Consider the following 40,744-nt stretch of genomic DNA (forward strand, 5'->3'; position numbering starts at 1 on the left):
ATTCATCCCGATGATTTTGAGGAAATCATGCCGGTGATTTTGGGGAATTGCTATCCGATGCTATTGGGGATTTTACATCCGATGTTGACACCGGCAGCGCGGCGTTACGAGTTGATTTTACGTTGTCCCCACAACTCACATCGATTGGCACATGCCGCTTCTATTCACAACGAGCAGCGTGTGCCTTTCGTTTTGAGCGGCGTTACACTTCTCATTGATTTGGCAGGTTGGCGTTCCCCTTCTCCCGTCATTGTCGGTGAGATTTACGCCGTCATTTTACGTGACTGGCAACAGTATCTACCAGGACAAGAAGGTTATTATCTCTATACATTTTCTTGTCGTTAACATTGTTTTGACCATTCGCATAGAATGCATATCGGGTGCCGTCGGGTGACCATTCTCCAGGAGCATTATAGAAATACCCTTGCGGCATTCCGGTAACTTTCGATTCAACACCCGTTTTCAAGTTGAGAATCCAAAGATCATTTTGTTTGATATAATTGTCCTCCATTTTTCGAAAGAAAACATACGTACCATCTGGTGACACGGCCTCTGGCCATCCTTCAATCAGTAAATCTTTTGTCGCTCCGGTAACCACATTACCAACAATAAGCGAGTGATTTTTCGGGCTGTGGGCCATGACCATTTCATTTGCTGTTCCAACAATGCGAAGTCCACCATATTTTTGAGCATCAAGCAGAATTCTTTCATTGGTTCCATCAGTGTTTACAACATATACGCTGTAATCATCTTTATCTAAAGGGATCAGATTTTTATTCGAAGAATAGGCGATCTGTTTTCCTCCGTTAACGGGGTGAGGATTGTAACCCCATACCAGAAAGAGCTTGTCTTCACCTTTATTGAGATTATCTTGTGCAATTCTCTTCTTTAATGCTTCATAACCTGCGCTATCTAAAAGCGGTCGTGCTCTCGTTCCATCATCTGACACCAACCATAAATTAGAATAGTCTGATACATCCATTACAATTTCTCCGGTTTCTGTGCGCTTAGTTTTTTCCAAGTTTTCTGCAAACGCGTGACCGTTGACAATAACAAATTGCATCTTATCCTGGCCAAGGTTAAGTGCATGTTCCGTAACCGGAACAGCTTTAACCGACATCGATTGGGCATCAAGCGAATACGCTACTTTACTTCCCATCTTAAACTCTCTTCCTTTTGAACCCAGTTGTGTCCGGTATTATGTGTAAAAAGGATCTGAAATAGGAAGAGTCATTTCAATCCTCTTTTTTGGGAATCATGGAGTTTGTCTACAACCATATCCCAAGGAGGAATCGAAATGACTCACTTCCATCTTACCCTTTCCGCAGAAGAATTACACCAGCTGCTTACAACACTGTGCATCGACCAACCCGGGGATGTAAAATAGAGGAGAAATTCACGGAAGGAGCTGACTGAATGTGGGACAAGCGACGTGGAGCGAGGTGGAACTGCCGGAAGGGGCGGAACTGCTGAAAAAGGAATTGTACGACTACAACAGCGAAAAAGGCCAATTTCTGATCGAACTGTTTGAAACGATCGACGGCAAATTTTACGCGATCGGAACCAATAAGAATCCGGACGCGAAGATGATCATCTATGGCAGCAATGTGGTCTACGACAAACGGATGGCGTTGCAAACGGTGATCGAAAAAATTGAACGGGAAGGAGCCTGGTGCTAGTCCCTGCTTGAGTACGTGTGTCGGCGAAATATGGTGTGGCTGCACGGAGAGCTTGGTTGAGGAAGAAGGAGCCGGTTCTCCGACTCCTTTTGCTTATTCATCGATTGTCATCATAATCGTAACGGAACCCGTCACGTTGTGCATCTTCCCGGTTGTCATCCGCCATCGCCGACTGTTCGAGATCCATCCGCGTGATCGGGGTTGCCCGATCGATCGGGCCTTCGACGAAGGCGCGCATCGCCGCCTGGCTCATGCCGATCGTTACATCCTGCGTATCTTCCGCTTTCCGCAACGTTTGTTCCGTAAACTGGGATTCATCCGGCATCGTTCCCACCTCCTGTGCACAATTGAAAAATTCAGCCGCGCTGCGGGTCATCCGGATACCCTTGCGGCTGGCGGCGATCTTTTTCCCGCCGCGCCCTTTCTTCCGCGACTTCGGTCAAGGACGCCGTTTGCCCGGCCGATTCACCCGCCAGATTGGCGCGAATCGCCGTTTTCACCATCGCCGCCTGGATTGCTTCATCCGCCGCATCTTCAACCCGGCTGACAGTCTCCTCGATCAATTCCGGTTGGTTGTCGACCACCCTACTACACCCCTCGCGTTGTTGGATGCATCATGTAAAGTATTCAATTTTCGCTTCCGGAAAATACGTTGCGATCAAGTCCGAAATCGTATCCTTCAAAAGCTGCGCCTGCTCGTCCGGATACACCCATTTCCCGCGCCCGTACTTCCCCCATTTGTATTTGCGCTTCGTTTCGTCCATGTCCAGTTTCGTCTTCGGATACCGCTCGAGAATCACCTTTTTCGCCGTTGCCGTAAACCGGTGCTGGATCAATTCAAATGTCAGGTCTTGCTTTGCCTCGGGCACCAACACGCCAGCCAACCGCTGAAACAGTTCCCGGTACCCTTTCTCCCAGCCCTCATAGATCATGATCGGTGCCACGATAAAGCCGAGGGGATAGCCGGCCCGCGCCACTTTTCCCGCCGCCTCCACCCGTTCGTGAAAATAGGAGGTGCCCGGTTCGAAGTTTTTGATCACGTACTCGGAATTGACCGAAAACCGAAACCGGGTATGCTTGCTGTGCTGCGCATCGAGCAGCGAGTCGACATGCGCATATTTGGTGACGAAGCGCAGCCTTCCCAACTGTTGCCGTCCAAAAAAATTGATCATCTTCTTCAGCGAGCCCGTCAGGTGTTCGACTCCCACCGGGTCGGACGAACATGCCGCCTCAAACGTCGTGATCTGCGGCGCCCGCCGTTCCATATACTTTTCAGCGGTGGCCAAGATTTCATCGATGTTGACGTACACGCGAATATACGGTTTTCGCCCCATCGTGGTCTGAAGGTAGCAATAATGGCAGTGACCCATGCAGCCGGTCGCCGGCGGGAGAGAATAATCGGCCGATGGTTTTGACGTTTCCAGGTCCATCGATTTTTTGATGCCGACCACCAGCGTGTTTTTCGCGTTTCGGTATGCCTGAGCTGGGGTGTCGCCGGGAATCCCGGTCACCCGGTTGTGGGACGGGGTGATTTTGATCGGGATCTCCATGTCCCGAAACTTTCGGTACAGGGTGTCCCCCAATTCATAGTCCAACGCTTTCGGTTCAAAAAATACGAAATCCGGCATGAACGGCTTGGAACGGGGCAAGACCACGGCTTTTCCGCGCACCGGAACAGTCATCTGAATCCCTCCCGCTTCATTTAGTACCAAAATCGCTGAAAAACAAGCGCCACCACAACCCCAAAAACGGCTCCGGCCACCACTTCGGCCGGCTGATGGCCCAGCATTTCTTTCAGGCGTTTATGCCTCCGTGTAAAGTCGAGCCGGGTTTTCCCCTTGTATTCTTCCTCAATATGCTTATCAAACTCGGCTTCCAAACGGTTCAACGCCATCGCTGTCTCCCCCGCATGCCGACGAATCCCCGCCGCGTCATACATCACGATCAACCCCAAAATGGCGGCTATTCCAAATATTGGGGACTCAAATCCATGTGTGATCCCGAGGCTGGCAGCGAGACAGGAGACAGTCGCTGAATGGGAACTCGGCATGCCGCCGGAGGCCAGCAGTTTCCGCCAATCCCAATCCCCCTTCGCGATATAATGGATCGGCACTTTTACAAACTGGGCCAGCACGGTCGCGATCAGCGAAGTTATCAATGAATGATTCAAAAGGATGGTTCGCATGGTCACCCCTCCCGTATGCACACCTAGTATGCGCAAGGAAACTCGGCTAAAAACACCCGCGTCCATGCGGGTAACGCCGAGTTGATCGTCCATGATCAAAAAACCTCTTCGGAAAAATCCGAAGAGGTACGGTACGCGCAATGCCCCACGAAGTGCGCCAGGCTCCGTCGAAAATTCCGACTTCCTCGCAGGGGCAGCGGACAAAGCCTTCTATCAATAGTTCAACAGTGAGGCGAACGTTTTCTCGTCCAATTTTTTGATGACGGCCACCAGCAGTTTCGCCGCATTTTCAAAATCATCCCGGTGCATGATCGACGCATGGCTGTGGATGTACCGGGTCGCGAACCCGATCGACAGCGAGGGGACGCCTTTTCCGTACAAATGCACTTTGCCGGCGTCCGTTCCGCCACCCGGCATCGATTCAAACTGCACCGGAATCCCTTCCTCTTCCGCCGTGTCCAGCACCAGATCCAACAGTTTCTTATGCGGCACCATCGAATAATCGTACAGCACGATCAGCGGACCTTTGCCGCACTTGCTGTTCGGCATCTGATCGTCGGTCATGCCGGGTGTGTCGCCGGCAATTCCCACGTCCAAAGCGAAGAAAATATCCGGTTCGACCACGTGCGGCAAGGTGGTGGCCCCGCGCAGCCCCACTTCCTCCTGGACCGTGGCGCCGCTGAACACGACGTTCGGATGCTGCACATCCTGCAGCTGCTTCAGCACTTCCACCGCCAGCGCGCAGCCCGCCCGGTTGTCGAGCGCCTTACCCATGATGAATTTTTCATTTTTCATCACGGTGAACGGGCAGATCGGGATGATCGGATCACCGGGGCGAACGCCGAACTCTTTCGCCTCGTCCGCACTGGAAGCGCCGATGTCAATGAACATGTCCTTGATCTGCACCACTTTGTTGCGTTCTTCCGGCGCCAACACGTGCGGCGGCTTGGAACCGATGACACCGACGATGTCGCCTTTGCGGGTCTTGACCAACACGCGTTGCGCCAACATCACTTGCGACCACCAACCGCCGAGCGGCTGAAACTTGATATACCCCTTCGACGTGACATGGGTCACCATCAAAGCGATTTCGTCCAGATGGCCCGCCAGCATGATTTTCGGCCCATCGGCAGAGCCGGTCTTCTTCGCGATGATGCTGCCCAGCCGATCGGTCAGGATTTCGTCCGACAACGGCTCCAGATAACGACGCATGATGCCGCGCACTTCCTCCTCCTGGCCAGGTGCGCCCGCCGCTTCCGTCAGTTCTTTGAACATCGTCATCAATTGGTCCACAAGTTTGCCTCCTTTTGCATTGGAATTTTATGTACAAAGCACTTCTTTCATTGTAATCGAAACGAACGGACTTGTGTAGAAACTGGAAGCTACGTTCTAGAATGAGCCAAAAACCGGCTCACCATGTGCAGACAAAAAGAATCCCCTTGGCAGCGGCACTGCAAACCATGCCAAGGGCGAAACCGATCGATTTATTTGCTAGCCACCAGACGATCCGTTTCGGACAGCACAAAGTAATCTGCCGCTCCCGCCTGTCTGTGCGGGGCGTCGTAGTACACGACAACCGTGCTCCGTTCGTTTCCGGTTTGCGTCTGCTGCGGCTCTAGCACCGCCTTGTCCACATCGCAGCGGAGTGTCAGCACAAACGAATTTTTCCGGATCAGATGCGGCGGTACGTCGGCCAGCACTGGCATATTCGCCTGCCGCCAAGCCTCATTCTGCAGAAGCTGATAGGTCTGTTCCACCCTCGCCGGATCGTCCTCGGGACGAATCCAATCCGGCCACTGGCGGGATCGTTCGTGCAGCGCCATGTCCAGCTTCAGCAGTTCGCGAATCACCGGCAGGTGCTTCGAGTTTCTCGTTTGCAGGAAGTCGTAGAGGTGCTGGTAGAGCGCCTTCAGCCGGTGGCCGATTTTGAACAGGCCGTGCGTCTCCCAGTAGTCCGCGAAGTCCTGGAAAAAGTCAAACGGCGTCGCAAATTCCTGCGCGATGATATAGGGCAACGAGACGTCAAATTTGTGGGAGTTGCTGTAGCGCTCCAGGATGTCTTCGACGCCTTTCAGGCGCAGGATATCGTCGTAGGAAAGCACGTTGTTGTACAAAATCTCATATGGCGGCTCATCGTTCCATACATATCCGTGTTCGGCCGCCCTGATTTTCACCCCCACGCCTTTTAACATCTTCAAAAATCCCAGCTGCAGTTCGTCCGGCTGCAGTGCGTACACATCGTTGAACGTTTTGCGGAACGATGCGTAATCTTCTTCCGGCAGCCCGGCGATCAGGTCAAGGTGCTGGTGGATTTTGCCGCCTTGCTTGATCTTGCGAACCGTATTCGCCAGCTTCTCGAAGTTTTGCCTGCGCTGTACGAGCTCGTTCGTCAGGTCGTTGGTCGATTGCACGCCGATCTCAAACTGGAACAGGCCTTTCGGCGCATGCTCATTGAGAAAATCGACTACGTCCGGTTTGAGGATATCGGCCGTAATTTCAAAGTGAAACGTCGTGTCCCGCCGGTTGTCAATCAAAAACTGAAAAATCTCCAGCGCATACCGCTTATGAATGTTGAACGTGCGATCGACAAATTTGATCTGCCGCACCCCGGCATCGATCAGCCGTTTCAGGTCCCGCTTCACCCGCTCGAGGTGAAAATACCGCACGCCGTCTTCGATCGAGGACAGGCAATACTGGCATTTGAACGGGCATCCCCGCGAGCATTCGAAATAGACGATCCGGTTTTCCAATTCTTCCAGCCGGTCCTGATAAGGCGACGGAATCACGTTCAGGTTGGACAGCAGCGGGCGCGGCGGATTTTCCCAAATCATGTCGCCGTCCCGGTAGACCACGCCCGGAATCCCTTCCGCCCCCCGCCCGGCAGCGAGCGCCTGCAGCAGTTCGAGAAACGTCTGTTCTCCTTCGCCAGCGACCACATAATCGATATACGGATGCTGCTCCATGAACAGCCTCGTTTCATAAGAGACTTCCGGACCGCCGAGGATGATTTTCACATCGGGCAGCACTTTTTTCAGCCGTTTGATCACGGCGATCGTTTCGGTGATATTCCAAATGTAACAGGAGAAACCGACTACGTCCGGCTGCCTTTTGTAGATGTCGGCCGCGATTTTCTCCGCCAGGTCGTTGATCGTGTATTCCACCAGCCGAATGCCCGGGAAATGGGGTTCCGCATAACTTCGCAAATATCGGAGCGCCAGCGACGAGTGCACATATTTGGCATTCAGCGTGGTCAACAGGATGTTCATTCCGATCCTCCATCCTACAGATTCTTGTACTCAGTATAGTACACATTTCGCTCGGTTTCACGGGCAGCCGATTCACATTTTCAGGCTGCATTCCCATATTTGTATAAGAGACCACCTGCGAAAGGAGGAAGCTCGTTGGTTACCGTCAAACCGATCGAAATCGACGGACACACCGTGATCGGAGTGCATGTCGAACTGCCGAAAACCAACCTGCTCGCGATCAAAACCGACAAAGGATATATCATGTGCGGAGCGCTGGACATCCAGCTTTTGAACGAAAAATTGGCCGACCGCGGAATCGTCGCTGGCCGCGCAGTAGGCGTCCGCAGCCTGGACGACCTGTTGAATTTTCCGCTCGAATCGGTGACAGCGAAAGCAGAAGAACTGGGGATCGTACCGGGCATGACCGGCCGCGAGGCGCTGCTACGGATGCTCTAAACGAAAAGGCATGCATTCGTTCTGACGAACGTCTGCATGCCCAACCAATCAACGCGACAGTTCCTCCACCCGGATGCCGCGCGTATGTACCGTATGGCTCCACTTTTTGTTGTTCTTGGTGAAGAACGCCACAACGGTGATCGGGAACCAGGTGAACAGGAAAATCGGATACACGATCAGGCCGAGATAAGCGCGCCACTTCGCCCGCTCCAGAATCATGGCGAGCGGCAATTGCGCGTACAGCAGAATGTTGACCACCGTCCAGAATTCGGTGGGGAACAGGATATCCTGGATCGCGGTCACCTGCCACCACCACGGCATCACCAACTGCAAGAGCAATACCATCATCATCAGGAAAATGATTAGAAACCGCATCGGTTGAAACAGATAGAGCGCAGCGTCAAGCATCGCCCAGTTGCGCGTCTTGATGCTCTTGATTAACAACGGCCAGAAGTAGCGGGACGCGCAATCGAAATGCCCCTGCATCCAACGCAGCCGTTGGTTCCATGACGCTTTCAGCGTATTCGGCTTTTCGTCATAGACGATCGCGTCGTGCGCCCAGCGCGGATAAATGCCGCGCTCGATACAACGGGCGGTGAATTCCACGTCTTCGGTCAATGAATGGGCACCCCAGCCCATTTCTTTCAGCAGCGCGGCGTCAATGCAGATGCCCGTGCCGCCCAGGGCGTTGCCAAGACCCAGGTTAAACCGCGGCAATTGCCACATGCGGTTCGTGTAGTAGTAGGAAATCGCATACGAAATGGAAATCCATGAGTCATACGGATTCTTGGTATCCAGATAGCCCTGGATCACCCGGTCGCCGTTCAGCAATTTTTGATTCATGTGAAGCAGGAAGTCTTTCGCCACCAGGTTGTCTGCATCGAACATAACGACCGCGTCGTACTGTTTCTCCTGCTGCCACAGCCGCTCCAGCATCCACTCGATCGCGTAGCCTTTGCCCCGCTTCGTGTCATCAAACCGTTCGCAGGCGATCGCGCCCGCCTGCCGGACGATATCAGCCGTTCTGTCGGTGCAGTTGTCACAGATCACGTAAATGTCATAGAGTTCCTTCGGATAATCCAGCTTCTTCAAATTGTCGATGAGCGGTTCGATCACTTCTTCCTCGTTGTGGGCCGCGACGATCACAGCGAACGTTTTTTGCGGCGCACTGGTGATCGTCTCTTTCTTCCGGCGTAGCCCGAACACCGACAGCACGGCCAGATACGCACTCGTTATCCCAATCAGAACTTGCAGCGCAATGAATATACCATCCGCAACAGTTCCAAGAAAACTCATAAAGAATTTCCCTCGTTTCGTTTTTATCGTTTCAAAAATTGGACTTCGATCATTGGCGTCATTTTACTATATCATGTACACAAGCGTGCGGACAAGTAAAATCAAGGTGAAATAACGTGCGAATCAAGTCGTTTACAGCGAATATCCGCCCCCCGTTCCCCGTTCCATTTTCAGATAGGCAAAAAACATCACGATCGCAGCCGCCGAAATGGCAGCGCCCGCAACATACGGCAGCGTGATGCCGAGTTTGTAAAGAAAACCGCCGATCACCGGCCCCGCGATCCGTCCGAGCGAATCCATCGAACCGAGCAGCCCCATCGAACTGCCTTGCCCGGCCTCCGTTTTTTTCGAGATCAGCGCCGACACGGCGGGGCGAATCATGCTGTTGCCCAGCCCGAACACGGTCAGGTAGACGGCGGCGGTGGCAAACGAATGGACTTGCGTGATCAGCAAAAATCCGACCGTCGAAAGCAGCAGCCCAATTTGAATCACTTTCTCCTCACCGAGCGACTTCGTCAGTCGGCCGATCAGACCGCCTTGCACAAGAGCGCCGGCTATTCCCATAATCATAAAGATCATCGCCATATCAAACTCGGCCGCGCCAAACACGCTCAGAGCGTAGTAAGCGAACGTTGCCTCCAGTCCGGCCAATGAGAGCGTTACGATCAACTGCATCAGATACAGGTACGAGAGCGGCGGTTTGAAGGCGGACCAGGTTGTTTCTTTGCGGGCCGCGTTCTGGCTGCGCTGTTCGGACGACACCGACTCCTTCAGTACCAACGCTGTAAAAATGAAATTGGTTGCCACCAGCGCCCCTGCCGTCCAAAACGGGACCGGATTGCCAAACCGTGACAAACTGCCGCCAATCGCCGGTCCGAAAATAAACCCGAGCCCGGCGGCCGCTCCCACCATGCCCATGCCTTTTGCCCGCGTCTCCGGTGTGGTGACATCCGCCACGTACGCCATCACCGTCGGCAAGGCTGCCGCCGACAGCATCCCCGCCAGAATGCGGGTGGCAAACAGCTGCCAAAGCTCCGTCGCCATCGCGAACAGAAAATAGGATGCGGCAAAACCGGCCAAGCCAATCAACAGAACCGGCTTGCGGCCGATACGGTCCGACACGGCGCCCCACACCGGCGCAAACAGGAAATTCATCACCGAATAAGCGGCCATCAGCAGCCCGAGCTGCAGCGAATCGGCGCCAAAGCTTTTGGCGTAATAAGGCAAAATCGGAATAATGATGCCAAACCCCAGCATGACCATGAACATTACGGCAAATAAAGCAAGATACACTTTTTTCATCGAACGGGCCTCCGGACTTGAAAACTGCATTGCGATCTCTTTTTAAAGATTACCATATTTTCATGAAAAAACCTATTGCCAGGAGAATGGTTCTCAGTTGCGGGCACTGTGGTATAATGAAGAAGCAGAATATATCGGTTCAAAGGAGTTCAGCTTATGAACGACAAGCGTGAACAGCTTCTCTCATTGTTTGAACGGCTGACGCCGGATCAACAAGATGACATCATACAGATTATGAAAACGTGGATCGAAATGCCTTCGCCAGCGAAGCACGCACCGGCCGGCGAAAATCCGGTGACCGCTCTCGCCCAGCATCCGGAATTGTCCAATGAGTGGCATTGTTTAAACGCCTTGAAAAAAGTGGTGGAAGAGCACTACCCGCCGCGCGTGGAACTGGGCTACATCGCGTTCCATCCGGATCTCGACAGCATTTCCACCGCCAAAACGCGGGACGCCGCGAGGAAAATGTACATACTGGAAGCGGCGTATGAGCTGAAGGCGATTTTTGAACAGGATCCGGATTCGGAGCTGTTGGACAAGGACATTATGCAGACACTGCAGAGATACCTGCACGGCGATCATGCGGAATAAAGAGAAAAAGCCTATGGATGCGATCTCCATAGGCTTTTTCCATCCGTTTTAGCAGCAGGATCCCGGCTTGCCCGCATCGGTCGCCGTGCGGAAGGAACTGCCGCAACCGCAGGTGGACGATGCGTTCGGGTTGCTGATCTTGAACCCGGCTCCCATCAGGGAATCCACATAGTCCACTTCCGCGCCTTGCAAATAGCGGGCGCTCGTCGGGTCGATCACCACTTTTACGCCGTTTTCGGTGAATACGTTATCGTCGCTTTTGGCACGATCCAGTGCCATTCCATATGAGAAGCCGCTTCAGCCACCGGATTTGATAAAAATCCGGAGAGCCAGGTCTTCCCCTTTATCAGCGAGCAAGGTTTTCACTTTGGTTGCCGCTGCTTCGGTCAAGGTTACCACGGATCTCTCCCCTTTCTGGTGGTGTCTGGGATTATTGTAACACAGCCGGACGGATTGACAAAGCCTTTCGCTTTATCATATGTCAAACCCCGTTGCCGGATACAATCGTCAGGACAAGCTTTTCACAAACTCAAGCACTTCTTCCGCGTGCCCTTTCACTTTGACTTTCCGATAAATCTTGCGGATGATCCCTTGCTTGTCGATCACGAACGTACTGCGTTCGATTCCCATGTACTTTTTGCCGTACATGTTTTTTTCCACCCACACACCGTACGTTTCCGCCAGTTTATGGTCTGCATCGGACAACAGCAGGAACGGAAGATCGTGTTTAATGGAAAATTTTTCATGCGATTGGATCGAATCCGGACTGACACCGAGAATCACAGCGTTCGCATCTTCAAAACCTTGAAGATGTGCCTTGAAATCCAAGGCTTCGTTGGTTCAGCCGGGGGTCGCGTCTTTCGGATAGAAATACAGCACCACAGAGCGTCCGCGAAAATCGGCAACCGACACCCGCTCGCCATTCGTCGCTGGCACGGCAATATCGGGAGCGGCTTGTCCCACCTCGACCTGCGCCATTTTTCATCCCCTCCTCGTCAGATTCTGACATGTGACGTTTGCAAGCAGCCGCAGCCACCGCTCTACAAGATTATACCAGATCGCACGCGGCAGGAATTTAAAATCATATATAGAATATTTCAACAATACATGATCTTCCGTTATAACAAGTCTGCTCGACTTGTACACTATCCATACAGGGAGGCGCTGGCGATGGATGGGTGGGTAATGGTGTTGCTCGTTCTGCAATTGTTGCTTATTATCGGTTTGCTGGTTTATTTTATCCGTTCCGGTTCATGGGACGAAGAGGTGAAGTATGCGGTGCTGGAGGAGGAAGAGACAGATCCGGACGTCCTGCCGAACCCATACCGGAAAGCGTGGCAGGACTATCTGTCGTCCCGTTAGGTTTTGGTGGGTCCGCAGCACTCCGACCGCCGCAAGGCCTGCCGCGTTGCGGGGTGCAGTCGTTTTGCCGGATGAGGTTGACGCTCAACCGGTCCCATATCCTTCGCGGCACGTATTCGTCGTTTGGTGGAGGAGGTCTTCCATGCGTCTGACTGATCGAATTGCAATCGTAACCGGTTCCGGCCAGGGAATTGGCCGGTCGATCGCCGAAACGTTCGCGCGGGAAGGGGCAACTGTCATCATTGCGGAAAAATCGCCGGAAGCCGGACAGGCAGCTGAAGCGTCCATCCGCGACACGGGCGGCAGCGCCCATTTTTTCAAGACCGATGTGGCAGACCCGCGGTCGGTTGAACATCTGATGCGCCGGGTGGATGAGCAGTTCGGCGCGCTGCATGTTTTGGTCAATAACGCCGGTGTCTCCCACTTTTCGCCGATTGACGAATTAACGGTAGAAACGTGGGATGCGATTCTGAACGTCAACCTGCGCGGCCCGTTCTTATGCTCACAGGCGGCCGCCCCGCTGATGCGCCGGTCGGGAGGAGGATCGATCATCCAGATTGCGTCGACCCGCGCCCTCATGTCAGAACCAGGCAATGAAGCATACGCCGCATCGAAAGGAGGCTTGCTGGCGCTGACGCATGCGCTGGCCAACTCGCTTGGCCCCGACATTCGCGTCAATGCGATCTGTCCCGGCTGGATCCACATCGGCGGCGATCCGCTGCGCCCGATCGATCACGCGCAACACCCGGCGGGCCGGGTCGGCAGGCCGCAAGACATTGCAAACGCTTGCCTGTTTCTTGCTACCGATGAATCGTCGTTCATGACCGGCCAGCGGCTGGTGATTGACGGCGGCATGACAATCAAAATGATTTACGCCGATTGACCTGCTCCCTCCGCTTCATTCGCCGTGCGGCCCCGTTTCCACTCCCAACCGCTCGTCAATGAACAGTTCGTCAAACGGAGATTCGTCGGACAGGTCACGTACCCATGCCAGAAAATCTTCCTCCTCCACTTCGATGTACCCGTGATCCTGCTCACGCATGCCGCATCCCTCCTGTTGTCGGTCCGGTTTTCCGTTAGGATGTTCGTTCTTCCGCCAACTCATCCTGCATGCGCGCGTCAGCCGCAACCGGCTGCCGGACCATTGTCGCCGTCAACATCGGAACGGCCGCAAACAGCATCAGGCCGGCAGCCGCCAGCACGCCGGAATCGTTCAGCAAAAACGCTGCCAAGCCGGCGACAAGAAAGGGGCGGGCCGGTGTGATCGGCGGCCGTGCCTCACCAGGCTGGCGAAACAAACGGGGGTTCCATACATCCAGTACAAGCAGGAGCAACACGGCCAAAAACAGCTGGCCCCACACGGATACACCCAGCAGCCACCAGTTAAGCGCCCATTTTCGCCGGGCCATTTGCCACAAATCGGAAAAATCCCCCTGCATCAAGAGCGTTACTGCACGGCCGATATGCGTCTGTTCAGCGGCCGGCAGCGCTCCATTCAGCAACAGCATGCCGGCCAGCACCGCCATCGTCCCACCGCAGACCCAGGCCCATTTTTTTCGGAACAGCGGGGGTTGCAACTCCGACGTGAGGATGTACCCGTATGCAATTGAAGCTGCCAGTGCGCCGCCGGCGTTGGTTCCGAACTGCGGCGCGGCAAGCAGGTACACGATCAGCACAAATGAGATCGCGCCGATGATGCGAACCCTTTTTTGGCGGTTCGGATACCGCTGCCGCAGAACAAAATAGGCCAGCATGGAAGCGCCGATCAGGACCCCCATATACTCGTTGCCGATCCCGTAATAACGGGCTCCGCCAAACAGATCGTAGCCCAAAAACGAAAACTTCATCCACTCCCCTTGCTGCAGCATATCGAGCACGATCAGTCCGATCGTCACGCCGCAAAGCGCGAGCCAACGGGTGAGAACATTTTTTACCAAAGCCAGGCTTGTCCAAGCCAGCCCCGTCAGGCTCAGCCATTTGATCGGCGTGTCGGTTGCCGGCTGGATTCCGATCATCGGAAAAGCCAGGTATATCGCAGGCATCGCCAGCAAGTCGGTCAACAGATGGCCAAGCCAAGCCGGGTTTCGCTTGCCCCGCAACCGGAACGCGGCAGCCATCACCAGTACACCCAGCGTGACGCCGACATAGCCTTTTACAAAAATCGGCCTGTACCGGTTGAGCCACGCTGCAGTTTCGATTTGTTGGGACAGATAAGCGGGCGATGGCGAGAGTGACGGAAGCGAACCGACCACCTGTCCGGGGCCATCTTTCAGATAAGTAGGCAGCCCCAGAAAGGACAACACGGTAGGCGCGATGTCAAAAATGCTGACCACCCCCGCTTGCCGGGTGGTGTTTGATGAGAGTAGGCAGCGCGGTTCCACCCCTCCCCCGTGCATCAGCACAACCCCCGCCGATTTCCGGCCGATGCCGATGTCGGCAAATGAGACGGGACTTGCCACGATCAACAGATGCCGGATGTCAGTCTCATTCAGCAGCTTGCCGATCAGCCGATCCGCTTCCCCCAGACGCTCCTGATACTTTTGCCGGAACTCGGAGGGCTGCATCCGGCTGCGGGCGGCGACGATCGACAGCAGGTCGTCCGGCTGTATGATCAGCAAATTGGCAGTTTCCCGCAAATTTTTGTACTGTTGGTACAATTGATCGTAACCGGCCGCTTTCTCACCGTCCGCAAGCTGCCCGATGGTGGCCACGCGCCCGCCTGCTCGGACGATCGTTTCCTGTAGCGCTCCCGCGTTGGCCGGATTCAGGCTGCCGGACCCGATCGCAAGGTAGCCTGCCTCGTCACCTCCGCGCAACGGCAGTACCACATTGGCGGCCGCACCCGACTCTGCCATTCGGAACAGGTTGGGAGTCGACTTGGGATTTATCAATTCCCAGGCAAGACCCGGCACCAGCATGATCGTTGCCTGATTTTCCCGTTCCTGCAAAGCAGAAGCCGGGACCGCTTGCAGGCAAACCAGCAGCGCCAGCCACACACAAACCGTTATCCGCATTCCGCACAGCCTCATGCGAATTCCCTCCGCTCCAAAACTTCCCGGTAGACCCGAATCGTATGGCGAATCATCCGCTCCAGTGAAAATCGTTCCTCTGCCCGCCGCCTGCCGGCGATTGCCAGCGCGCGTCGCAACTGTTCGTTCGCGAGCACCTGCTGCATGCAGCCGGCCAGCCGCCGGGGATCGTCGGCTGGCACAAGCATGCCGGCACCTGCAGCTTCTGTACAGACATCGCCGCGGTTTTCCCAACCCGCCATGTCAGTGGCCGGATTGCCACCGCTTTCCAAACATGCTGTGTCTATACCTTGGTTGACGCGGATCGGCGTACCTGCGGTGTCCGTCACTGGTTGCCCCAGGCTTCCCACCAGTTCCGGCAGCCCGCCGACAGCGGTCGCGATCACCGGCACGCCTTCCCGCATCGCTTCCAACACCGCCAATCCAAACCCTTCGCGGCGGGAACTCTGCACATACAGATCAAAACCGGGGAGCAGGCGGGACGCCTCGTCCACCGCTCCCAACCAGCGGATCCGGTCCTGCAGATCGGATGAGAGCTTCTGCAAATCCCGTTTTTGCGGACCGTCGCCGATCACCGCCAGATAGCAGTTATGTCCGCTCTGGACCAGCGTGCGAAAGGCGAGCAGCAGGTCGTCCACCCCTTTTTCCGGGATGAGCCGGGCGATTGTGCCAATCACAACCGCATCCTGCGGAACATTCATCACGGTTCGCGCCTGCCTGCGGGAAAATCGGCCGGCTGCTGGAGGCAGGCCATTGTACACAACGACCACCTTGTCGGCAGTAGAACCGATTTGCCGCCGCACCTGTTCGGCCAACGCGTTAGAGACTGCGATGTATCGATCCGTGCGGGCAGCCAGCCGATTTTCCAAGTTCAAAAACAACGTTTGCAGCAACCGGTTGTCCGGCGCAATAAAATTGTGCAATGTGCAGACCAACCTCGGTTGTCGTTTGGCCAATGCGGCCGCCATCCGCCCGATCAGCGCCGCTTTCGCTCCGTGCATATGCAAAATGTCAACCGGCTGCCGGTCGAGCAGTTGGCGGAGATGCAGCACGCTGCGCAAATCGCTCCACGGGTGCATGCCGTCGCAGAGAGCAAGCGGAATTTTTGCAATTGATGACGGCAATTCGCGATACAGCGGGGACGCGGCCGGGCAGACCACGATTGCCGCAAACTCTCGGGGCGGCAGCCCGCCTGCCAGCCTTTTCACATGCTCCCGTATGCCGCCATCCGCCGGTCGAACCAGATGCATGACGCGAATCGTCACCATATCACCTCACACCGTGTTATGGGATAGGGTGCCCGTTTGCTTGGAAAATGTTTCATATATAAAAAAACAACCCGACAGAAGGTCGGGTCGTCGTGTGCCGCATGGGCGCTGATACCTGTTCAGGTTCTGTTTATTTGAGGATACGAACCTGCACGGTTTGGATGCCGAAGTCGCGCACGGATTGCGCATCCGCGTTGATATAGATGTCGATCCGGTTTCCGCGAATCGCCCCGCCGATGTCTTCAGCTACAGCCATGAAGCCATTGGCCGGTAGATTCGGATGATGGTATCCTGAGACCCAAACGCGGGTACCCAGCGGAATCACTTTCGGATCGACCGCGATCACCCCTTGTCGGACCGGCGTTCCCAGATACGTCTTTCCGCCAAATTGCCCGCTGCTTTCGGTCGGACCGTAAGCGGTCGCTCGCATGGTGAGCGTTTGTCCGGCGGTAACGGCCGGTTTCTGTCCGATGGCGGGGGACTGTTGCGCCTGCACAGCGGCCGGATTGCCGGTATCGCCCTCGCGAACGGTGTTTGCAGCCATCCCGCTGCCACCTTGCGCAGCAGCCGAAGCGCTCCCATTTCCTCCGGTGGCTGATGCACCGTTTGCATATGCCCGGGCAGCAGGTGCGCCGCTGCGGCTAGCCAGCACCGCTGACTGCGCAGCGGTCTCCGGCTCATTTTGTTTGCTTTCCTCTGCGGACTGCAAGGTCGCAGGCGGCTGCGGCTGGGATTGCTGTGCCTCGACAGTTGACTTGCCAGAATCCGCTTTGCCGTGCACTGCCTCCTTGGCCATCCACCCTCCGCCAATCAGAGCCGAAACGATCGCTGCACAGGCGGATGCCTTTTTCAAGGTCAACATCATCGTATGCACTCTCCTTCCAAGCCTCCGAAGTTAGCTGACGGGTTCGGGAGAAGGATCCCGGACGGCAGGCTTGTCGCATGCCGTCATTCACCCCAGAAAATCGGTTCCTCCGTACGCGGCGGGACAGGTGCTGACGCGTTCATCCGGAAACTGGAAGCCCCATCCTGGGCGCCCATGTTCCGAACTGAAACGGACATCCACCTCTGTGCCGGCCGCGATTCGGCTTATTTGTAAGACCCGTCCATTATACCCGGCTTGTGCGGACCGGTCATTAGTGAGTTGCTGGAAATTCGGCAAACGCCGAGTTGATCATCCTTGATCAAAAAAAACACCGTCAGGGTGTGCCCCCAACAGTGGTCAGGAACCGGATCAGGTTTGTTTCACGACCTTCACATATTCAATGTCCGGATCGTCCGGTCCTTGCACCGGCAGCCCCGCTTTCATCAGTTCGCGAATGTAGTTGACGTTTTCCCGAGTGACGATTTCCCCCGGGAGCAAAATCGGAATGCCAGGCGGATACGCCATCACCAGTTCTGCAAACGTGCGGCCGACCGCCTCGTCGAGACGCACCACTTCCGTCAGCGAATAGAACGCCTGCCGCGGCGACATGGCCAATTTTGGCATTTCAGGAAGGTGCACCTGGATCACCTGTTTGCCCGTCCGGTACATGTGTCGTTCCGCGATGCGCCGCAGCGCATGCAGCAGCGCGTCGATATTGTCCCTGGTGTCGCCGAGCGTTACAACGCAAAGAATATTGTACAAATCGGACAACTCCACTTCGATATTGAACTCTTCCCGCAGCATCTGTTCCACATCGTACCCGGTCAGCCCCAGTTTCTTGACGGAAATGGTGAGCTTTAGCGGATCCATATCGTACACGGAAGAGTTATGCAAAATTTCCCGGCCGAAGCAATACAGCCCCTCGATCCTGTTAATTTCGGCGCGGGCGTATTCGGCCAGTTCGATCGCCTGGTCGATCAGTTCCCGCCCGTGAATCGCCAGATGTTTGCGGGCCACGTCAAGCGACGCCAGCAGCAAATACGACGTCGAAGTGGTGGTCAGCATCGACATGATCGCATGCACGTGATCGGGATTGACCAAACCTTCTTTCACGTTGAGCACAGAACTTTGCGTCATCGAGCCACCCAGCTTGTGCACCGAAGTGGCAGCCATGTCCGCGCCCGCTTGCATGGCAGACAAGGGCAATTTTTCGTGAAAATGGATGTGTACGCCATGCGCCTCATCCACAATCACCGGTACGCCTCGTTCATGCGCCAGGTCGACGATCGACTTGAGGTCGCAGGCAACCCCAAAGTAGGTGGGATTGATCAGCAGCACCCCTTTCGCGTCCGGATGCTGGTCGAGCGTGCGGCGAACCGTGTCATACGACACTCCGTGCGCGATTCCGAGATTTTGGTCCAGTTCCGGATGCATAAACACCGGTTCCGCTCCCGCCAAAATGATCGCAGCCGATACGGACTTGTGGACATTGCGCGGCACCAGCAGCTTGTCCCCCGGTCCCACCACCGACATCACCATTGTCATGATCGCGCCCGATGTACCCTGCACCGAGAAAAACGTATAGTCAGCGCCAAACGCTTTGGCCGCCAGTTCCTGCGCTTCCCGGATCATCCCTTTCGGATTGTGCAGGTCATCCAACGGCGCAATATTGATTAAATCGATCGACAGCGCGTTCTCTCCGATAAAATCGCGGAACTCCTTCGCCATCCCGGCCCCTTTTTTATGGCCCGGAATGTGAAACTGGATCGGATTCTTCTGCGCGTGTTCGACAAGCGTGGTGAACAGAGGCGTGCGCTCTTGTTCATTTGCGTTCAATTCAACTTCCCAACCTTTCTCAAAAAACTTGGCATCCGCCAAGCGATTGGCGCAGGGGAATGCCACAGTCGGCAGTTGCACCTGAAAACATACAGCAGTTAGTATAGCAAAAGCTGGTCCATCGCGAAAGTAAAAAAATACAAACCGCCGGCAGCGGTTTGCATCTGCATTAAAAATAACTTCTGGCGCCTATATAATGCGCTGTCCAATAGGGGTTGGACAGGGAGGAAATCGTCACTCCTTTTGACGAACTGGCATGGATGAACGTTCCGTCTCCCAGGTAAATCCCGACATGGGACGGACCCGGTTTGTACGTGCTGAAAAACACCAGATCGCCTGCTTCCAGCTGGCTCTTCGGTACCGGCACGCCTGCATTGAACTGCTCTTCCGACACGCGGGGCAGCGTCAATCCGTTTCGGGCAAATACGTAACCGGTAAATCCGGAGCAATCAAATCCAGTCGGGGACTGTCCACCCCAAACGTACGGAACTCCTATGTACCGTTGGGCCGTTCCCGCAATCCGCGCCTGCAGCAGCCGCTTTTCCAGCGCTCGGAACGTTTGCGGCCCGACGATCCCGTCTACGTCCAAGCCGCTGGCCTGCTGGAAGCGGATCACCGCATCCTTCGTCAGCGGACCATAGTATCCAGTAGCGGTCGCTGTGAAATACCCGAGTTCTTTCAGTTCCGTCTGCAGTGTCTGCACGTCGTTGCCGGACATCCCGAATTTCAGGATCGTATCGCCAAATGCGGCCTCCGCCCGGCCCGGCAACTGGACCGCAACGAAAATGGCAGCAGCCACTGTAATCGTCCTCCACAACTTCGCGTGCTTGTTCATCTTTGGCTTCTCCTCCCTGTTTCCCTTGATGTGGCAACCTGTCTCGGTTTTTATTGTAATAGGGAGAAGATTCAAAGAATAGCTGAAAATATTGGAAATATTCTAAAACCTAGAACCCCTTTCAGCAACCACTGCGCCGTCAAACAGCGGTTGCGACAATAAAGGAAGTAAACGAACTCTCTCTTTACGCAGTTGCCTATGAAAAAAAACCTCCACCTCGTGGAAGTTTTATACACCCGGTAACGTGAAAACCGTTCCCCTTATAACGCACCGACAGGGATGAACACTCCATCCCTCAGATGCATTCCGAGGCGGCATCGTTCCAACTGATTCTGGAACAATGACACCTCCGCGCGGGATGGATCGTCCCGGTTTTCCTGATCAATATTCATGAATCGTCCACGTATAGTGAAACTCCACACTTCCTTTTAGTGTTTGCGCAACAGGACAGCCGCGGTCAAAGACTGCAAGCACACGTTCAGCCGTTTCCCGAGTTCCTTGCGGAATCTTCAGTTCAAAATGCACATTGATTCTGGTAATTCGCAATACACGTTCGACCGCTTCAATTACTCCTTGCACGTTCGCTGTTATTTTATCGGGGTAAGAGGGGATTTGACGCGCTGCCAGCGCGCCAGACAAAGTCCCTACAAGTCAGCCTCCCGCCGCCGCCACAATATGATCCAGCGTGGATGGAAGAGGCGTCTCTGGCGTATATCCGTAAAATCGTTGCACGCCGCCATGGACCCCAAATTCGAGCGGTTTGTCTTCAAATCCGCTGATGTAAGCCAAACGTTTGGGAGGCTTATCCTGGACGATGCGAATGTTTGTAAGTTCAATCGGTTCACCCATTCTTCCACTTCCTTCCTGCATGTATTTTTTCAAACTTGAGCGCCCTGCTGCCTGCACAAAGCCGGACTGCTGCAGTTGCCTACAGCGAATACTTTAAACGTACACAATTTTCACCCAAAAATCTGTAGCATGACTTACATTTCAGTCCTGATCCGCATCACCATCCGTCCTGTGGGGATATTCACACAATTCCACAAGCGTCCCGTTGGTTGACACCGGATGCATGATTAAACCTGATCGCAACCGAATCGCAAAGTCCACTTCAGTTCCCCTCTATCTGATCTGCCAAGCATAACCTGGTACCCCACAAGACGACTCGTTCCCCTTTCCTGCAGGAGCTCTTCAATGGGACTTCTTTCCTGAAAAAGCCCCTCCCGAACACCCGCCGGGAGAGGCTGCATCACAACGTGTCAAGCGCATTCAAACAGCACCGCAGGCGATCGGCGAACAAATCGGGCCTGCTGCTTTATCATAACGTATCAAACGCTTCCTTCAATCCATGCACGAGAAAATCGAGGTCTTCCTCCGTCGCGACAAACGGCGGAGCGATCGTCAGCACGTTGTGGAACCCGGGGACTGTATCCCCGTTTTTGCCGATGATCAGCCGCCGCTTCTTGCATTCGGCGATGACCTGCGTCACTTTGTCGGGTGCGGCCGGTTCCTTCGTGGCCCGGTCTTCCACCAGCTCGATGCCGCTCATGAAACCGAAGCTGCGAATGTCCCCGACATGCGGATGGTCTTCCAGCACCGCCAGTTTCTGCCGCAGTAGGGCGCCCAACTGCTCCGCCCGTTCCACCAGTCCTTCCGCTTCGAGCAGTTCCATATTTTTCATGGCGAGCGCGCAGGCAGTCGGATTTCCGCCAAACGTATTGACGTGCCGAAAATGCTGGTTAACGCCCGGTTCATTGAAACAATCGGCGATTTCAGCCCGCACGGCGGTCGCCGACAGCGGCAGATAGCCGCTCGTGATGCCTTTCGCCATCGTCACGATATCCGGCTGCACGCCGAAGTTTTGGTGCCCGAACTTGCGGCCGGACCGGCCGAACCCGCAGATCACTTCGTCGATGATCAACAGCACGCTGTGCTTGTCGCAAATCTCCCGCACTTTCGGCAGGTATTCCGGCGGCGGCACGATCACGCCTCCCCCGGTAATCGTCGGCTCCATGATGACAGCCGCGACCGTCTCCGCCCCTTCCCAGTTGATCACCTCATCGAACACCCGGGCGCATTCCAGATTGCAACTGCCGTAGGTCTTGCCAAACGGGCAGCGGTAACAGTACGGCGGTGGCACATGCAGAAAACCGGGTGCCAGTGGCTCGTATTTCTGCTTGCGCACCGACTGGCCGGTCGCGGCCAATGCGCCCATCGTGTTTCCATGGTACGCCCGGTAACGGGAGATGATCTTGTAACGGCCCGGCTGGCCTTTTTGGTGATGGTACTGGCGGGCGATTTTGAACGCCACCTCGTTCGCTTCCGAACCGCTGTTGGAGAAAAAGACCCGGTATTCGTCGCCCAACCACTCGCTGATTTTTTCCGCCAGCCGAATGCCCGGCACATGGCTTTGCGTCAGCGGGAAATAAGCGAGCGATTGCAATTGCTCGTAGGCCGCATCCGCCAACTCCCGCCGGCCGTACCCGATATTGACGCACCACAGGCCGGACATCGCGTCCAAATACCGCTCGCCGTCGATGTCGGTGATCCAGGCCCCGCTTGCCCTTGTCACAATCATCGGATTCGGGTTAAATGGGGACATGTGGTGCCACATGAACGCCCGGTCTTTTTTCAGGAGTTCCTGTTTGTCCAGCCCCTCCGCCCGATCCGGGTATGCGGCCCGGTTCTGACCGGCAGCCGTCGTCTCCGTCTGTTTGCTCGTCATGCAGGCACCCTCCCTATTTGACAAATGTGGTTTGCGAACCGATCTGGTAGTCGCCGTCGTCAAACCAGCGGGACGTTACCGTTTTCTTTTTCGTGTAAAAATCGACCCCGTCCTTGCCGTTCGCATGCAGGTCGCCATAGAACGACTGCTTCCAGCCGGTGAACGCGAAAAATCCCATCGGCGCCGGCACACCCACATTCACGCCGACCATCCCGGCTTCCACCCGCTGCACAAATTCCCGGGCCAACCGGCCGCTCGCCGTATAGATGCAGGCGCCGTTGCCGTACCGCGACCGGCTGATCGTCCTGAGCCCCTCCGCAAAATCGGCCACCCGGATAACGCTCAGCACCGGGGCGAAAATCTCGTCGCGGACGATTACCATATCCGGGTTCGCGTGATCGAAAATCGTCGGCCCCAAAAAGTAACCCCCGCCGCACGCTGCCGTGTCCCGCCGGCCGTCCCGCACCAAGCTGGCCCCCGCCTGAACGCCCCGCTCGATATAACTGTGCACCCGCTCAAGGTGGGATGGACGGATGACCGGTCCAAGATCGACGCCTGCGTCGAGGCCGTTCCCGATTTTCAGCAAATTCGATTCCTCGACCAACAGCCGGGTCAGTTCGTCCGCAATCGAGTCGACCGCCACAACGACGCTCGCCGCCATGCAGCGTTCGCCCGCACAGCCGAACGCGGCGCTGACGATCGTTTTGGCTGCCCGCCGCAGATCGGCGTCCGGCATCACCAGATGATGGTTTTTGGCTCCCGCCAGCGCCTGCACCCGTTTGCCATGCGCCGCTGCCGTTTTGTAAACGTACTCCGCCACCGGTTGCGAACCTACGAAGGAAATCGCCTGTACATCCGGATGTTCCAGCAGGCCGTTGACCACCTCATGCGCGCCGTTGACGATGTTGAACACGCCGTCCGGCAGCCCCGCCTGCTTGAGCAATTCCGCCACTCGGACGGATGTCAGGGGCGTCCGTTCGGAAGGTTTCAGCACGAACGTGTTGCCGGCCGTAATCGCGATCGGATACATCCACATGGGAACCATCAACGGAAAATTGAACGGTGCGATCCCCGCCACCACCCCCAACGGAAAGCGGCGCACCTCGCAATCGATATCCTTCGCGATGCCGGGAAGCGATTCGCCCATCAGGAGCGTCGGCATCCCGGCCGCAAACTCGACCATCTCGATGCCGCGCAGGATTTCCGCTTCCGCTTCCGCCAGATTTTTGCCGTTTTCGAGCGTGATCAGCCGGGCCAGCTCTGCCCGGTGCTCAAACAACAGGTGCTGGAAGCGAAACATCACCCGCGCCCGCTCCACCACCGGGGTCTCGCTCCACGCGGGAAACGCCCGCAGCGCCGCCTGCACGGCCGCGTCGACCTCGTCCTTCGTCGACAAAGGAACCTGCCCCAATCGTTCGCCGGTGGCCGGGTTGGGAACGTCCTCATACCGGTCCGTTTGCGATGCCACCCAGGCGCCGCCGATGTAATTTTTCAGCTTGCCGCCGACCGTTGTCGCGATCATCGATTCAGCCCCTTTTCGCCAATGTGATTCTATGCTACTTTCAGTGTAACAGAAGGATGAAACGGGTCTCACGAGACGACCTGTCACCATTTTTCCGAAACGGTTTTACATTCTGTCAAAAAAGAGGGGGAGCCGGCTTGCACAAAGAGTGGGTGCTGACGGTGGCGGACGTTCTGAAGCGGCCTTTGTTCCAGCATGCGGAAGTGGTGGCGGGCAGCCGCGGCCTGTCCCGGCCGATCCGCTGGGTGCATATTTTGGAGACCGCCGAGAGCGGCTCCTTTCTCAACGGCGGCGAGCTGGTGCTGGCGACCGGAGTCGGCGTCGGGGAAAGCAGGGAAAAGCGGCTCGCCTATCTGCACGAACTGATCCGGCGAAAAGCGGTCGGACTCTGCATCGAGCTCGGCCCGTACATCCCGGAAATCCCGCTTGAGATGCTGGAACTGGCCGACCATCACGAGTTTCCGCTGATCGCCTTCCGCAAGCCCGTCCGCTTTGTCGACATCACGCTCGACCTGCACGAAAATATCATCAACCGGCACACGGAAGCGCTGCGCGAACTGGAATCGTTCTCCCGCAGTCTGCAGCGGCTGACACTGCAGGCGAAAAGTTTGCCGAAAATCCTCAGCCATTTTCAGGCGGCGGTCGATGCGCAGACGTTTTTTCTGCCGGTCGACGGCTCCCCCCTGTTTGCGCCCGCGATGGGGCAGATGGTACAGAGCGAACTGACCCGCCTGTTGCAACATTCGCTCCTGTCGCGGCCGGAGCTGCCGCAAACCGCGGAACTTCTGCCCGTTTCGGAACGAAAGCGGATCCTCTGCCAGCCGATCATGGCAATGGGGCAGGTGCTCGCCTGTCTCGGAGTGGTTTTGTACGAGCGGGAACCCGATGAGTTTCTCTACCTGACGCTCGACTATACGGCGACTGCGATCGCGCAGATTTTGCTGCGCAAGATGTTTGCCCAGGAACGGGAGTTCGACAATCAGACCCAACTGCTCGACGACCTGCTGCACGGCCGCATCCGCGACGAAGAACAGATCCGCACGCTGCTCGGTGTGCAGCCGGGGACAGGAGAGTCACCGGCCTATTTTGCCGCGATTATGGAGATCGCGTTGGAGCGTCCGCCTTACGAGGACGAAACCGACTCGCCGCTGCACGATCTGCTCGGCGTGTTCCGGTCGATTTTGCAGCGGTCAAAATGGCGGCCGCTGCTGCGGAGCCAAGGAAACCGGCTGTACCTGCTGTTGACCGGTACAGGTCCGTCCCCCGCCGGAAAAATCGAATGCAAGCAGGCGATGGCCGATCTCGAACAGGTCTGCCGCCGGGCGCTCGGCCGACAGATCGCCGTTCGTTTCGGTGTCAGCCGCCTATCGCGGCAGTACGCCCGGGCCGACCGTCATTTTCGGGAGGCGGAACAGGCGCTTGCCCGTCCTGCGCAGATCGAGAGCCCATTTTTCGATGATCTCGGCGTGTACCGGCTGCTGATGCAGTTCACGGAACGATATCCTCTCGACTCGTTCGTCGAGGATTGTCTGGGGCCGATTTTGCGCTACGACGCGGAGCACGGGACGCAGTTGACATGGACACTGCGGGTGTTCCTCGACCACAACTGCTCGAAGCAGGAAACGGCCGAGCGGCTGTACATCCGCCGTCAGACGCTCTACCACCGCCTGGAAAAAATCCGCGAACTGCTCGGCGACTCCTACCTGTCGGCGGAACACCGCCTGTCCCTCGAACTGGCGCTGCGGGCGCACGACTGGCTGCAAACGCGGACCGGGAGAAAGGGGACATCGTCTGATGCACCTTTTTTTGATCAGCAAGCGGAATCTTCTTTCTTATATGGGAGGAAATAGTGATGAGCAGATTTGCAAAAACACCGAAACCACCGTATTACGCGGTGATCTTTACCTCGGAGCGGACGGAAGCCGAGCAGGGGTACGGGCAGATGGCCGACAAGATGGTGGAGCTGGCGTTTCAGCAGCCCGGTTTTCTGGGGGTGGAAAGCGTTCGCGACGGAAGCGGGCTCGGCATCACCGTCTCGTATTGGGAGTCCCTGGAAGCGATCCGGAATTGGAAAGAGAACGCAGCCCACAAAGCAGCCCAGGAGAAGGGCAAATCGATCTGGTACAAACGGTTTGCCCTGCGAGTGTGCAAGGTGGAACGGGACCATTTTTTTGAAATGTAGAGAGTGTGAGTATGGCGGAACTGGACAAGTTGCTGGCAGATGATTTCTTTGAATTCGGCAGCTCGGGGAACGTTTGGTATAAGCAGGATTGTATGGGTGAGGGTAGACCCTTCCGGCACTGATCTCAAAGGTGATTCGGTCAATCCTGACAGTAATATGAGCTCCCACAACGGCGTCCGTTTGAAGGATCGATGGATCATTTGAAAATCCGTTCCAGTTCCACGGCCAAACCGGCAAACGTGAAAGAGTGTGCCGTTTCGTTCTCTTTGAATGTCCTGCTGCTGTGTATTTCTTTGTCTTCAAACAGATATACGGTAACTTCCTTGTTGATCGGATTCACAATCCAATATTCCTTGACACCGCAGGACATATAGAGATCCAGTTTTTTGATCAAATCCTTGCTGCGGGTACTCGCAGATACGATCTCCACCAGAAGGATCGGAACACCTTTATAGTAGTCGTTCTCATCCAAATGTTCATGCAGGTCGCAAATCACCATCAGGTCGGGTTGGACAATATTGATTTCTTCCGGCGTTCTTCGCAGTTCAATATCATAAGGCGCTGGTAACGGCATGCAATCTTTCCCCTGAAACCAGATGTAAAATATCCCGAATAGTTCAGCCAAAACGATTTGGTGAGCCGTTTTCGGTGAAGACAGCAAGTAGATTTCTCCATCAATAAACTCATACCGTTCCTCTGAGCCCTTCGTCAGTTCCAGGAATTCCTCGTAAGTCGCCTTCCTCACGGAATGGTTGTATTTTTCCGCACTTTCCCTAACAAGTCCCGCTTTTCCTTGAGTCTCAGCGTTTTCCTTGACGGCTGTAAGTTTGGCCACGGCGTTGCCGTTTCGGGTAATGATGATATCCTCTTGCGCGGCTAACGTCAAATATTTGCCAAAGTTGTTTTGCAACTCCGTGGAGTTGACCGTTTTCATAAGGAGACCCCCACTTGACGTTTTAGCTAAAATAGCTAATATCATTGTATTCAACCGGAAGAAAAGATGTCAAGCCGGCGCGGGCGACTTTTTAGTATCCCGACTCGCCTAATAGAGTAGATTTCGTGAAAAACGGCTCTGCCGCAAACGACGCGAACAGAGCCGTTCGATTGTGTTATTGCTTGCCCTCCGTGTGAATGTGGAAGGTGACGCCGAACTTGTCCGTTACCTGGCCGTAAGCAGGGCTGAAAAATGTTTCCTGCAGCGGCATGTTCACCTGACCGCATTTCCGTCCATAATCAAATAGGGGGTCAAACGCAATGCCACCATCATCAGCTCCCTGACCAAATTGTGTTTCACAACCAGTATCCCCCAGATTGGATTGGAAAACAAGCTGCAGCGTCAACCCGAGTCCAGTCTCATTTACCGTTACTTGTTTCTGCTCTGTAATGCGGGGGAGGTTCGAATTTCAGTATCCCGACTCCTCATTTAATTCCCTGCTTTAAATTGTTCTATCTTTTGGCCTGTTTCCTTGCTAACCGATACCACTTTGAGTTTTTTATATAACAATTCATCCGGATTCCCCAAAAAATTCCACATATACTTGTTTCCTTGTCCTGCAATAAATGGAGTATCAATAAACCCTAGATGCCCCTTTTCCCCCGCATTGTGTAGCCGCCCGATTCAAATGTGGGACTGACCCGCCAGTTTTCTGAGATGGGGGCGGAGAGAGTTTGCTTATCCCCTGGATTCCCATGAGTAGAATCCTCATCATCCGAACACCCGGCAAGAACGGCTGCCAGGAAAAGAGCGGTGACTACATTTCTCATGCTATCAAACCCTTCTTACGAGATCATAGAAGTGTCAAGAAGAACGCATCCAATTGATACCGACATGTCAGTCGGTATCAATTGGACTATCTCTCCACCTACACTTGTTCCAGAACATTCGCTACACAATACCCTGATTGGTTCACCGTCCATTTACAACCGCAATCAGCAGACAGTCTTGTATTCCAAGGATCAGGGTTTGAATTTGGTGTGCAATCGCAACAGACAAACAAAAGCGGGTCCGTCGCCGGAACCCGCCTGCAGATGCGCCCACACCCCTGTTTTTACACCGTCACCTTTGCCGCTTCCCATTCGGGAGGATGCTCCGTCACCGTGATCGCCGCGTATTCCGTTTCCGACAATACACTGGGGTCATCCTTCATCATCCACCAGTAGACGAACATGGCGACAAACAGGCCCACCGTCCACGCGTTGTCCCACAGGAACGACAACCCCGGAACAATGAGTCCCAGCAAGGAAGCGGCCAATCCGATCACCAGCGCGTACACCCCGCTTTTGTTAAAACCGCCAATATACGAGTAGCGCCCATCTGGTTTATACAATTCCACCAGATCCATCCGGCGTCTGCGGACCAACCAGTAGTCGGCGATCGCGATGCCGTCGATCGGCCCCAGGAGCGCACCGTACGTACCCAGCCAGCCAAAGATGTAGTTGCCGAAGTTCTCCAAAATATACCACGGCTGCATGGCAATCGCGATCAGCCCGGTAATGATCGCGCCGATGCCGAAGGTGATGCGGCGCGGCCACAGATTCTCGATCGCCCGCGCGGGAGCGACCACGTTCGCTCCGACATTGATCGTCACCGACGACAGGACGATGCCGATGGCGCCGATCAGTACCACGACGGGCGGAAATTTCGCCAAAAGCTGCACCGGATCCCAGATCGCTTTCCCGAAAATCACCACGGTGGCGGACGTGACGGCGACACCGATGAACGAAAACAGCGCCATCGTCGTGGGCATCGACAACAGTTGAGCTCGCGCCTGCGACTTCTGGGAGGTCGCGTACCGGCAGAAATCCGGGATGTTGAGCGCCAGTGTCGCCCAGAACGCAATTACGCCGGTCAAGGAAGGCCAGAATACGCTCATAAATTCGCCCGTCGTCCGGAATTTCGAGGGAGTGGACAGCATCGGCCCCCACCCACCGGCCGTCGTGACGGCCCAGATCAGGAGCGAGACGGCAAGCACAGCCAGAATCGGAGCGGAGAAGGCGCCGAGTTTGCGAATCGCCTGCGGCCCCCGGTAGGCGATGTACATATTAAGTCCCCAGAAAAGAAGGAAAACGATTGCGGTATGCCCGGGCACATTCGCCCACCCCGAGTGGAACGAGGTGATCAGCGCGTCCAATGCGCCGCCGCCAAACCACGCGTTGATACCGAACCATCCGGCCGCGACGATCGCGCGGGCCAACGCCGGAATATGCGCTCCTTTCGAACCGAACCAGAGCCGTGCGAACACCGGGTACGGAATGCCAAACTTCGTTCCTGCGTGGGCATTCAACAGAATCGGGATCATGATGATCAGATTGCCGAGAAAAATCGTCCCGATCGCCTGCCACCAGTTCATACCCAGACCGATCATGCCGGATGCCAGCGTGTACGTCGGGATGCAGATACACATCCCGATCCAGAGGGCGGAGAAGTTGTACCCCGTCCAATTATGTTCCTGCTTGGTCGTCGGCCGCAAATCATCGTTCCATAACGGCGATCCCGCAACCTGCCCGATTCCCCGGTCGGTCAAAGTGACGATCCCCTGCTCTTCGATTTGGGTTTTCATTCGAACCCCACCTTTTTTGATCGAATCGTGACGGGAGAAGAGGGGGCGAAACAGGCTCAGACACCCCCGGCAGCAGCCCTATCCGGGCCCAGTCCCGCCCGCTCCCCGTCGTTTCCTACGGAAGCAGCCGCACCATATCGCCGTACGTTTCCGGCCGGCGGTCCCGGTAAAATTGCCACAGGTCGCGGACTTCGTGAATCAGATTTTTATCCATTTCGCCGATCACCACCTCATCCTGGTCGCGGCTTCCGATGGCAACGATGCGGCCGCGCGGATCGACCAGGTACGATTGGCCATAGAATTCTCCCATGTTCCAAGGGGCTTCTACGCCCACGCGGTTGATGGCCGCCACATAATAGCCGTTGGCGACCGCGTGCGCCGGCTGCTCCAGTTTCCACAGATACTCGGACAGCCCCGCGACGGTGGCTGACGGATTGAACACGATCTCCGCCCCGTTCAGTCCCAGGAGCCGCGCTCCCTCCGGAAAATGACGGTCATAACAGATGTACACGCCGATTTTGGCAACCGCCGTATCGAATACCGGATAGCCGAGGTTGCCCGGCTTAAAGTAAAACTTTTCCCAGAATCCGCATCCCTTGTCGCCTACGCCGACGTGTGGAATGTGCTGTTTGCGGTATTTACCGAGATAGGACCCGTCGGCGTCAATCACCGCCGCCGTGTTGTAGTAGACGCCGATTCCCGCTTTTTCGTAGACGGGAACGATGATCACGGCGCCCAGCTGCTTTGCCATCTCTTGGAACAGCCGGACAGTCGGTCCGTCGGGCACCTCCTCCGCCGATTCATACCACTTGGTGTTCTGCTCGGCGCAGAAATAGGGGCCGTAGAAAATTTCCTGCAGACAGATGATCTGCGCCCCCCGGTCGGCTGCCTCGCGCACCAGCCGCAGATGTTTCTCGATCGCTTTCTCCTTGTGCACGGCAACAGGCTCATCGCCATGCACATCGTGCGAGGCTTGGATGAGACCGATTTTCACTTTGTTGGGCATCGCTATACCTCCTCGCTCTCACTTGGCCATCCTGTCACTTGCAATGGTGGTCCCGCCCTCCGCCGGCTGAGGGACCGTCCGCTGTTCGAAGCCGGTCCCGCCAGCCCGCTCGCAGTGGCGCAGGCCGCTCCCGCCCCGCCCGGGTCACGGCCGGCGAAACGGTGTTCGCCTGATGAACTGCCCGAATCCCGGACGCCCGACAAACTGTTTGTCGCGGATCACAAACTCGCCCCGCAACAGAACGGATACCACCTGTCCATGCACCTTCATTCCTTCAAACGGATTGTAGTCCACGTTCATATGGTGGGTGGCGGCCGACAAGATTCGCGTGGCTCCCGGATCGAAAATCACCAGATCGGCGTCCGACCCGACGGCGATCGTGCCTTTCCGCGGGAACATGCCGAACAGTTTGGCCGCTTTCGTGGCGATCACATCGACGAACTGGTTGAGGCTGATCCGCCCTTTGTGCACTCCTTCCGAGTAGACGACGCCGAAACGGTCTTCAATCAGCGGGCCGCCGTTCGGGATCTTGGTGAAATCGCCTCTCCCCAACTCCTTCTGGCCCTTGAAATTGAAGGAACACTGATCGGAGCCGACCGTTTGCAGAATGCCGTTGCACAACGCGTTCCACAGCACGTCCTGGTGCCATTTCTCGCGCAGCGGCGGCGACCACACATATTTCGCTCCGGCAAAATCGGGCTGTTCCAAATAGCTGATGTCAAGCACCAGGTATTGGGGACAGGTCTCGCCGTACACCTGCCACCCTTTCTCCCTCGCCTCGGCAATCTGCCGCACCGCCTGCGCGCAGGAGACGTGAACCACGTACAGTTGCGAATCGGCAAGCGCGGTGAGAGCGGCCGCCCGGCCGGTCGCCTCCCCTTCCGCCTCCGGCGGCCGGGTGAGCGCATGATAGATCGGATCGGTCTTGCCTTCCGCCAACGCCCGTTTCGTCAGATAATCGATCACATCGCCGTTCTCCGCGTGCACCTGCACGAGGGCGCCCAATTCCCTGGCGCGGACCAATGTTTTGAACAGGGTTTCATCGTCCGCTTGCAGAACATTTTTATACGCCATGAACACTTTCAGCGACACGATTCCCTCTTCCGCCACAACATGCGCCAGTTCTTCCAGCACCTGGTCGTTCGCTTCGGCGATCATCAGATGGAATCCGTAGTCGATCACCGCCTTGCCTCTCGCCTTCTCGTGCCAGATGGCGATCGCCTCCCGCAGCGATTGCCCTTTGTTGGACAGGCAAAAATCGATGATCGAGGTCGTTCCCCCGAACGCCGCCGCCCGCGTGCCGGAAGCGAAATCGTCCGCCGTGACCGTTCCGCCAAACGGCATATCGAGGTGTGTGTGCGGATCGATCCCGCCCGGGAACACATAACAGCCGCCCGCATCGATCACCTCCGCTCCGCTCGCCTCCAGTTGCTCGCCGATGGCGACCACTTTGTCCGCTTCGATCAAAACATCCGCCTGATACGTTTCGCTGGCGGTGACCACCGTTCCGCCGCGAATCAGTTTGCGCATCTATGATCCCCCCGCTTGTTCATCGTTTCGCCGCCGCAGGACGCTTGACCAGCCAACGCCGCCTGCCGTTGATTCCATGTCAGCGGCGGCTTGCCTGTGACAATTTCCACCATTTGGATCGTACCTTCCACGGGGCATACGATTTGGCACAGATTGCACCCGACGCACTCGTCTTCACGCACCACCAGGTGCTGTTTGCCGGTCCGCTCGTCATGCACGATGTCGATACATTGATGGGAAGCGTCCTCACACGCGATATGGCACTTGTTGCAGTTGATGCAGGTCGCTTCGTTGATGCGGGCGACGATTTTGTAGTTGAGATTGAGATTGCCCCAGTCGGAATAGGTGTGCAGGGATTTGCCGATGATGTCCCTGACGGACGGGATCCCTTTTTGATCCAGATAGTGATTCAACCCATCGATCATATCCTCGACGATGCGGAACCCGTGATGCATGGCGGCTGTACAAACCTGCACGCCGGAAGCGCCCATCAGCAAAAATTCAACAGCGTCGCGCCAGGTCGAAATTCCGCCGATGCCCGAGATGGGGATGCCGACCAACGGATCGCGCGCACACTCCGCCACCATGTTGAGCGCGATCGGCTTCACCGCCGGCCCGCAATAGCCGCCGTGCGCCCCCTTTCCGTCCACATGCGGAATCGGCAGCCATGTATCAAGGTCGACCCCCATCAAACTGTTGATCGTGTTAATCAGACTGATCGCATCCGCGCCGCCTTCCCTCGCCGCTCTTGCGGTGAACCGGATGTCGGTGATGTTCGGCGTCAGCTTGACAATCACGGGCGTTTGCGCGACCTCTTTCACCCACTCCGTTTGTTGCCGGACAAGGTCCGGATGCTGGCCGACAGCCGACCCCATCCCCCGTTCCGCCATTCCGTGCGGACAGCCGAAATTCAGTTCCAATCCGTCGACGCCAACCGCTTCCACCGCCTTCACGATTTCATGCCATTTCTCCCGCTTCGGTTCGACCATCAGCGACGCGATCAGCGCGTGTTGGGGAAACCGTTTTTTCACCTCCGCCATTTCCCTGAGATTGACCTCTAACGGACGGTCGGTAATCAGTTCAATATTGTTGAATCCCAGTACGCGCTGTCCGCCATAATGCAGAGCGGCAAACCGGGATGTGACATTGATGATCGGGTCGTCCGTCAGCGTCTTCCAAACCGCTCCTCCCCAACCGGCTTCAAACGCCCGCATCACCTGGTAGCCCGAATTGGTCGGGGGAGCGGATGCCAGCCAAAACGGATTCGGTGATTTGATTCCGGCCAGTTCGATCTGCAGATCCGCCATGTTTCCCGCCTCCTTGCATCCGATTTGATAGGATCATTGAAACAGGTGGGCACGCATCAACCGGCTGGCGATTGCTGTTCCAACGCGGCATGAATCGCATAAGCCGCCCGTTTGCCCTGCTCCGCGGCGTCGACCACCATCGCGTCCGTCTTGCCGCCTCCGAAAATAAAATCGCCCGCGGCAAACACGTTCGTCCGCGATGTTTTGTACGTTCCTTCTTCCACGATGGGGATTCCGTTCCGGTGATTGATTCCAAACGCCTCGATCAACGGCAACTGCCGTTCCTGCCCGATCGCTTTGATCACATAATCGACCTCGACCACAAACTCGCTGCCGGGTACCGGAACCGGCCGTCTCCGCCCTTTCTCGTCCGGTTCCCCCAGTTCCATCCGGATCAGCTCAAGCGCGGTGACTCGGCCATCCACACCGAGGATCCTTGTTGGCGCCACCCGCCAACGGAATTCCACCCCGTCCTGTTTGGCGAACTCGTACTCGAAATCATAGGCGGTCATCTCCTGCTGCGTGCGGCGATAGAAAATCTGGACCCGTTCCGCCCCCAGCCGCACCGAACAGGTGGCCGCATCGATCGCCGTGTTGCCCGCTCCGATCACAGCCACTTTTTTCCCGATCAAATCGCGCGTCAACGGTTTCGTCTTGGTCTCCTCGATAAACGAAATCGCATCCCAGACGCCCGCCAGTTCCTCGCCTTCGATCCCCAGGCGGGGGACGGCCCCCATACCGACCGCCAGCAACACCGCGTCGTGTGTATCCACGAGCTCTTGTGCATGTACATCCACCCCCACCTTGACGCCATAGCGGAAACGCACGCCGAGCGATTCGACCTGTTCAGCCTCCCACAGCGGAATCTCCTGCGGCAGCCGGAAGGACACGATCCCGTACGTGTTCAGCCCGCCCGCTTTTTCTTTCGCTTCATAGACGGTGACATCATACCCGATCCGGGCCAGTTCGCGGGCGGCCGACAAGCCTGCCGGTCCGGCGCCGACGATCGCCACCCTGCGGCCGTTTGGCGCCCCGGCTTGAAATAACACCGCCCGGTTCCAGATCGCCCAATCGGTCGCATACCGTTGCAACAGGCCGATCATGATCGGGCGCGACGCATGGTTTAACACACAAGCGCCTTCGCACAGTTCGGAAGTCGGGCACACCCGCGCGCAACTCGCCCCCACAGGATTGGACTCCATGATCGTTCTGGCCGAGCCGTACAGGTTGCCGGTGGCGATTTTTTTGATAAAAGACGGAATGTCAATCCTCGTCGGACACGCTTTGACGCAAGGCGCGTCATAACAAAACAGGCAGCGGTTCGCCTCATCAACCGCTTCTTTCGGTTTCAGCGGCGGCACCACTTCCCGAAAATTGGCGTGGAGATCCTCCACGGGGATGAACGCCTGTTTCACTGCCATTCCGATACCCCCTTGATGAGTGGTAGAATCGATGTTTTGGAAACCGCCTGGCGGTCGCTTGGCAGATGATCCAAATCGGTGATCGGCCGGGATGTGTGAGCATTCGGACACAACCGTCAGTCCCGCTCTTCCGTGTCCCCCTTTGTCCTCATTTTGCTGTTCGGTTTATTTTATCGATGCATATTTGAAAAGATTCTTGGACTCGTTGTCAGCTTTTTTTGACAAACGTTTTTACATTTTGTCAAATCAAAAAACGGGCGTTTCTTTCGCCGTCGCAAAAGAAACGCCCGCCCACAGTCACTGCTACACCCCGGAAGGAGGCGCTACTCCCCAAACGCTTCACGCACTTCGGGACGAGATTGGTTCCACAGTTCGCCGCCGCGAAACTCTTTCAGGAAAGCGCCCAGCTTAGCTTTCTCCTCCGGTTCCAGCACCTCCAGTTTGATCAGGCCTTTCATCGCATCGCTCATTTTGTTGACCTGATCAGGCAAACTTTTGTATCCCAGTTTGGCCTCCACGTCGATCCGGAACGGAATCGCCGCACAAATGCCGTGGTAGCCCATGCCGGTCTCGCCTTTTTTCAGCGTCACCCAGACGACACACACGCGCCGTCCGTTCGGAATCTGGTCGGGGCTTTTCGCGCCAAACTGGATGCCCCGTTCCACCCGGCTCTTCCCGTGAATCGCCCCGTTGTCCACAAACACGGAATCCCCGTCGATAATGACTGCCGACAGCGAAGCAAACTCATCGGGCGTGTCATGCCCCGTCTTTGCCGTCAAACTTAACTCCATCCGTGTCGCCTCCCATACTGTTTGTATCGGCTCCGGCCCTGCCCTCTAATGCCCAACCTGCTTGGAAGGCAGGGAAGTCGGCAAGTTTGCAACCGGCCGCCTGGGGTTCATCGTGCCGAGATACACGCCAATCAACACGGTGACAAACCCGACCGCATGAATCCAGATCATCCGCTCGCCTAAAAGCAGAACGGCAAACACCAGGCTGGCCGCCGGCATCCCGTTGAGGAACATAGCGGTGCGGCCCGCCCCGATTTTTTGGATACCGTTGTTCCACCAGATGCCGCACAACCCGGTGGCCACCCAGGCGGAGAACAGCAGCACCGTCCAGACGAACCAGTCGGCGGGCCATGTGACGCCGCCCCTCTCCTGCGTCTCAAACACGGAAGCAACCGCCAGACACAACGTGCCGACCGCATGCATATAAGCGGTGATCGCCACCACCGAGACAGTTTCCGCCGCTTTCTTCACGAACAGACCGCCCGCCACATAAAACAGCATCGCTGCGACCACCAGCCATTCCCCTTTTCCAAACAGAAAGCGGCCGTTTCCTTCCAGCATCGAATCGCCCGCCACCACCAGGAACACACCGGAAAACCCCATGACCAACCCGAGCACCCGGTTCCACGTCAACGGTTCGCGAAACAAAAAATAGGCCAAAAGCCCCGTGACCAGCGGGTTCAGGGCCAGAATCAGCGAACCGGTCGAGGCGTTCGCCGTTTGCAGTCCCATCGCCAGCGTCGTCTGGTGCAAAAAGATGGCGGACACGCCAGCCCCGATAATGTACAGCCAAGACCGCGCCGGGATCTGCCGGAACGAAGGATGCTGCCCGCCCCGCCACCAAACCAGGATCGCCAGCAGCAACAAAGTGGCAGCCCCGATTCGTACCGCCGCCAGCGTGATGGGCGGAAAATGTCCCACCAAGAATTTCACCATCACCACATTCAAGCCCCAAATCACGACGACAGCCGCAAGCAGCGCTTTGACCGCCCGGTCTTCCCTCATCGTTCCACTCTTCTTTCACACTGAAAAATTCGTTGCCCACACCCTTCTCCGGATCAGCCAGGTTCCCCGGCTCGCATCGCCCCCGGCAACAACTGCCGCCTTACCGGTAAAATACACCGTCGCAAATATACGCGGCCGGTCCCGTCATCAACACGGGGCCGTCTTCCTGCCACTCAATCTCCAGGTCGCCGCCGAGCAAATGGACAAGCACCTTGCGGTCCAACCGGTCCGTCAGAATGCCCGCCACCACCGCCGCACAAGCGCCTGTGCCGCACGCCTGCGTGATGCCCGATCCGCGTTCCCACACGCGGAAGATGATTTCCCCGCGGTTCAGCACCTGGATAAACTCGACGTTCACCCGCTCGGGAAACAACGGATGGCGCTCAATCAGCGGACCGACTGCCGCCACATTCACCTGATCTAGATCGTCAACAAAAATCACCGCGTGCGGGTTCCCCATGGAAACGGCGGTAATTGTATACGGGGTTCCCTGAACGTCGATCGTCTCCAGGATCGTCGTCGTTTCCGGGTCGCCCAGCATCGGCAAGTCTTTTTTTAACAAACGGGGCGCCCCCATGTCGACCGTCACCAATTCCACCTTGTTGTCCTGCCCCACTTGAACGCGCGCCTGCACAACACCGCCCAGCGTTTCAATTTGAAACTCCCGCTTCCGGGTCATTCCCCGGTCATACACATATTTGGCGACGCTGCGCAGTCCGTTGCCGCAATTTTTTGCTTCCGATCCGTCATTGTTGAATACGCGCATGCGAAAATCGGCCTTGTCGGAAGGCCCGATCAGGATCATCCCGTCGGCGCCGATCCCGGTGTTGACATCGCTGACGCGAACAGCCAGTTCCGGCAGTTCCTCCTCGCAGAGCGTTTCCTCAAACAGATTCACATAGATATAATTGTTGCCTAACCCATGCATTTTCGTGAATTTCAATCCGTTCACCCCATACCGTCCCATCCGTGATTCTTCTTTCTATTATAACGGATCGAACGGAAAACGCGCGTTTGATTTTTCAATCCAGCGGCACTCTGCCGACCGTGACGAGCGTCGACTTGTCCAGATCCAGCACCGTTTGCGCCAGTTCGGTCACGTCATCCCGCGACACATTGGCAATCGCCCGCAGGTCTTCCTCGACCGGACGAATGCGGCCGAACACCGCTTCATCAACCAACAGCCGTTCCGCGCGCCAGCTCAACTGGTCGACGCCAAACAGCAGATTCGCCCGCAACGTCGCTTTTGCCAGCTCGATTTCGTCGGCTGTCACATCATGCCGAATCGCCGCCACTTCCCGCCGGATCTCGTCCAGCAACCGCCCGGCGTTGTCAGGATGCGTTGCCGATTGAATGCCGTACAATCCGATCTCCTGCCAGCCAGAATAAAATCCTCCGATCGAATAAGCGAGTCCCAGTTCGTTGCGGATTTTGCGGAACAGCCGCGACCACGAATCCCCGCCAAGAATCGAGGTCAGCACATCGAACGCCGGAAGTTTTCCGTCGCTTAGCGGCGGTGCCTGAAACCCGATGAAAATTTGCTCCTGCTCATGCTCCTCGTCGATATGCAAACGGGGTGACCGGGCGATCCGCACGGGAGGCTTCGGCTTGCTCAACCGCTTGTCCGCTCCGAACCAGCGCGCGAGCACCTCCACCACTCGCTCGTGTTCCAGGTTTCCCGCGACAGCCACGATCAGATTTTCGGGAGTATAGTAGGATTCGGCAAATTCCCGCAGGTCACCCCTGCCGATCGCCGCGATCGTCTCCTCCGTACCGAGGATCGGATGGCCAAAATCGCCCAGCACCTGATGGTACAAACAATCTTCCCCCCAGGCTGCCGGGTCGTCCCGCGTCATCCGCCACTCTTCCAGGATAATGTCCCGCTCCCGCTCGACCGCCTGCTCATCCAGCGCAAAGCGGCTCAACATCTCCGCCATGATCTCGAGCGCCTGCAGCATCGTCGAAGCCGGAGCCGTCAGGTCATAGACGGTCGATTCGAAGCCGGTCGACGCGTTCGCGACCGCACCCAGCCGGGCCAATTCCATCATCAGCGTATCGTGATTTTTGTCGGGCGTTCCCTGAAACACCATATGTTCGAGAAAATGGGCCGTTCCCCACCCGGCAGGCGCTTCATAAGCGGAACCGGCGGCGAAGCGAAAAAGCGCCACCGCTCCCTTGTGATGCGGCGTGCGCTCGGTGAGAATGCGAATGCCGTTTGGCAATCGCGTCCGTTGCACTGCAGAACGACCTGTCATTCAGCCAACACCTTGTCCACTTCTTCCGGTTTGAATCCGACGGTCACCCTCTCCCCGCTGACGATGATCGGCCGTTTGACCAGCATGCCGTCAGATGCCAGCAGTTCAAGGATTGCCTCCTCGTCCATCTCTTTCAGTTTGTCTTTCAGGCCGAGCCCGCGGTATTTTTGTCCGCTCGTGTTGAACCATTTGCGGACGTCCAATCCGCTCTTTTCGATCCAAGCGCGCAGTTCTTCTTTTGTCGGCGGATTGTCGACGATGTGCCGCTCCTTGAGCGACACCCCTTTGCTTTCCAGGTATTTTTTCGCATTGCGGCACGTGGTGCATTTCGGATACTGAATGAATAATACGTCAGTCATGTTGGGATCCTCCTATCGTATCATTATCCGCAAATTCGACCGGAAAAACTGTAATACCTCTTACGGTTGTCCAGTCCAATAAATGGTATACTAGTACGTATCTACAACGTTTTTCACCGAAGGAGTGTTTCGCTTGAATCAAATCTCGAATGTACTGAACAAACAAGTCGCCAACTGGACCGTGTTGTATGTAAAATTGCACAATTGACGAATCGCCGGAGCAGATGGTGCAAGCGATCATCGACGACTACTCCACCATTATAGCCGAATTGAAAGCGGGAATGGAAATTGCCCAACAAGCGAATGATGAACCCACACATGATTTGCTGCTCGCCATCCACACCGGCCTGGAACAGCATGTATGGATGTTGCGTGCTTTCCTGAAATAAGCACGCTGCCGACAGTCCTTCACCGGAAGGGCTGTCAAAATTGTACAGGGAGGCTTCCAAACATGTACGTCGTGTTCAACGTACTCCAGGTCCCCGCCGAAGGCAAGACGAAAATGGCGGAACTGTTCGCCAAAAGCGCGGAAAACATGAAACAGGTGCCCGGCTGCCTGGAGTTTCTGTTCCTCGATTCGAACGAGGAGGACAAGCAGATCGTGTTTACCAAATGGGAGAGCAAGGAAGCGTTCGTCGCCTGGACGCAGAGCGAATCGTTCCGCAGGGCGCACGATGAGCGCCGCACCGGCCAATCGACCGCCACCGGCTCCAAACTTGAAACCTACCAGGTGATCCATAGCACGTAAGAACAATTCCAAACAACAACTCACCGGTGACGACTTTGGTCGGATTAACACCCTTAGATTGGACATATGCTCCTGATATTGTGATCTTTCGCATTCTTTCTACGGCCTTTGCCCTGGTCCATAAATTGCCATCGGTCGTCGGTCTGTCAAGGGTCGCTGACACTGAACCTTCGGTTCCCCTTGACAGCTCCGCCTCCCTCTGGCTTGAGGCAGTTAAGGGCAAAGGCCCACAATACGCACCCACGTGCGTCACACCCTCACAGGGCGCTTTGGTTGTAGTCCTGTCTCAAGATGGCGGCGATGGAATTCGGCTGGCGGTAGGTAATGCAGGCTCGAATGTAGCCGGCGGTTGTTGTACCTGCGCACGAATTCCTCGACCGC

The 40,744-nt window shown here is 56.1% G+C and carries 41 protein-coding genes, 4 pseudogenes and 1 riboswitch; of the genes and pseudogenes, 11 read left to right on the forward strand and 34 right to left on the reverse strand.

Annotation, left to right across the window (positions count from 1 at the left end; all coding sequences use genetic code 11):
* The coding region (locus tag C230_RS23120) for a hypothetical protein (protein ID WP_211208003.1) at positions 1–345 on the forward strand (345 nt) is incomplete at its 5' end.
* On the opposite strand, the gene C230_RS0105640 is transcribed toward C230_RS23120, so the two are convergent.
* Positions 272–1,159 (reverse strand): TolB family protein, encoded by an 888-nt coding sequence (locus C230_RS0105640; RefSeq protein ID WP_018131061.1) that lies wholly within the window; start codon positions 1,157–1,159, stop codon positions 272–274. The genes C230_RS23120 and C230_RS0105640 overlap by 74 nt on opposite strands.
* Before the next feature lie 259 nt (positions 1,160–1,418).
* Between C230_RS0105640 and C230_RS0105650 the strand changes: the two genes are divergently transcribed.
* A complete protein-coding gene (locus C230_RS0105650; RefSeq protein WP_018131063.1) occupies positions 1,419–1,679 on the forward strand; it encodes a hypothetical protein in 261 nt (86 codons plus the stop codon).
* Between the two features lie 97 nt (positions 1,680–1,776).
* Here C230_RS0105650 and C230_RS0105655 read toward each other — a convergent pair whose 3' ends face one another.
* The 6 genes from C230_RS0105655 to C230_RS0105680 form a co-directional block, all read right to left on the reverse strand.
* Positions 1,777–2,004, reverse strand: coding sequence for a hypothetical protein (locus C230_RS0105655; protein WP_018131064.1), 228 nt, complete (start codon positions 2,002–2,004; stop codon positions 1,777–1,779).
* Positions 2,005–2,035: 31 nt separating this feature from the next.
* On the reverse strand, positions 2,036–2,263 hold the full coding sequence (locus tag C230_RS0105660) for a hypothetical protein (RefSeq protein WP_018131065.1): 228 nt from the start codon (positions 2,261–2,263) through the stop codon (positions 2,036–2,038).
* Between the two features lie 30 nt (positions 2,264–2,293).
* Positions 2,294–3,361, reverse strand: a complete 1,068-nt coding sequence (gene splB, locus C230_RS0105665) for a spore photoproduct lyase (protein WP_018131066.1) — start codon at positions 3,359–3,361, stop codon at positions 2,294–2,296.
* A gap of 20 nt (positions 3,362–3,381) precedes the next feature.
* Positions 3,382–3,864, reverse strand: a complete 483-nt coding sequence (locus C230_RS0105670) for a divergent PAP2 family protein (protein ID WP_018131067.1) — start codon at positions 3,862–3,864, stop codon at positions 3,382–3,384.
* Between the two features lie 213 nt (positions 3,865–4,077).
* Positions 4,078–5,145: a M42 family metallopeptidase gene (locus tag C230_RS0105675; RefSeq protein ID WP_156807365.1), complete on the reverse strand. Its 1,068-nt coding sequence runs from the start codon at positions 5,143–5,145 to the stop codon at positions 4,078–4,080.
* Between the two features lie 203 nt (positions 5,146–5,348).
* Complete coding sequence (locus C230_RS0105680) at positions 5,349–7,130, reverse strand: B12-binding domain-containing radical SAM protein (RefSeq protein WP_018131069.1); 1,782 nt, start codon at positions 7,128–7,130, stop codon at positions 5,349–5,351.
* Between the two features lie 135 nt (positions 7,131–7,265).
* Here C230_RS0105680 and C230_RS0105685 point away from each other — a divergent pair, with 135 nt between their 5' ends.
* Positions 7,266–7,568: a YunC family protein gene (locus C230_RS0105685; protein ID WP_018131070.1), complete on the forward strand. Its 303-nt coding sequence runs from the start codon at positions 7,266–7,268 to the stop codon at positions 7,566–7,568.
* 48 nt (positions 7,569–7,616) lie between these two features.
* On the opposite strand, the gene C230_RS0105690 is transcribed toward C230_RS0105685, so the two are convergent.
* Positions 7,617–8,864, reverse strand: coding sequence for a glycosyltransferase family 2 protein (locus C230_RS0105690; protein WP_018131071.1), 1,248 nt, complete (start codon positions 8,862–8,864; stop codon positions 7,617–7,619).
* Positions 8,865–8,996: 132 nt separating this feature from the next.
* Positions 8,997–10,166 carry an MFS transporter gene (locus tag C230_RS0105695; protein WP_018131072.1) on the reverse strand — a complete coding sequence of 390 codons (1,170 nt, stop codon included), beginning with the start codon at positions 10,164–10,166 and terminating at the stop codon, positions 8,997–8,999.
* A gap of 156 nt (positions 10,167–10,322) precedes the next feature.
* On the opposite strand from C230_RS0105695, the gene C230_RS0105700 reads away from it, so the two are divergent.
* The gene (locus C230_RS0105700; RefSeq protein WP_018131073.1) at positions 10,323–10,757 is read left to right on the forward strand and encodes a hypothetical protein; all 435 of its coding nucleotides are present in this window, start codon (positions 10,323–10,325) and stop codon (positions 10,755–10,757) included.
* A 48-nt stretch (positions 10,758–10,805) separates the two neighbouring features.
* Here C230_RS0105700 and C230_RS19575 read toward each other — a convergent pair.
* Together C230_RS19575 and bcp are read right to left on the reverse strand one after the other, a co-directional pair.
* A pseudogene (locus tag C230_RS19575) lies at positions 10,806–11,042 on the reverse strand (HesB/IscA family protein); the annotation flags it as partial.
* A 222-nt stretch (positions 11,043–11,264) separates the two neighbouring features.
* Complete coding sequence (gene bcp, locus C230_RS19580; RefSeq protein ID WP_083910470.1) at positions 11,265–11,735, reverse strand: thioredoxin-dependent thiol peroxidase; 471 nt, start codon at positions 11,733–11,735, stop codon at positions 11,265–11,267.
* Positions 11,736–11,927: 192 nt separating this feature from the next.
* Between bcp and C230_RS0105715 the strand changes: the two genes are divergently transcribed.
* Both C230_RS0105715 and C230_RS0105720 read left to right on the forward strand, forming a co-directional pair.
* Entirely contained in the window at positions 11,928–12,119 is a 192-nt protein-coding gene (locus C230_RS0105715) for a hypothetical protein (protein ID WP_018131078.1), read from the forward strand.
* Between the two features lie 142 nt (positions 12,120–12,261).
* A complete protein-coding gene (locus tag C230_RS0105720) occupies positions 12,262–13,002 on the forward strand; it encodes an SDR family NAD(P)-dependent oxidoreductase (protein WP_018131079.1) in 741 nt (246 codons plus the stop codon).
* 15 nt (positions 13,003–13,017) lie between these two features.
* On the opposite strand, the gene C230_RS22395 is transcribed toward C230_RS0105720, so the two are convergent.
* From C230_RS22395 to C230_RS0105770, 10 genes are all read right to left on the reverse strand, one after another.
* Entirely contained in the window at positions 13,018–13,161 is a 144-nt protein-coding gene (locus tag C230_RS22395; RefSeq protein WP_018131080.1) for a hypothetical protein, read from the reverse strand.
* A gap of 34 nt (positions 13,162–13,195) precedes the next feature.
* Entirely contained in the window at positions 13,196–15,148 is a 1,953-nt protein-coding gene (locus C230_RS0105730; protein ID WP_018131081.1) for a hypothetical protein, read from the reverse strand.
* Positions 15,145–16,413 (reverse strand): glycosyltransferase family 4 protein, encoded by a 1,269-nt coding sequence (locus C230_RS0105735; RefSeq protein ID WP_169332831.1) that lies wholly within the window; start codon positions 16,411–16,413, stop codon positions 15,145–15,147. The genes C230_RS0105730 and C230_RS0105735 overlap by 4 nt, the downstream gene beginning before the upstream one ends.
* 133 nt (positions 16,414–16,546) lie before the next feature.
* The gene (locus tag C230_RS21250) at positions 16,547–17,281 is read right to left on the reverse strand and encodes a 3D domain-containing protein (protein WP_018131083.1); all 735 of its coding nucleotides are present in this window, start codon (positions 17,279–17,281) and stop codon (positions 16,547–16,549) included.
* A 3-nt stretch (positions 17,282–17,284) separates the two neighbouring features.
* Positions 17,285–17,412, reverse strand: a riboswitch (cyclic di-AMP (ydaO/yuaA leader).
* A 238-nt stretch (positions 17,413–17,650) separates the two neighbouring features.
* Complete coding sequence (locus tag C230_RS0105745) at positions 17,651–19,117, reverse strand: aminotransferase class I/II-fold pyridoxal phosphate-dependent enzyme (protein ID WP_026174162.1); 1,467 nt, start codon at positions 19,115–19,117, stop codon at positions 17,651–17,653.
* Between the two features lie 169 nt (positions 19,118–19,286).
* Positions 19,287–19,952, reverse strand: coding sequence for a C40 family peptidase (locus C230_RS0105750; RefSeq protein ID WP_018131085.1), 666 nt, complete (start codon positions 19,950–19,952; stop codon positions 19,287–19,289).
* A gap of 381 nt (positions 19,953–20,333) precedes the next feature.
* Positions 20,334–20,591 (reverse strand): OsmC family protein, encoded by a 258-nt coding sequence (locus C230_RS23850; protein ID WP_018131086.1) that lies wholly within the window; start codon positions 20,589–20,591, stop codon positions 20,334–20,336.
* Positions 20,592–20,603: 12 nt separating this feature from the next.
* Complete coding sequence (locus C230_RS0105760) at positions 20,604–20,801, reverse strand: hypothetical protein (protein ID WP_018131087.1); 198 nt, start codon at positions 20,799–20,801, stop codon at positions 20,604–20,606.
* Positions 20,802–21,270: 469 nt separating this feature from the next.
* Positions 21,271–22,677, reverse strand: a complete 1,407-nt coding sequence (locus C230_RS0105765; RefSeq protein ID WP_018131088.1) for an aspartate aminotransferase family protein — start codon at positions 22,675–22,677, stop codon at positions 21,271–21,273.
* 13 nt (positions 22,678–22,690) lie between these two features.
* Positions 22,691–24,199, reverse strand: coding sequence for a CoA-acylating methylmalonate-semialdehyde dehydrogenase (locus C230_RS0105770; protein ID WP_018131089.1), 1,509 nt, complete (start codon positions 24,197–24,199; stop codon positions 22,691–22,693).
* A gap of 137 nt (positions 24,200–24,336) precedes the next feature.
* Here C230_RS0105770 and C230_RS0105775 point away from each other — a divergent pair, with 137 nt between their 5' ends.
* From C230_RS0105775 to C230_RS23705, 3 genes and pseudogenes are all read left to right on the forward strand, one after another.
* A complete protein-coding gene (locus C230_RS0105775) occupies positions 24,337–26,049 on the forward strand; it encodes a PucR family transcriptional regulator (RefSeq protein ID WP_018131090.1) in 1,713 nt (570 codons plus the stop codon).
* A gap of 2 nt (positions 26,050–26,051) precedes the next feature.
* Positions 26,052–26,381, forward strand: coding sequence for an antibiotic biosynthesis monooxygenase family protein (locus C230_RS0105780; protein WP_018131091.1), 330 nt, complete (start codon positions 26,052–26,054; stop codon positions 26,379–26,381).
* A gap of 14 nt (positions 26,382–26,395) precedes the next feature.
* Positions 26,396–26,479, forward strand: a pseudogene (locus C230_RS23705) (DUF4440 domain-containing protein); the annotation flags it as partial.
* A 98-nt stretch (positions 26,480–26,577) separates the two neighbouring features.
* Here the strand turns inward: C230_RS23705 and C230_RS0105790 are convergent.
* The 12 genes and pseudogenes from C230_RS0105790 to C230_RS0105850 form a co-directional block, all read right to left on the reverse strand.
* Positions 26,578–27,315 (reverse strand): type II toxin-antitoxin system Phd/YefM family antitoxin, encoded by a 738-nt coding sequence (locus C230_RS0105790; protein ID WP_018131093.1) that lies wholly within the window; start codon positions 27,313–27,315, stop codon positions 26,578–26,580.
* A 175-nt stretch (positions 27,316–27,490) separates the two neighbouring features.
* Positions 27,491–27,601: pseudogene (locus tag C230_RS22400) on the reverse strand (VOC family protein); the annotation flags it as partial.
* Positions 27,602–28,429: 828 nt separating this feature from the next.
* A complete protein-coding gene (locus C230_RS0105805; RefSeq protein WP_018131096.1) occupies positions 28,430–29,941 on the reverse strand; it encodes an NCS1 family nucleobase:cation symporter-1 in 1,512 nt (503 codons plus the stop codon).
* Between the two features lie 115 nt (positions 29,942–30,056).
* Positions 30,057–30,947 carry a nitrilase-related carbon-nitrogen hydrolase gene (locus C230_RS0105810; RefSeq protein ID WP_018131097.1) on the reverse strand — a complete coding sequence of 297 codons (891 nt, stop codon included), beginning with the start codon at positions 30,945–30,947 and terminating at the stop codon, positions 30,057–30,059.
* 144 nt (positions 30,948–31,091) lie between these two features.
* Positions 31,092–32,477, reverse strand: coding sequence for a dihydropyrimidinase (hydA, locus tag C230_RS0105815; RefSeq protein ID WP_018131098.1), 1,386 nt, complete (start codon positions 32,475–32,477; stop codon positions 31,092–31,094).
* Positions 32,465–33,784, reverse strand: a complete 1,320-nt coding sequence (gene preA, locus C230_RS0105820; RefSeq protein WP_018131099.1) for an NAD-dependent dihydropyrimidine dehydrogenase subunit PreA — start codon at positions 33,782–33,784, stop codon at positions 32,465–32,467. The genes hydA and preA overlap by 13 nt, the downstream gene beginning before the upstream one ends.
* 56 nt (positions 33,785–33,840) lie before the next feature.
* Positions 33,841–35,205: an NAD(P)-dependent oxidoreductase gene (locus tag C230_RS0105825; RefSeq protein ID WP_018131100.1), complete on the reverse strand. Its 1,365-nt coding sequence runs from the start codon at positions 35,203–35,205 to the stop codon at positions 33,841–33,843.
* Between the two features lie 323 nt (positions 35,206–35,528).
* The gene (locus tag C230_RS0105830; RefSeq protein WP_018131101.1) at positions 35,529–35,996 is read right to left on the reverse strand and encodes a YwhD family protein; all 468 of its coding nucleotides are present in this window, start codon (positions 35,994–35,996) and stop codon (positions 35,529–35,531) included.
* 45 nt (positions 35,997–36,041) lie between these two features.
* A complete protein-coding gene (locus C230_RS19590) occupies positions 36,042–37,001 on the reverse strand; it encodes a DMT family transporter (protein WP_018131102.1) in 960 nt (319 codons plus the stop codon).
* A 100-nt stretch (positions 37,002–37,101) separates the two neighbouring features.
* Complete coding sequence (gene dapF / locus C230_RS0105840; RefSeq protein WP_211208005.1) at positions 37,102–37,953, reverse strand: diaminopimelate epimerase; 852 nt, start codon at positions 37,951–37,953, stop codon at positions 37,102–37,104.
* 70 nt (positions 37,954–38,023) lie between these two features.
* Entirely contained in the window at positions 38,024–39,256 is a 1,233-nt protein-coding gene (locus C230_RS0105845) for a M16 family metallopeptidase (protein ID WP_018131104.1), read from the reverse strand.
* Positions 39,253–39,615, reverse strand: coding sequence for an arsenate reductase family protein (locus C230_RS0105850; RefSeq protein ID WP_018131105.1), 363 nt, complete (start codon positions 39,613–39,615; stop codon positions 39,253–39,255). Before C230_RS0105850 ends, C230_RS0105845 begins: the two co-directional genes overlap by 4 nt.
* 200 nt (positions 39,616–39,815) lie before the next feature.
* Between C230_RS0105850 and C230_RS23330 the strand changes: the two are divergent.
* Positions 39,816–40,004 (forward strand): annotated as a pseudogene (locus tag C230_RS23330) (ferritin-like domain-containing protein); the annotation flags it as partial.
* A 62-nt stretch (positions 40,005–40,066) separates the two neighbouring features.
* Positions 40,067–40,363, forward strand: a complete 297-nt coding sequence (locus C230_RS0105860) for an antibiotic biosynthesis monooxygenase family protein (protein ID WP_018131107.1) — start codon at positions 40,067–40,069, stop codon at positions 40,361–40,363.
* 249 nt (positions 40,364–40,612) lie between these two features.
* On the opposite strand, the gene C230_RS23855 is transcribed toward C230_RS0105860, so the two are convergent.
* Positions 40,613–40,744 (reverse strand): IS3 family transposase (locus tag C230_RS23855; protein ID WP_407635574.1); only part of this gene is annotated, 132 nt, incomplete at its 5' end.

It is taken from the genome of Effusibacillus pohliae DSM 22757 (genome assembly GCF_000376225.1).
Classification (GTDB): Bacteria; Bacillota; Bacilli; order Tumebacillales; family Effusibacillaceae; genus Effusibacillus; species Effusibacillus pohliae.

What these genes read in the sequence shown, in the direction of transcription:
- C230_RS0105690 (WP_018131071.1), bottom strand. Translation starts at nt 8,864, where the DNA reads ATGAGTTTTCTTGGAACTGTTGCGGATGGTATATTCATTGCGCTGCAA.
- C230_RS0105695 (WP_018131072.1), bottom strand. Translation starts at nt 10,166, where the DNA reads ATGAAAAAAGTGTATCTTGCTTTATTTGCCGTAATGTTCATGGTCATG.
- C230_RS0105760 (WP_018131087.1), bottom strand. Translation starts at nt 20,801, where the DNA reads ATGGGTGAACCGATTGAACTTACAAACATTCGCATCGTCCAGGATAAG.
- C230_RS22395 (WP_018131080.1), bottom strand. Translation starts at nt 13,161, where the DNA reads ATGCGTGAGCAGGATCACGGGTACATCGAAGTGGAGGAGGAAGATTTT.
- C230_RS0105675 (WP_156807365.1), bottom strand. Translation starts at nt 5,145, where the DNA reads ATGACGATGTTCAAAGAACTGACGGAAGCGGCGGGCGCACCTGGCCAG.
- hydA (WP_018131098.1), bottom strand. Translation starts at nt 32,477, where the DNA reads ATGCGCAAACTGATTCGCGGCGGAACGGTGGTCACCGCCAGCGAAACG.
- C230_RS0105730 (WP_018131081.1), bottom strand. Translation starts at nt 15,148, where the DNA reads ATGAGGCTGTGCGGAATGCGGATAACGGTTTGTGTGTGGCTGGCGCTG.
- C230_RS0105680 (WP_018131069.1), bottom strand. Translation starts at nt 7,130, where the DNA reads ATGAACATCCTGTTGACCACGCTGAATGCCAAATATGTGCACTCGTCG.
- C230_RS0105845 (WP_018131104.1), bottom strand. Translation starts at nt 39,256, where the DNA reads ATGACAGGTCGTTCTGCAGTGCAACGGACGCGATTGCCAAACGGCATT.
- C230_RS0105670 (WP_018131067.1), bottom strand. Translation starts at nt 3,864, where the DNA reads ATGCGAACCATCCTTTTGAATCATTCATTGATAACTTCGCTGATCGCG.
- preA (WP_018131099.1), bottom strand. Translation starts at nt 33,784, where the DNA reads ATGGCGGATCTGCAGATCGAACTGGCCGGAATCAAATCACCGAATCCG.
- C230_RS0105780 (WP_018131091.1), top strand. Translation starts at nt 26,052, where the DNA reads ATGAGCAGATTTGCAAAAACACCGAAACCACCGTATTACGCGGTGATC.
- C230_RS0105765 (WP_018131088.1), bottom strand. Translation starts at nt 22,677, where the DNA reads ATGACGAGCAAACAGACGGAGACGACGGCTGCCGGTCAGAACCGGGCC.
- C230_RS0105655 (WP_018131064.1), bottom strand. Translation starts at nt 2,004, where the DNA reads ATGCCGGATGAATCCCAGTTTACGGAACAAACGTTGCGGAAAGCGGAA.
- C230_RS0105640 (WP_018131061.1), bottom strand. Translation starts at nt 1,159, where the DNA reads ATGGGAAGTAAAGTAGCGTATTCGCTTGATGCCCAATCGATGTCGGTT.
- C230_RS0105715 (WP_018131078.1), top strand. Translation starts at nt 11,928, where the DNA reads ATGGATGGGTGGGTAATGGTGTTGCTCGTTCTGCAATTGTTGCTTATT.
- C230_RS0105830 (WP_018131101.1), bottom strand. Translation starts at nt 35,996, where the DNA reads ATGGAGTTAAGTTTGACGGCAAAGACGGGGCATGACACGCCCGATGAG.
- C230_RS0105805 (WP_018131096.1), bottom strand. Translation starts at nt 29,941, where the DNA reads ATGAAAACCCAAATCGAAGAGCAGGGGATCGTCACTTTGACCGACCGG.
- C230_RS0105825 (WP_018131100.1), bottom strand. Translation starts at nt 35,205, where the DNA reads ATGGCAGTGAAACAGGCGTTCATCCCCGTGGAGGATCTCCACGCCAAT.
- C230_RS0105750 (WP_018131085.1), bottom strand. Translation starts at nt 19,952, where the DNA reads ATGAACAAGCACGCGAAGTTGTGGAGGACGATTACAGTGGCTGCTGCC.
- C230_RS21250 (WP_018131083.1), bottom strand. Translation starts at nt 17,281, where the DNA reads ATGATGTTGACCTTGAAAAAGGCATCCGCCTGTGCAGCGATCGTTTCG.
- C230_RS0105850 (WP_018131105.1), bottom strand. Translation starts at nt 39,615, where the DNA reads ATGACTGACGTATTATTCATTCAGTATCCGAAATGCACCACGTGCCGC.
- C230_RS0105790 (WP_018131093.1), bottom strand. Translation starts at nt 27,315, where the DNA reads ATGAAAACGGTCAACTCCACGGAGTTGCAAAACAACTTTGGCAAATAT.
- C230_RS19590 (WP_018131102.1), bottom strand. Translation starts at nt 37,001, where the DNA reads ATGAGGGAAGACCGGGCGGTCAAAGCGCTGCTTGCGGCTGTCGTCGTG.
- splB (WP_018131066.1), bottom strand. Translation starts at nt 3,361, where the DNA reads ATGACTGTTCCGGTGCGCGGAAAAGCCGTGGTCTTGCCCCGTTCCAAG.
- C230_RS0105770 (WP_018131089.1), bottom strand. Translation starts at nt 24,199, where the DNA reads ATGATCGCGACAACGGTCGGCGGCAAGCTGAAAAATTACATCGGCGGC.
- C230_RS0105700 (WP_018131073.1), top strand. Translation starts at nt 10,323, where the DNA reads ATGAACGACAAGCGTGAACAGCTTCTCTCATTGTTTGAACGGCTGACG.
- C230_RS0105720 (WP_018131079.1), top strand. Translation starts at nt 12,262, where the DNA reads ATGCGTCTGACTGATCGAATTGCAATCGTAACCGGTTCCGGCCAGGGA.
- C230_RS0105860 (WP_018131107.1), top strand. Translation starts at nt 40,067, where the DNA reads ATGTACGTCGTGTTCAACGTACTCCAGGTCCCCGCCGAAGGCAAGACG.
- C230_RS0105810 (WP_018131097.1), bottom strand. Translation starts at nt 30,947, where the DNA reads ATGCCCAACAAAGTGAAAATCGGTCTCATCCAAGCCTCGCACGATGTG.